This is a genomic window from Streptomyces sp. WM6372, assembly GCF_001279655.1.
In the GTDB taxonomy this organism is placed as follows: Bacteria; Actinomycetota; Actinomycetes; order Streptomycetales; family Streptomycetaceae; genus Streptomyces.
On record NZ_LGDB01000223.1, the window covers coordinates 1 to 45,826 of the forward strand.

A 45,826-nucleotide genomic window follows, 5' to 3' on the forward strand; every position below is an offset into this window, starting at 1 on the left:
AGGTCGGGCAGGGCCGGCAGTTTCGCGGTGGTGTCGAGCGCGACGGAGAGCGAGACGGGGTCCATCTCGGTGCCGGCCGCATACAGAGAGGAAACGGCCATGGACCCGAAGGCCTGCGAGCCGCCCTCGGTGAGGGTCGCGGGGGCTTCGGTGAGGGTGACGAGAGCGCCCTCGGTCTTCAGCCCCTTGGCGTCGAACTCGACGAGCGCGACCGCGTTCCTCGTCTCGGAGCCCGTGGTGACGTCGGCGGACAGGACGCCCTTGCCGTTCTCCACCTTGACGCTCACCTTGCCGAGCTTCAGGTCCAGCTGGGCGCCGGTGAAGTGGACCGTGCCCGCGAAGGCGGCGTCAAGGGTGCCCTTCCGGCCGTCGTACGCCCCCTTGCCCTGCGGGAAGCGGAACAGCGCGCCGCCGTCCTGGGCCCCCTCGGCGAGGGTCCACTTGCCCTGGCCGACGGAACCGGTGACGTACTCGCGGAACGTACGCCGCACGCCCCAGTCGACGGCGGCGTCGGCGAACGCCCCCTGGGGGACTTGCGGATCCGGCGAGGGCCGCGCCGGCCCGCTCGTGGCCGGCACGGACGACGAGGGCTCGGCGGCCGGGGCCAAGACGTCGGCGGAGAGCGAGACGGGGTCCAGCTGCGCGCCCTCCGAGTAGTAGCCGGCGAAGGCCTTGGCGCCCTGGTCGGTGAGGGTGGCCGGGATGTCGGTCAAGGCGATGGGACTGCCGCCGCCCGACATCTTGACCCCGCCGAGGCCGAGGGTGGCGAAGGGCACCTGGGTCCGGGTGGTGACCGCGCCGGTGTCCTTGGCCTTGCTGGAGACGTCCGCGTAGAGGGTGCCGGTGCCGCCGTCGATCTTCACGGTGGGGCGGCTGACCGTCAGGTCCAGCTCGTACGTGCCGTCCGGCTTCTGGTGGCCCTGGAAGCCGACGCCGCCGCTGAAGGCCGCCTCGAAAGCGCCGGAGTCCGGATCGTAGGAGCCGGTGGCCGAGTGGAAGCGGAACAGGCTGCCGCCGACCGTGGCGGCTCCGTTCTTCAGCCTGAAAGCGCCTTTCGCGACGGGGCCGGTGACATAACTCTGGAAAGACGACTTGATGCCCCAGTCGAGCCGGCCCCCTTGTACGGTGCGGCCGGCCGCATGGGCGGCGGCGGCCGGGAGCAGGGCGCCCAACAAGGCCGCCAGGGTTGCCAACAGGGCGACTGCCGACGCGCGGGCGGGTCTTGCGGGCATGATGGCCCCCTCCCAGGTCTGGTTAATAAGGTTAGGCTAACCTAAGCTACCTCCAGTCGGAGGGGAACCCCCGGTTCCCTGGAACCTCAACGCCCCAGCCGGACGATCAGGACGGTGCCTTCGTGCCTACGCCCGCCGCGTCAACCCCCTTGCCCCGCCCCGCCCTTGCAGGTGCCCTTGCACGTGCCCTTGCGGTCGCCTTCGCCGCACTGGCCCTGGTCCCCCTGACGGGCTGCGGAGGCACGTCTCCCACCGCCACCGCCCCCGGCCCCGGCACCGCCGCCCGCCCGGCCGCCGCACCGGACCGGGTGGAGCCGCTCGCCCCGGCGCCCCTGCCCGTCCTCCCCGCCACCGTTGCGTCGGCGGACGGCCGCCAGGTGACGGTCACGTCAGCGGACCGGATCGTCCCGCTGACCGGCAGCCTGAACGAGATCGTCCAGACGCTGGGCCTCGGCCCGCAGGTCGTCGCCCGCGACATCACGGCCACCTTCGAACAGGCCGCGCGGCTGCCGGTGGTGACCCGGGGTCATGACGTCTCGGCGGAGAGCGTGCTGTCGCTGCGCCCGACGCTGGTGCTGGCCGAGACCACCTCCGGCCCGGCCGAGGCGATCCGGCAGATCCGCGACGCGGGCATCCCGCTGCTGGTGGTGGCGCCGGCCAAGTCGCTGGACGACGTGCCGAAGCGGATCGAGACGGTCGCCGCCGCGCTGGGCGTCAAGGAAGCCGGGGCGCGGCTGAACGGGCGCACCGCCGAGCGGATCGCCGCCGCCCGCAAGGCCGTTCCCGCCTCCGCGGCTTCCGGGAAGAAGCCCCGGGTGGCGTTCTTGTACCTGCGCGGCGCCGCGTCCGTGTACCTGCTGGGCGGCTCCGACTCGGGCGCGGCCTCGCTGCTCGAAGCGGCCGGCGCGGTGGACACGGGCAAGGAGTCGGGGCTCGGCAAGGACTTCACCCCGATCACGAGCGAGGCGCTGGCGGCCGCCGCGCCGGACGCGATCCTCGTCATGTCCAAGGGGCTGGAGTCCGTGGGCGGTACGGACGGTCTGGTGAAGATCCCGGGCGTGGCCCAGACCCCGGCGGGGATGGACCGGCGGGTCGTCACCGTCGACGACGGGGTCCTGCTGAACTACGGCCCGCGCACCGACCAGGTGCTGAGCTCGCTGATCTCCCAGCTGTACGGAAAGACCGCGTGACGTGACGGAACAGAACACGGGCGCGGCCACGTTGTCCGGGGCCGTCCCCGGAACGCCCGCTCCGGAACCACCGACGGGGCCGGACGCGCCGGGGCCGGCCGAAGCGCCCGTGGCCCGGACGGGTCCCCTGCTGGTCGCGGGGCTCGTCATCGTCCTCGCCGGACTGGCCCTGGTCTCCGCCGGGGTCGGGGCCTACGGGATTCCCGTCGGCGACGTCCTCGGCTCCGTGCAGCACCGCCTCGGGCTCGGCGGAGCCGCCCTCGACCGGGTCGGCGAGAGCGTGCTGTGGAACGTACGGCTCCCCCGGATCGTGCTCGCGCTGCTCGTCGGCGCCAGCCTGGGCTGCGCGGGGGCCCTGATGCAGGGGGTGTTCGGGAACCCGCTCGCCGAGCCCGGGGTCATCGGGATCTCCGCGGGCGCCGCCGTCGGCGCGGTGGCCGCCATCGGGCTCGGGCTCAGCTTCCTCGGCAACTGGACGATCACCGCCTGCGCGTTCGTCGCCGGACTGGTCACCGTCGGCTCGGTCTACCTCCTCTCCCGCAACGGCGGCAGGACCGAGGTCGTCACCCTGATCCTCACCGGCATCGCCGTCAACGCCTTCGCCGGCGCCCTGATCGGCCTGTTCGTCTTCTTCGCGGACAGCGGCCAGGTCAACCAGATCACCTTCTGGCAGCTCGGCTCCCTCGCCCAGGCCACCTGGCCCAAGGTGCTCGCCGTCCTGCCCTGCGCGCTCGCCGGCCTGCTGCTCGCCCCCTTCCACTCCCGCAAGCTGGACCTGCTCTCCCTCGGGGAACGCCCCGCCCGCCACCTCGGCGTGGACGTGGAGCGGCTGCGCCTGGCGCTCATCCTCGTCGTCGCGCTCCTCACCGCGGCCGCCGTCGCCGTGGCCGGCATCATCACCTTCGTCGGGCTGCTCGTCCCGCACCTGCTGCGCATGGCGCACGGCCCCGGCCACCGCTTCCTGGTCCCGGGCAGCGCGCTGGCCGGCGCCGTGGTCCTGCTCGCGGGAGATCTGGCCGCCCGGACCATCGCCCGGCCCGCCGAACTGCCGCTCGGGGTGCTGACCGCGCTGATCGGCAGCCCCTTCTTCTTCTGGCTGCTGCGCCGTACCCGCCGCAAGCAGGGGGGCTGGGCATGAGCATCCCGTTCCTGCGGCGCGGCAGGCGCGGCGTCCCCGCCCGGCCGGCCCCCGGCGCCGCCTTCGCCGAAGCCGTCGGCCTGCGGGTACGGCTCGGTGAACGCGAGGTGCTGGCCGGGATCGACCTGACGGCCCGGGCCGGCGAGGTGCTGGCCCTGGTCGGCCCGAACGGCGCCGGCAAGTCCACGCTGCTGGCCGCCCTCTCGGCCGATCTGCCCGCCGCCGAGGGGCTCGTACGGATCGACGGGCGCCCGGTGGGCGACTGGACGGCCCCGGATCTGGCCCTGCGCCGGTCCGTGCTCCCCCAGTCGGCGCAGATGTCCTTCCCGTTCCCGGTCGGGGACGTCGTACGGATGGGCCGTGCCCCCTGGGCCGGCACCCCGCTCGCCGACTCCGACGAGGAGGCGGTGGCCGCCGCCATGGCCGCCACGGAGGTGGCCGGCTTCGCCGCCCGCCCCTTCTCGGCGCTCTCCGGCGGCGAACGGGCCCGGGTCGCGCTGGCCCGCGTACTGGCCCAGCGGGCCCCGCTGCTGCTGCTCGACGAGCCCACCGCGGCCCTGGACCTGCGCCACCAGGAGCTGGTGCTGCGGATCTGCCGGGAGCAGGCCGCGGCCGGGGACGCGGTGGTGGTCGTCCTGCACGACCTGGGGCTGGCCGCGGCGTACGCCGACCGGGCCGCCGTACTGCACGACGGGCGGATCGCGGTGGACGGGCCGCCGGCCGAGGTGTTCGAGGACGGGCTCCTCAGCCGGGTCTACCGACAGCCGGTGGAGGTGCTGCCCCATCCGCGGACCGGGGTTCCGCTGGTGGTCCCCGTACGGGACGAGGAGCATTCCGCCGAACGCGCGACGGCCGTTCCGCGGTACGGAAAGGCCACGCCGGTTTGACCTCCGCTTGACCCTCCCATGGGTCGCCCTTGGAGGTGCCGTGACGGCGCCGTGTCCAGCGGCCCGGCGTGTGTGCTGAATCACTGGACGTACGGGTATGGGTCAGGTAAGCCTCGGTTAAGTTAGGTCCGCCTCACCGGCCGTCCCTCCTGATCGGGGCGGCCGTCTGCCGAACGCCAGACAGCCAGGAGCCCGCATGCGTCCCGCCCGCCTCACCGTCCTCACCGCGGTCGCCGCCGTGACCGCGCTGACCGCCGTCACCGGCTGCGCCGAGAAGAGCGGCAGCGGCGACGGGGCCGTCAAGATCGCCGCCTCCGACAGCGCGTGCGAGGTCTCCAAGACGGAGTTCCCGGCCGGCAAGGTCACCCTCGAGGTCGAGAACAAGGGCTCCAAGGTCACCGAGGTCTACGTCCTCTTCCCGGACGACCGCATCGTCGCCGAGCGCGAGAACATCGGCCCCGGCACCAAGGCCTCCATCACCGCGGAGATCAAGGCCGGCGACTACGAGATCGCCTGCAAGCCCGGTATGAAGGGCGACGGCATCCGCCAGAAGATCAAGGCCACGGGCAGCGGCGCCGCCGAGAAGCGCAGCCCCGAGCTGGACGCCGCGGTCGCCGAGTACCGCAAGTACGTGCAGGCGCAGGCCGACGAGACCCTCCCCAAGGCGCAGGCCTTCGCGGACGCGGTCAAGGCCGGCGACCTGGAGGCCGCCAAGAAGGCGTACGCCGCCTCCCGCATCGGCTGGGAGCGCACCGAGCCGGTCGCCGAGTCCTTCGGTGACATCGACCCGAAGGTCGACGTCCGCGAGGACGGCCTGGAGGCCGGCCAGGACCCGGCGAAGGACTGGACCGGCTGGCACCGCCTGGAGAAGGCCCTGTTCGCCGACCAGAAGATCGGCGACGACGAGAAGAAGCTCGCCGACCAGCTGATGACCGACCTCACCGACTGGCAGAAGAAGGTCGGCCAGGCGGAGATCACCCCCACCTCGATGGCCAACGGCGCCAAGGAGCTGCTGGACGAGGTCGCCAGCGGCAAGGTCACCGGTGAGGAAGAGCGCTACAGCCACACCGACCTGGTCGACTTCAAGGCCAACGTCGAGGGCGCCCAGAAGGCGTACGAGCTGCTCAAGCCCGTCGCCGCGAAGAACGACCCGGCCCTGTCCGCGGAGCTGGACAAGCAGTTCGCCGCGATGAGCACGCTGCTCGACAAGTACCGCGCCGACAAGAACGGCTACGACTTCACCTCGTACGAGACCGTCGCCCAGGAACAGCGCAAGGAACTCGCGGACGCCGTCAGCGCGCTCGGCGAGCCGCTGTCGAAGCTTGCCGCCGCCGTCGCCAAGTAACGCGGATCAGGGGTAACGGACCATGTCTGAGGACACCAGCACCACCGACTCGGCCGCCGAGTCCGCCACGTCCGCCGCAACCGTGGCGTCCGCCGCCGGCAGCGATGCCGCCGGCGGGCCGTCGCGCCGGTCCGTGCTCGGCTGGGGCGGTGCCGGGCTCGCGCTCGGCGCCGCCGCGGCCGGCGGTACGGTCGCCGCGCTCTCCGGCGGCAGCGACACCGTGCCCGCCGCGCTCAGCGGCTCCGCGGTGCCCTTCCACGGCGCGCACCAGGCCGGCATCGCCTCCGCCGTCCAGGACCGGCTGCACTTCGCCGCGTTCGACGTGAAGACGAAGGACCGCGCCGAGCTCGTCCAGCTCCTCAAGGACTGGACGCGGGCCGCCGAGCGGATGGCCGCCGGACTCCCCGTCGGCGAGGGCGCCGTCGGCGGACTCCCCGAGGCCCCGCCGGACGACACCGGTGAGGCCCTCGGCCTCAAGCCGTCCCGGCTGACGCTGACCATCGGTTTCGGCCCCTCGCTCTTCGCCAAGGACCGGTTCGGCCTGGAGGGCAAGCGCCCCGAGGCCCTGGTCGACCTGGAGCAGTTCCCCGGCGACAACCTGGACCCCGCCAAGAGCGGCGGCGACCTCTGCGTGCAGGCCTGCGCGGACGACCCGCAGGTCGCGGTGCACGCGATCCGCCAGCTCGCCCGGATCGGCTTCGGCAAGGCGGCGGTGCGCTGGTCGCAGCTCGGCTTCGGCAAGACCTCGTCCACCACCCCGGACGAGCAGACCCCGCGCAACATGATGGGCTTCAAGGACGGCACCCGGAACATCGCGGGCACCGACACCGCAGCCCTCGACAAGCACGTGTGGGTCGCGGACGAGGCCAAGGGCGCCTCGGCGTGGATGGCCGGCGGCTCGTACCTGGTCGCCCGCCGGATCCGGATGCACATCGAGACCTGGGACCGCACTCCGCTCCAGGAGCAGGAGGACATCTTCGGCCGGGACAAGGCCGAGGGCGCGCCCGTCGGCAAGTCCAAGGAGCGCGACGAGCCGTTCCTGAAGGCGATGAAGCCGGAGGCGCACGTCCGCCTCGCGCACCCCGACAGCAACAACGGCGTGACGATCCTGCGCCGCGGCTACTCGTTCACCGACGGGACGGACGGGCTGGGCCGGCTCGACGCGGGCCTGTTCTTCCTCGCCTACCAGCGCGACGTCCGCAAGGGCTTCGTCCCGCTCCAGCGCAACCTGTCGAAGAACGACGCGCTGAACGAGTACATCCAGCACGTGGGCTCGGCCGTCTTCGCCGTCCCGCCGGGCGTCCGTGACAAGGACGACTGGTGGGGCCGGGCGCTGTTCGCGTAGTTCCGCGAAAGGAAAGGAACCGACGTGTTCAGCAACTATCTGATCGGCCTGCGCGAGGGGCTGGAGGCCAGTCTGGTCGTCTGCATCCTCATCGCGTACCTGGTGAAGACCGGGAACAAGGACAAGCTGGGACCGCTGTGGCTCGGCGTCGGCCTCGCGGCCGCGCTCAGCCTGGCCTTCGGCGCGGGGCTCGAATTCGGCACCTCGGAGCTGACGTTCCAGGCGCAGGAGGCGATCGGCGGCAGCCTGTCGATCGTCTCGGTGGGCCTGGTGACGTGGATGGTCTTCTGGATGAAGCGCACCGCGCGGCACATGAAGGCCGAACTGCAGGACAAGCTCGACTCGGCCCTCGCGATGGGCACGGGCGCGCTGGTGACGACGGCGTTCCTGGCCGTCGGCCGGGAGGGCCTGGAGACCTCGCTGTTCGTGTGGCGTTCGGTGCACGCGGCCGGCAACGGCGCGGGTCCGCTGGTGGGCGTGCTGCTCGGCATCGGCTCGTCGATCCTGCTGGGCTGGCTGTTCTACCGCGGCGCGCTGAAGATCAACCTGTCCAAGTTCTTCACGTGGACCGGCGGAATGCTGGTCGTGGTCGCCGCGGGCGTGCTCGCCTACGGGGTGCACGACCTCCAGGAGGCCGAGTTCCTGCCGGGCCTGATGAACAAGGCCTTCGACGTCAGCGCGGCCGTCCCGCCGGACAGCTGGTACGGGACCCTGCTGAAGGGCACGTTCAACTTCCAGCCGGACCCGACCTGGCTCCAGGCCGGGGTGTGGACGGCCTACCTGGTCCCGACGCTGCTGCTGTTCTTCGGGGTCTTCGCCCGCACGACGGCGACGGCCCCGGCGCCGGCGCCGGCCGCGCCCGCGGAGACCAAGAGCGGCTCGTAGGACATGGGAAGGGGCCCGGATCGAGACGATCCGGGCCCCTTCCGCACGTCCGGGTCACCACAACCGGTCGACGAGCCCCGGGTACAGGGAGATCCGCGCACCGGCGAACGCGGCGGCATCGGTGCCCGCGCCGGGGAAGTCGGCCAGGACCTCCTTGGCGAACCCGGGAGCGTCCGTGGCCAGCGGCTGCTCGGGCGTTCCGCCGACCAGTACGGTCCCGGGCAGCCGGGTGAAGCCGGCCGCCTCGTAGAAGGGGACGAGCGGCCGGTCGCAGCTGAACAGGACGAGGTCCACGGCCGGGTCGGCGGCCAGCGCCGTGCGGGCCGCCGCCACCAGCCGCCCGCCGTACCCGCGCCCCCGCGCGGTGTCCCGGGTCACCACGGCACTCAGCCCGGCGGCCCGGTACGTCCGCCCGGCGTGCCGGACCGGCTTGTGCAGCAGCGCCAGCGAGGCGACGACCGCCCCCTCGTCGTCGCACAGCAGCATCACCTCGGGCGCGAGCTCGGGATCGTGCCCGGCACGGGAGCCGGGCCAGGCCTGCGCCTCCAGTTCCGCGACCTGCGCCGAGAGCTCCGGCGGCAGCTCGGCTGCCGCGTACGTGAGCACCCTCATCCGATGCGGACCGCGCTGCCGGCCACCCGGATCCGGGCGTCGTCCGGGCGCAGTTCCACCGTCAGGACTCCGGGGCGGCCCATGTCCCGGCCCTGGTGGAGGGTGAGGACGGCGGCCGCCGGGACCAGGCCGAGCTCGCGCGCGTACGCGCCGAAGGCGGCCGCGGCGGCTCCGGTCGCGGGGTCCTCGACGACGCCGCCGACCGGGAAGGGGTTCCGTACGTCGAACAGCGCCGGGCCGGTGCGGTGCACCAGCTGGACCGTCGTCAGCTCCAGGCGCCGCATCAGCGCCTCCAGCCGGAGGAAGTCGTAGGCGAGGTCCGCGAGCCGGGCCCGGGTGGCGGCGCCGAGCACCAGGTGGCGGGCTCCGGCGTAGGCGATCCGGGGCGGGATGCCCGGATCCAGGTCGGCCTCCGGCCAGTCCAGCGCGGCCAGCGCCTCGGCGAGGTCGGCCGGGGCGACGTCCTCGACGTACGGCTCGACGCTGGTCAGCACGGCCCGCAGGCCCCCGTCGGACGCGGTGACCGAGACGGGCACCGTACCGGCCGGGGTCGCGAACACCAGCTCGCCCGGACCGATCCGCTCCGCCAGCGCCACGGAGGCGGCCACGGTGGCGTGCCCGCAGAAGGACACCTCGGCCTTCGGGCTGAAGAACCGCAGCGTGAAGGCCCGGCCCGGCACCCCGCCCAGGCCCGGCGGCGGCGCGGTGAGGAAGGCGGTCTCGCTGTAGCCCAGGCCGGCCGCGATCTCCAGCATCCGGGCGTCGTCCAGGCCGCTCGCGTCGAGCACGACCCCCGCGGGGTTGCCCCCGGCCGGGTCGTCCGAGAAGGCGGTGTAGCGCAGCACGTCAGTCATGATCGCCCCAACTCCCGGCCCGGCGGCCGCATTCCCGTCCGCTCGCGGCCGGGGGGTCAGCCGCGCCCGATGTACGGCATCGCGGTCGCCATCACCGTCGCGAACTGCACGTTCGCCTCCAGCGGCAGCTCCGCCATGTGCAGGACCGTGCGCGCCACGTCCGCGGCGTCCATCACCGGCTCCACCGCCAGCTGCCCGTTCGCCTGGAGGATCCCGGTCTGCATCCGCTCGGTCATCTCGGTGGCCGCGTTGCCGATGTCGATCTGCCCGCAGGCGATCCGGTGCGGCCGCCCGTCCAGCGAGAGCGACTTCGTCAGGCCCGTCATCGCGTGCTTGGTCGCGGTGTAGGCGATGGAGTTCGGCCGCGGCACGTGCGCGGAGATCGATCCGTTGTTGATGATCCGCCCGCCCTGCGGGTCCTGCGCCTTCATCTGCCGGAAGGCGGCCTGCGCGCACAGGAAGGCCCCGGTCAGGTTGACGTCCACCACCTGGCGCCAGGCCTCGTACGCGAGGTCCTCCAGCGGGACCCCGCCCGGGCCGAAGGTCCCGGCGTTGTTGAAGAGGAGGTCGAGGCGCCCGTACCGCTCGCGTACCGCGGCGAACAGTGCGGCCACGTCGTCCGGATCGCTCACGTCCGCCCGTACGCACAGCACGTCCGCCCCGGCCCCGGCGGCCTTCGCCGTCTCCTCCAGCGGTTCGGTCCGGCGGCCGGCCACGGCCACCGACCAGCCGGCGGCGGCCAGGGCCAGGGCGACGGAGCGGCCGATGCCGGAGCCCGCGCCGGTCACGACGGCGATCTTGTTCCCACTTGCGCTCATGGGGCCGCAGGGTACGTCACATGTCGCATCGGTCCACGGACGTTCCGATAGCTGAGAGCATGGGTCGGTCGGGGGTGTGAAAAGACGACGAAAAGACTGGAGTTCCGCATGTCGGAGAGAGGCCCCGCGACGGCCCCCTCGCACGAGCCGCCGCCCGAAACGCCCTCCGCACCGCAAGCCCCTTCCGCCCCGCTCACGACCGCCCGCCGTACCGGACTGCTCGTCACTTTCATACTCGGTGGGCTCAGTGCCCTCCCCCCGCTGTCCATGGACATGTACCTGCCGGCCCTGCCGCAGGTCACCGGCGCCCTGCACAGCCCGGCCGCCACGATCCAGCTCACCCTCACCGCCTGCCTCGCCGGCATGGCGCTGGGCCAGCTCGTCATCGGCCCGATGAGCGACAAGTGGGGCCGGCGCCGGCCCCTGCTGACCGGCATGGTCGTCTACGTCCTCGCCACCGCCATCTGCGCCCTCGCGCCCACCGCAGAACTGCTGATCGGCTTCCGGCTGCTCCAGGGCCTGGCCGGGGCGGCCGCGATCGTCATCGCGCGGGCCGTCGTGCGCGACCTGTACGACGGGGTCGAGATGGCCCGGTTCTTCTCCACGCTGATGCTGATCTCCGGCGTGGCCCCGATCATCGCCCCGCTCATCGGCGGCCAGATCCTGCGCTTCGCCGACTGGCGCGGGGTGTTCGTCGTCCTCACCGGCGTCGGCGCCGTGCTCACCCTCGTCGTCTGGCGCAGCCTCGGCGAGACCCTGCCGCCCGAGCGGCGGCAGACCGGCGGCGTGGGCTCCGCGCTGCGGACCATGCGGGGACTGCTGGCCGACCGCGTCTTCGCCGGGTACACGCTGGCCGGCGGCTTCGCCTTCGCCACGCTGTTCTCGTACATCTCGGCCTCTCCGTTCGTGGTGCAGGAGATCTACGGGGCCTCGCCGCAAGCCTTCAGCCTGCTGTTCGGCCTCAACTCCGTCGGCCTCATCGCCGCCGGGCAGGTCAACGGCAAGCTGCTGGTCGGCCGGGTCCGCCTGGACAAGGTGCTCGGCGGCGGGCTCACCGTCATCACGGCGGCGTCGGTCTCGCTGCTGCTGATGTCCACCGGGGTGTTCGGGGAGGTCGGGCTGGTCCCCATCGCGGCGGCGCTGTTCGTGCTGATGTCGGCGATGGGCGTGGTCCTGCCGAACACCAACGCGCTGGCGCTGATGCGCACCCCGCACGCGGCCGGCTCGGCCTCGGCCCTGCTGGGCACCTCCTCCTTCCTGGTCGGGGCGATCGCCTCGCCGCTGGTCGGGATCGCGGGCGAGGGCACGGCGGTGCCGATGGCCCTGGTCCAGCTGGTGTGCTCGCTGCTGGCGGTGGCCTGCTTCGCCGGCATGTGCCGGCCCTGGCAGAACCGGGACGCCACCGTCTGATCCGGGCTTCCGGGGCGCCCCAGGGGGTGTCGTCGAAGTAGCGTCGGCCGCCCGCGCCGGCCAGACGGGACCTCGACGACACCTCCTGGCGGCGTCCCGGACCCCGCGGGCGCCGTAAACTTCGCTGGTGAACGCCTCCGCCTCCGCCTCCGTGCCCACCACCGCCGAAACGCTGCGGTCCGCGCTGGGCGGGCTGCTCGACGGACTCCCGCCGAAGCAGGCCACGGCCGCCGTCGACCGGCTGATCGCCAACTACCGCGGCCGGACCCCGACCGACGCGCCCGTCCTGCGCGACCGCTCCGACGTGGCGGCGTACGCGGCGTACCGGATGCCGGCCACCTTCGAGGCCGTACGCTCCGCCCTGGGCGCCCTCGCGGAGGCCGCCCCGCAGTGGTCCCCCGGCTCCCACGTGGACGTCGGCGGCGGCACGGGCGCGGCGACCTGGGCGGTGGACGCCCTCTGGGACGGCCCCCGCGACACCGCGGTCCTGGACTGGGCGGAGCCGGCGCTGGCCCTCGGCAAGGAGCTCGCGGCCGCCTCCGGTTCTCCGGTGCTGCGCGCCGCCGAGTGGCGCCGGGCCGTCATCGGGTCCGGGCTGGCGCTCCCCGGGGCGGACCTCGTGACGGTGTCGTACGTACTGGGCGAGCTGACGCCCGAGGCCCGCCGGGCCGTGGTCGCCGAGGCGGCCCGCGCCGGGGAGGCCGTGGTGCTGATCGAACCGGGCACGCCCCAGGGGTACCTGCGCATCCGCGAGGCCCGCGACCAGCTGATCGCGGCAGGACTGAAGGTCGCCGCCCCCTGCCCGCACGACGGCACCTGCCCGATCGAGGTCGGCCAGGACTGGTGCCACTTCTCGGCGCGGGTCAGCCGGTCCTCCCTGCACCGGAAGGTCAAGGGCGGCTCCCTCCCGTACGAGGACGAGAAGTTCAGCTACGTGGCCGCGACCCGCTTCCCGGTGGAGCCGGCCCCCTCCCGGATCACGCGGAAGCCGCAGATCCGGAAGGGGCTCGTCCTGCTGGAACTGTGCGGTCCCGAGGGCGAGGGCCTGACCCGGGTCAACGTGACCAAGCGCCACGGTGACCTCTACAAGGCGGCGCGGGACGCCGACTGGGGTCAGGAGTGGCCGCCGGCCACCTCGTAGCCGCGCGGCCGCGGCGGACGGCGGCCGCTACATCCGCAGCTCCTGGGTGCAGCACTTCACGCTGCCGCCGCCCTTGAGCAGCTCGCCCAGGTCCATCGGGACGGGCTCGAAGCCCCGCTCCCGCAGGGGCTGGAACAGTCCGGCCGCCGCCTGCGGGAGCAGGACGTTCCGGCCGTCCGAGACCGCGTTCAGGCCGAGGGCCGCCGCGTCCTCGTCGCCGGCGATCAGCGCGTCCGGGAACAGCCGCTCCAGCACGGCCCGGCTGCCGGGCGAGAACGCGGGCGGGTAGTACATGACCTCGTCGCCGTCGAGCACACAGAGCGCCGTGTCCAGGTGGTAGTAGCGCGGGTCCACCAGGTCGAGGCCGATCACCGGGCGGCCGAAGAACTCCTGGGCCTCGTCGTGCGAGAGCGGGCTGGAGCGGAAGCCCCGGCCGGCCAGGATGTAGGTGGCGGTGACGGCGAAATCGCCCTCGCCCTCGTTGACGTGGGACGGCTCGTGGACGTGCTCGAAGCCGTGGGACCGGAACCAGTCGAGGTGGATCTCCGCCTCGGCGGCGCGCTCCGGGTAGGCGAACCGGGCGCCGAGCACCCGGCCGTCGACGACGAGGGCGCCGTTGGCGGCGAAGACCATGTCGGGCAGCTCGGGGTCCGGTACGAGCGTCTCGACGGTGTGGCCGAGCGAGCGGTAGCGGTCCCGGAGGTCTTCCCACTGGGCGTGTGCGAGGGGCAGGTCCACCGGTTTCGTGGGGTCCATCCACGGGTTGATGGAGTACGTGACCTTGAAGTGTGCGGGTGGGCACATCAAGTAGCGCCGGGGTGTGGCGACTCTGCGCAAAGAAGGCTCCTCACGGCTCACGAGAGATGAGGAGAGAATCGTCTCTCCTCAAGGGAAACCGCGCAGTGAACTGATTGGGTGGTTTACGGAATGACACAAAGACGAGACGTCTCGCGTTGATAATTTGTCCGAATGAGCAGCAGATCACCTGACGCGAAGGCCCCCGACCCCGCCCGCCGCAGCGACCGCTCCCGGCGGGCCATCCTCGACTCGGCGCTCGCACTGGTCTCGGAGGTCGGCTACAACAAGCTGACCATCGAGGCCATCGCCGCCCGCGCGGGCGTCGGCAAGCAGACGATCTACCGCTGGTGGCCGTCGAAGGCGGCGGTCCTGCTGGACGCCTCGCTCGCGCTCTTCGGGGACGCGGAGAGGGAGGCCGACTGGACGGGCTTCCCGGACACCGGCGACCTCGCCGCCGACCTCAAGCTGGTGCTGCGGGTGACGGTGGACCAGTTCAACGACGAGAAGTACGCGGCCCCCACGCGCGCCCTGACCGCCGCCGGGGCGACCGACGCCGAGCTGAGCGCCCGCTTCGCCGAGCAGCTGCTGGAGCCGCAGCTCGCCCTGTACGAGACGCGGTTGCGGGCGGCCCGGGACGCCGGACAGCTCGCGCCGGACGCGGACCTGCGTCTGACGGTGGAGATGCTGGTGGGACCGCTGACGTACCGCTGGCTGATGCGGACGGGACCGCTGACGCACGCGTTCGCGGACGGGCTGGTGGACCGGGTACTGGGCGGGGTGGCGCGGTGACGGGGGTGTCGAAGGTCACCGAGGCCTGACGGGCCGGTGGACGGCCGGGGACAATTGGCGGAATTTCACCGGTATGTGACGGTATTCCGCCTGCCGTTGTGCGCTCTCCGTGCACCTGTCCCCCACCCCCCGGTGGGGGAGAGCGGTCACCCGGACCCCAGGATGGTGGGACCATGTGAGGGTCTGCCGGGGAAACGGTGAGGTGAGGGGATAGATGGGGTCTGAGTCCGGCCGCGTCAAACGCGGCGAGCAGAGCAGGATTTCCCAGTGGCTGCGCCGGCGGCCCAAACCCTCCCCCGAAGATCCCGAGCGCGCACGCGAGGCCCTCCTGCTGTCCGCGGCCGCCGCGGGCCTGCCGCTCGCCCCCGCCGCCCATCCCGCCGGCTACCGGTGTTCGTGCGACCGGATCGGCTGTCCCACCCCCGCACGCCACCCCCTCTCCTTCGCCTGGCAGACGCAGTCGACGACCGACCGCGCACAGATCGAACGCTGGGCGCGCAACCAGCCCCAGGCGAACTTCATCACCGCGACGGGCATGGTCCACGACGTGCTGGACGTCCCCCTCGAAGCCGGGGCGAGCGCACTGGAGCGCCTGCTGGCGGCGGGCGTGGAAGTCGGCCCGGTCGCCGAATCGGGCGGCACGGGCGACCAGGCCCGGATGCTCTTCTTCACGGCGACGCGCGGGACCCCCGAGGACGAGGACGAGTGGTGGCCCTGCGAGCTGGACTGCCACCCGGAGACCATGGACGAGCACCCGGGCCTGCGGTGGCACTGCCGCGGCAGCTACGTCCTGGTCCCCCCGGCCGCGCTCCCCGGTGACCTGGCGGTCACCTGGATCCGCGGCACGGAGCACCCCCTCCCCGACCCCCTCACCCTCCTCGAAACCCTGACGGACGCCTGCGCCACGTACGCGGGCGCCGCCACCGAAACCCCCTCGGCGGCCTGGCCCCTGAGCCGCTAGGTCGTGCCCCGCGGCCCCGACCGGGGCGGTCAGTGGATCTGGGTGACCACCACGTCCAGGGACCAGGCCTTGGCCGGCTTCGCGGGGGCCTCGGCCTCCACGGCGTAGCCCAGGTCGCGCAGCGCCGTGACCAGCTCGGCCGGGGTCGCGGGGACGGCCCCGGCGACGAGCAGGTCCCGCACCAGCCGCCCCTTCGTGGCCTTGTTGAAGTGGCTCACCACCGACCGCTTCTCCACCCCGTCCACGATCTGCGCGTGCAGCACCCGCACCGTCGCCGTGCGCCCCGCCACCTCGCCCTTGGGCTTCCACGCCGACGCATAGGCCGAGGAGCGCAGGTCCAGCACCAGACCGTCCCCCGCCGCGGCCGGCATCACCGCCGCCATGGGCTCCCGCCAGTACGCCCCCAGCGCGCCCAGCCCCGGCAGCTTCACCCCCATCGAGCAGCGGTACGAGGGGATCCGGTCCGTCACCCGGACCGCGCCCCACAGACCCGAGAACACCATCAGGGACTGCTCCGCCAGCGTCCGCGCCGCCGCCGGCAGGCCGGCCAGGCCCAGCGCGTCGTACAGGACGCCGGTGTAGATCTCCCCGGCCGGCCGGGCCACCGCGGACCGCAGCCCGGCGTTCTTCGCCACCTCGCCGCGCAGCCCCTCGCTCAGACCGAGCACCTCACGGGCCTTCGTCTCGTCCCCCGCGCACAGCTCGACCAGTTCCTCCAGCACGGCCGCCCGCGCCCCGGCCAGTCCCGGCAGCGACAGCGTCCCCGGCTCCAGGGGCGCGCCGGATCCGCCGGCGGCCTTTCCCTCGGACGGCGGCAGCAGCACGAGCACGGTGGTTCTCCTTCAGTACGACACGGCGCAGGGGGTGCGGCCCCCGAGCCAGGGTAGACGGCTCGCCGCGCCGCGGGCGCCCACCCGTCCTACGCTCGACCCATGCCACGCCGTCATATGCACATGACCGGCGCAGACGGGGCTGCCCTGCGGGCCGCGCTGCGTGACCTGCGCACGGAGCTGGGCGTGCCCGGGGAGTTCCCGGCTCCGGTGCTCGCCGAAGCCGAGCGGGCGGTCCGCACCCCGCTCCTCCCCGACCTCGACGCCACCGACCTCCCCCTGTTCACCATCGACCCGCCCGCCTCCCGCGACCTGGACCAGGCCATGCACCTGGCGAAGCGCGCGAGCGGCGGCGGCTACCGCGTGCACTACGCCATCGCCGACGTCGCCGCCTTCGTCACCCCCGGCGGCGCCCTCGACACCGAGGCCCACCAGCGCGTCACCACCCTCTACTTCCCCGACGGCCGGGTCCCCCTCCATCCGCCCGTCCTCTCCGAGGGCGCGGCCAGCCTGCTGCCCGGCCAGACCTGCCCGGCGCTGCTGTGGCGCTTCGACCTGGACTCCGCCGGACGCGTGGAGAGCACCGAGGTCCGCCGCGCCCTGGTCCGCAGCCGGGCCAAGCTGGACTACGACGGCGTCCAGCAGGCCATCGACTCCCGGACCGCCGAAGAGCCCCTCGCCCTCCTCCAGGACGTCGGCCGGCTCCGCGAGACCCTGGAGCAGGAGCGCGGCGGGATCTCGCTGAACGTGCCCGAGCAGGAGATCGTCGCGCAGAACGGCTCGTACACCCTCGCCCACCGGGCCCCGCTCCCCGCGGACGGCTGGAACGCCCAGATCTCCCTGATGGCCGGCATGGCCGCCGCCGAGCTGATGCTCGCCGCCGGCACCGGCATCCTGCGCACCCTCCCCAGCGCCCCCGACGGGGCCGTCGGCCGGCTCCGGCGCACCGCCGCCGCCCTGCGGATCGACTGGCCGCACCACGTGCCGTACGCCGAACTCGTCCGCACCCTCGACCCGCACCTCCCCGCCCACGCCGCGTTCCTCCAGGAGTGCACGGCCCTGCTGCGCGGCGCGGGCTACACGGTGTTCACCGGCGGCCGGGCCCCGGAGCCCCTCCTGCACGCCGCGGTGGCGGCCCCGTACGCGCACTGCACCGCCCCGCTGCGCCGGCTCGTCGACCGGTACGCGGGCGAACTGTGCGTGGCGGCGGTGGCCGGGATCGATCCCCCGGCGTGGGCGACGGCCGCGCTGGACGCGCTCCCGCAGCGGATGGCGGACGGCAGCAGGCTGGCCAACACGGCCGAGCGGGAGTGCGTGGACCTCGTCGAGGCGGCCCTGCTGAAGGACCACGTCGGGCAGACCTTCGAGGCGACCGTGATCGACGTCAAGGAGCACGAGCCGCTCGTGGGCACGGTCCACCTGGAGGAGCCGGCCGTGGTCGGCCGGGTCGAATCCCCGTCCGCGCGGCTGCCCCTGGGCGACCGCATCCGGGTCCGCCTGACGCAGGCCGACCCGGGCCGGGCGAAGGTGCTGTTCGCGCCCGCCTGAGCGGATCTCCCCCGGCCGGCTCTGGCTGGGGCGCCCGCCGCCTGTCATCATCTGCGCAGCAGGCGGGGGAGGCCGGCGATGGGTTCCGTCGACATGTCCGTACGGCCGGCCGTACCGGCGGCAGCACCGGCGGGCGTACCGGCGGGCGCGAGCCGCCGCGGGCCCGCCGCCGCGCTGCGCCCGCACATCGTCAACTACACCGGGTTCCGTACGGAGTTCACCGCGCCCCGGCGCAGGCTGGAGCTCCCCACCGGGTACGCGACGCTCGTCTTCCCCTTCGGCGGGGGCCTCTGGGTCTCACGCGGCGGGGAAGAGCCCTCCGCCGCCCTGCGGTCCGCCGCCGGGGCCCTGATCAGCGGCCCGCGCACCGGCTGGGCGATCGGGGCGCACGCGGGGGCGGTGCACGGGCTGGAGGTGAACCTGACTCCGCTCGGCGCGTACCGGCTGTTCGGAGTGCCGATGGTGCACTTCGCGGACGGCCTCGCGGACCTCGGCGAGGTGCTCGGGCCCGTCGGCCGCCACCTGCCCGAGCGGCTGCGGTCCCTGGGCGGCTGGGAAGAGCGCTTCGACCTGCTCGACGCGGTGTTCACCGCCCGCCTGGAGCGGGGTCCGGCCGCCGCACCCGAGGTCCGCGGGGCCCTGGCCCGGCTCTGGGCCGACAGCGGCTCGCTGGCCCTGGCCGCCGCCGAGACCGGCTGGAGCGCCCGCACGCTGCGCGCCCGCTTCCGCGAACAGGTCGGCCTGTCCCCCAAGGGCATCGCCCGGGTGTTCCGGCTCCAGCGCGCGCTGCGGCTGCTCGCGGCCGGGGCCGCCCCCGCCCAGGTCGCGGCGGCCTGCGGCTACCACGACCAGGCCCACTTCGGCCGGGACGTGAAGGCCCTGACCGGGCTGCCGCCCGCCCGGTTCGCGGCCCTGCGCGGCGGGCTGCCGCCGGGCTCGGCCCTGGACCGGGTACCGGGCCGGATCACCAGCCTGCTGCTCCCGGACGAGGGGGCCCGTGAACAGCCGGTGCGTACCGGCCGCGCATGCCGTTTTTGACAAGACACGGCCGGTGGATTCCTGCCACGCTCGGCGCACGACTCCTCATCCCCCCGGAGGGTCCCGACGCAGTGCGGCAGCCCGTCACGGGGGTGCGGGTTGCCGTACCGCGCCGACCAGCGCGCGGGGGTCGTCCGCGTGGAAGCGGATCGTACGGGCCGACGCGCGGGCACCGAGCGGCCTGCGGAAGTCCAGCGGCCGGTTCAGCTCCAGGGTCACCGTGGTCTGGCTGCCCACGATCAGGTCGAGGACCCCCTCGTCGGAGAGGCTGACGAGCCGGCCCTCCGGGTAGCGCCGGTCCACCCGGACCGAGGCGACCGCGTCCGGCGGGACGGTCAGGTCGAACAGTGCCCCGTACCGGATCCGCAGCGTCCCGTCGGGCCGCACCACGTGCGGCCGGGTCACGCAGGCGGCGTGCAGGCCGAGCACCGCCAGCACCCCGTACACGTCGAGGACGAGCAGCACCCGGTGCACGGCCGGCCAGGGGATCAGCACGGCCAGCCCGACCGTCTCGATCACCGACACGAAGAGCAGCCCGTACATCATGGCCGTCTGCGGTCCGGTGTACGCGGCGGCGAGGTCCCCCGGGCGCACCCCGTGCCTGCGGCGCCCCACCCAGCGCCCCAAGGATGCGAAGGCCCGCAGCTCGTGCTGCAGGAGGCGCCGTATGGGCTCCGGGACGGCGGCGGCGACCGCGTCCCGGCGGGCCGCCGGGGGCGCCAGGCCCCGCGCGCGGGCGGCCGCGTACAGGGACCACAGCACCCGCGCCTCCAGCAGCAGCACCCCGAGCACCAACGCCTCGGCGCCCGCCAGCACCCACCCGGGCGGCCGCAGTCCGGCGGCGAGGCAAAGGACGAGGACCAGCTCGCCCGGTATCACCGCGGCGGCCGCGATCCGGGCCGCGCGCAGGGCGCTCACGCCCGGCCCCGGTCCGCGAAGGCCGCCATCACGCGGCGGACGACCTCGGCCTGGGCGGGCGCGAATTCGGCGAGCAGCGCCTCCCGGAAGCCGGGCACGACCGGCCCGTCGGCCGGGATCGCGTCGAAGACCCCGGCGGGGACGGCCGCGACCAGCGCGTCGGCAAGGGGTCCGATGCGGGGGTCGTCGACGGGGGCCGCGGCGAGCTCGTCGAGCCGCTCGTACAGGGCGAGGACGGCCGGGTCGGCGGCCACGGGGGCGAGCGCGGCGTAGAGCTCCTCGCCGGCCGCGCCGGTGGCGTCGAGGAGGGTGAGGTGCTCGCGGTCCTTGGCGGCGGCCGGGGACGCGGTGGGCGGCGCCTTCGCCAGCAGCGCGGCGAGCCCGGGCGAGACGGGCTCGCCGTCCCCCGGTCCGGCGGCGAGCAGCGCCGCGAGCCGCTGCCGGCGGGAGGCGAGTTCGGCCTCCTGGCGGGCGAGGTCGGCGTCGAGTTCCGCCAGTACCTCGGCCAGTTCGCGCCCCGCGTCGTCCGCGAGGACGTCGCGGACCTCGTCGAGGCCGAGCCCGAGCTCGGTGAGCCGGCGCACCCGGGCCAGCAGGACGGCGTCGCGCACGCTGTACGCGCGATAGCCGTTGGGGCGCCGCTCCGGCTCCGGGAGCAGCCCGACATGGTGGTAGTGCCGGATCGCCCGGGTCGTGACCCCGACGAGCGCGGCGATCTCTCCGATCCGCATGCCCTCCAGTAGAAACCCTGCCGCTGCGTCAAGGTCAAGCGCGGCGCCGGGCGCGGGTAGCATGGTCACTCGCAGAACAACCGGAGCGGGCGGCCGCGTCGGGATCCCCGGATCCCGCCGAGGAACGTCCGGGCTCCACAGGGCAGGGTGGTGGCTAACGGCCACCCGGGGTGACCCGCGGGACAGTGCCACAGAAAACAGACCGCCGGGGCTTCGGCCCTCGGTAAGGGTGAAACGGTGGTGTAAGAGACCACCAGCGCCTGGGGTGACCCAGGCGGCTAGGTAAACCCCACCCGGAGCAAGGTCAAGAGGAGTCGTCTTCGGACGGCTCTGCGCGAACGTTCGAGGGCTGCCCGCCCGAGTTCGCGGGTAGACCGCAGGAGGCCGGCGGCAACGCCGGTCCTAGATGGATGGCCGTCTCCCCGGCGACCGCGAGGTCACCGGGCGACAGAACCCGGCGTACAGCTCCGGTTGTTCTGCACTCGACGAAGCCGAAGGGCCCGTCCCCGTCAGGGGGCGGGCCCTTCGCCGTACGTCCTCGAACCGGCGGGTCAGCGCAGGTGCGAGGTGTCGTTCAGCAGGCGCACCGAGGCGTTGCCGTCGGCGTAGTAGGCCACCGCCGAGAGGGAGGCCGCGGACAGCTCCATCTTGAACAGCGCCTCCGGCGGGGCGCCCAGCGCGAGCCGGACCAGGATCTTGACCGGGGTCACGTGCGTGACCAGCAGCACCGTGCGGCCCGCGTGCGCGGCCAGCAGCCGGTCCCGGGTCGCCGAGATGCGGCGGGTGGCGGCCGTGAAGCTCTCGCCGCCGCCCGTCGGGGCCGCCTTCGGGGAGTCCAGCCAGGCCTGGAGGTCGTCCGGGAAGCGCTCGCGCACCTCGGCGAAGGTCAGGCCCTCCCAGGCGCCGAAGTCCACCTCGCGCAGGCCCTCCTCGACGGTGACCGTGAGGCCGAGCCGGTCCGCGACGGCCTGCGCGGTCTCCCGGCAGCGGCGCAGCGGGGAGCTGACGATCGTCTGGACGGTGCCGCGGGCGGCCAGGGCCTCGGCCACCGCCGATGCCTGGCGGCGGCCGGCCGGGGACAGCTCCGGGTCGGTGCCGCCGCTGCCGGAGAAGCGCTTCTGCGGGGTGAGGGCCGTCTCCCCGTGGCGCAGCAGGACGAAGGTCGCCGGGGTGCCCATGTCGGGACCCCAGCCCGGCGTGGCCGAGGGGGCCTGGGCCGGGCCCGGCGCCGGGGCGGGGATGCGTCCCGATGCGGTGGCGTCCTGCTCCGCGAACAGGGTGTCGGCCCCGGCAGCCTCGCGTGCCGGTGCGGTGGCCGACGTACCGGAAGCAGTGGCGAGGGCGGCCCGTACGGCCGCGGCCCCCTTCGCGGCGTCCCCCGGAGGGCCGGCCGGCGGGGTCGCCAGGGCGCGGGCCGCCGAGGCGTCCAGGGCCGCCGAAGAGGCCGACGGCTCCCACTGCTCGCCGCGCTTGCCCGCGTCCATCGCCTCGTTGGCGAGCCGGTCCGCGTGCTTGTTCCGCTCGCGCGGGATCCACTCGTACGTCACCTGCGCGCGCGGCAGGACCTTCGCCGCCTCCGCCGCGAGGGGCTTCATGTCCGGGTGCTTGATCTTCCAGCGGCCCGACATCTGCTCGACGACCAGCTTGGAGTCCATGCGCACCTGCACCACGGCGTCCGGGGACAGCTCGCGGGCCGCCTTGAGGCCGGCGATCAGGCCCTTGTACTCGGCCACGTTGTTGGTCGCGACGCCGATGTACTCCGCGCGCTCGGCCAGCGTCTCGCCCGTCGCCGGGTCGAGGACGACCGCGCCGTAGCCGGCGGGCCCCGGGTTGCCCCGGGAGCCGCCGTCCGCCTCGACGACGAACCGGACAGGCCTCTGCATCAGATGCCCGAGTCGGCCGTACGGACCAGGATGCGGCCGCAGTTCTCGTGCCGCACGACCTGGTCGCGGGCCGCGGCCTTGATCTCGTTGACCTCGGCCATGTCGAGCTCCAGGCGGCAGCCCTCGCAGCGGCGCTGGTACAGGCGGGCGGCGCCGACGCCGCCCTGCTTGACGCGGATCTTCTCGTACAGGGCCATCAGGTCGGCCGGCATCGAGGCGACGATGACCTCGCGGTCCTTGGCGATCTTCGCGGCCTCGGCGTCGAGCTCGCCGGTGGCGGCGTCGCGGCGGGCGGTGGCGTCCGTCAGCTTGGCTTCGAGGGCGGAGACCCGCTCGGTCAGCCCGGTGACCCGCTCCTGCGCACCCTCCAGGCGCTCCATGACCTCCAGGACCACGTCCTCCAGGTCGGCCTGGCGCTTGGCGAGGGAGACGACCTCGCTCTGCAGGTTCGCCAGGTCGCGGGCGGAGATGCCCGCGCCGGAGTCGAGCCGCTGCTGGTCGCGGGCCGCGCGCTGGCGCACCTGGTCGACGTCCTGCTCCGCCTTGGTCTGCTCGCGGGCGGCGTCGCTCGCCTGCGTCTGGGCCGCCACGAGCAGGTCGCGCTGCTGCGTCAGGTCCTTGGTCAGGGACTCGACCTCGGTGTGCTCCGGCAGCGACTTGCGCTTGTGGGCGAGCTGAGACAGCCGGACGTCCAGGGCCTGGACGTCGAGAAGTCGGATCTGGTCGGCGGGCTCGGCGTTCAGTTGGGGGCTCCTGAGTTAGAAGAGGGAGATGAAGGAACGTCGGACGGCGCGTGCGCCGTCCACGGGTCGGTGACCGAGCGCGAGACGTGGGTGCGCAGACCCCAGCCGTGGCGCTCGGAGATCGCGTCGAGCTGCGCGGCGGCCTGCTCGCACCAGGGCCACTCGGTGGCCCAGTGCGCGGCGTCGACGAGGGCCAGCGGGCTCTGCTCGCGGGCCTCGGAGACGGGGTGGTGGCGCAGGTCGGCGGTGAGGAACACGTCCACGCCGGCGGCCCGGACCTGGCCGAAGAGGCTGTCGCCGGAGCCGCCGCTGACGGCGACGGTACGCACCAGCGCCTCGGGGTCGCCGGCGACGCGGATGCCCTGGGCGGTCCGCGGCAGCCGGGCGGCGGCGCGGGCGGCGAACGCGCGCAGCGTCTCGGGGTGGTCCAGCTCGCAGATCCGGCCGAGGCCGCGGCGGCCCTCGGGGTCGGTGGGATCGGGGACCAGCGGGCCGGTGATCCGCAGGTCGAGGGCGCCGGCGAGCGCGTCGGAGACGCCGGGGTCGGCGGTGTCCGCGTTGGTGTGGGCGACGTGCAGCGCGATGTCGTTCTTGATGAGCGTGTGCACGACGCGGCCCTTGAAGGTGCCGGCCTCGACGGTGGTGGTGCCGCGCAGGTAGAGGGGGTGGTGGGTGACGACGAGATCGGCGCCCAGCTTCACTGCCTCGTCGACGATCTCCTGCACGGGGTCGACGGCGAACAGGACGCGGGAGACCTCGGCGTCGGGATCGCCGCATACGGTTCCGACGGCGTCCCACTGCTCGGCCCGCGAGGGGGGCCAGAGGGCGTCCAGCGCGGCGATGACTTCGGAGAGACGGGGCACAGGCCAAGGCTACCGTCCGTACGGGAGCGGGTCCGTCCCTACGTGACGGCACAGCACAATCGCCCCCGCGGCCGGCCCTGAACCGCTCGGCGGCCACCCGTACGTGTGAAGCGCGGATGGTCGTGTTGTTCGGCCCGAAGAGCGAAAACTAGCTTCCTCCCCGGAGGTGACGCACGGATGACTGTCTGTGCCATCGAGATCACGACGACGGCCCCGTTCACCATCGCCGCGGACGGGTCGTACGCGGCCCGGCTGGCCGGGGTCGGGGAGGCCCGGTATCCGGAGCGCTGGACCCTGGCCGGGCCCGAGCCGTACGCGGTGCCGCTGCCGCTCGCTCAGCCCGAGGAGGCCGACAGCGAGGTGCTGGCGCTGGCCGACGGCCGGGTGCTGATCCACCGGCGGGTCGCGCAGCGCCACGCCTTCGCGCTCCTGTACCCGACGGGCGGCGCCGCGGCCGGGCCGCGGACCGGGGAGCTCCCGATGGGCTCGGTGGAGCCCGGGGACGAAGAGGTACGGGTGTCCCTGCTGCCCCCGTCCCCGGACGGACGCGGCGCCTTCGCCCTGGCCGCGTCGGCCGCCGGGACCACGGTCTGGCAGGTGGCCGGGGGCGTCTTCGGGCAGGTCGCCCGGATCCCGGGCCGCTGCTCCGGCGGCGTCTGGCTGGACCGGACGGGCCGGATGCTGGCGCTGGACCGCGAGCTGGACGGCACCACCAAGGCCGTCGCGGTGGACCTGGGCCGGGGCGGCGAGGTCTCCCCGCTGCTGCAGATCGCGGAGGGCAGCGACGACCGGCTGCTGCTGGCCGACCCCGACAGCGGGCTGCTGCTGATCCGCTCGGACGCCCCGGGCGAGCCGCGCCTGGGCTGGGGCGTGCTGGGCAGCTCTCTCCCGGTGCGCTTCCCCGAGTGCCTGCGCGGGGAGGCGGGGACCCCGTTCGCCGTACAGCCGGGCCAGGCCCTGATGCCGGAGAGCTGCGGGGTGGCGCTGCGGCTGGAGGACGGTGGGGGCACCCCCGGCGGTGGCTGGGGGAGGATCGGCCTGTGGCGGCCCGCCGACCGGCACGTGTTCCGGCTCGCCGCCCCCGAGGGCTGGCTCGGCACCGGGCTGTGGAGCCCGCAGGGCCGCCTGCACCTCCCGTACGCGACCCCCGAGACCCCCTGCGGGATCACGGGGCTGACCCTGCCGGTGTCCCCGCCGCCCCCGGTCCGGCTGGATCCGCCGCCGGCGACCGCGCCCCGGCCCGTACCGCTCCAGCAGGCTCCGCTGTAGCGGGGCCGGTGCACGGCCCGTGGCGGGTTGGGCGGAGGTCGGTGGAGGGTTCGGTGGGGGGGGTCAGCGGCCTTCGAAGGCCAGGTCGCGGGCCGCGCCGAGCGCTGTGGCCACCGCGCCCAGCAGCACGGCGTCCTCCCCCAGGCCGCTCGGCGCCACCTTCGGCCGCAGCGGCGTGAGGGTCCGCAGCGTCTGGCGGACCGTGCTCAGCAGCAGGTCGGCGTTGTGGCCGACCCCGCCGCCGAGCACGACGAGGTCCGGGTCGAGTACGGCGGAGACGGCCGCGACGGTGTGGGCGAGGCGTTCGCCCTCCTGCTCGACGGCCCGGGCGGCGGCCGGGTCTCCCGCCCGGGCGGCGTCGAAGACGTCCTTGGCGGTGAGCGGCCCGGTCATCCCGTGGGCGCGGGCCGCCTGGACCACGGCCTCCGCCGAGACGGCGTCCTCCATGCTGTCGGCGGTGTCGGCGGCGTGGGCGGCGCCTTCGGCGTGGGCTGCGGGATCCGGTCCGCCGCGGCCCGCCCAGGGCAGGAAGCCGATCTCGCCGGCCCCGCCGTGCGCCCCGGTGAACAGCCGGCCCTCGTTGACGATGCCCATGCCGAGACCGGTCCCGATCATGACGTAGACGAAGAGCCGGCTGTCCGCACCGACGCCGTACGTGTACTCACCGAGCGCCGCGAGATTGGCGTCGTTCTGGACGGCGACGGGCAGGCCGAGCCCGTCGCGGATCCGGTCGAAGAGGCCCGGTCGGCCCCAGCCGGGCAGTTGCTGGGCGTACCGGACCCGGCGCGTGTCCTCGTCGTAGACGCCGGGCGTACCGACGACGGCGTGGGTGACCTTGCGCGGGTCCGGGGCCGAGTCGGCGACGAGCCCTCGGGCGGTGGACACGGCCAGGTCGGCCATGGTGTTGGCGGTGCGGGCCTGGTTGCGGACGTCGCAGCGGGCCACGACGGTGCCGTCGAGGTCGGCCAGCGCCACCCGCAGCCGGCTGCGGCCGATGTCGATCCCGAGGGCGTAGCCGGCCGTCGGATCGGGGGCGTAGAGCACGGCGGTGCGGCCCCGCTCGGGGGCGTGCGTACCCGCCTCCCGGACCAGGCCGGCCTGTTCGAGGGCGGCGAGCGCGCTGGAGACGGTGGGCTTGGACAGCCCCGTCTCCCGCGCGAGCTGCGCCCGCGAGGCCGCCCCGCCGGAACGCAGCCGCTCCCACAGCAGCCGCTCGTTGGCGCTGCGCTGCCGCTGGGGGTTCCAGGGCTGCTCGGCGCCCTCGTCACTGCTGGTCATCCGGCCATTCTCGCCCAGCAGAGGCCCCGGGACGGCCTCCGTCCGCCGTGCCGCCGAAGGGGGGTGGCGCCTCCCCCGCACCTGGAGGTCTAGTCGTGCTTGAGGCCCAGGACCTCCGCCGCCGCGAACGTCTCGCCGGCCGGGCGGGCGTCGTAGTGCGGGGTGAGCAGTCCGTCCAGTTCCTCGTAGGAGAAGGCCTCCTTCGCGGTGTCGAACTTGGCGGCCACCTTCGGGCGTTCCATGACGACGACGATCCCGCCGTGCACGACGAACAGCTGCCCGTTGGCCTTCGCCGAGGCCGGCGAGGCCAGGTAGCCGACCAGCGGGGCGACGTGCTCGGGGGCCAGCGGGTCGAGCTTGCCGTCCTCCGGGAGCTGGAAGCCGGCGAAGACGTCCTCCGTCATGCGGGTCCGGGCGCGCGGGCAGATGGCGTTGGCCGTCACCCCGTACTTGGCCAGCGCCAGGGCGGTCGAGGTGGTCAGGCCCACGATGCCGCCCTTGGCCGCCGCGTAGTTCGGCTGGCCTGCCGAGCCGCCGAGGAAGGCCTCGGAGGAGGTGTTGACGATCCGGCCGTAGACCGGTCCGCCCGCCGCCTTCGACCGCTCGCGCCAGTGCACGGAGGCGAAGTGGGTGGTGTTGAAGTGGCCCTTGAGGTGGACCCGGATCACCGAGTCCCACTCCTCCTCCGACATGGAGAAGACCATCCGGTCGCGCAGGATGCCCGCGTTGTTGACCAGGACGTCGAGCTTCCCGAAGCTGCTGACCGCCAGCTCGACCAGCTCGCGCGCCTGCTCGAAGTCGGCCACGTCGCCGAGGTGCGCCACCGCCTGCCCGCCCGCGGCGCGGATCTCCTCCGCCACCTCCTCCGCCGGGGCGGCCGAGGCCTCTCCGGAGCCGTCCCGTCCGCTCTGGCCGAAGTCGTTGACGACCACGCTCGCGCCGAGCCGCGCGAGCTCGATCGCCTCGGCCCGGCCGAGCCCGCGGCCGGCGCCGGTGACGATGGCGGACAGTCCCTCAAGTGGGAGTGACATCTACCGGATTCCTCTCGGAGCTCTTGGATGGGTCGGGATGCTGTCGGAACGCTCAGAGCTCGATGCAGGTGCGCAGGGCCACGCCCGTACGCATCTGGTCGAGCGCGTCGTTGATCTCGCCGAGGTGCACCCGGTGCGTGATCAGGCCCGCCAGGTCCACCCGGCCCGCCCGCCACAGCGCGATGGTGCGCTCGTACGAGCGGAGCACGTCCCCGCCTCCGTACATCGACGGCAGGATCTTCTTCTCGTCGAAGAACAGCGAGAACATGTTGACCGAGTAGTTGTCGTCGAGGGCGCCCGCGCCGACCACGACGACGGAGCCGCCGCGCCGGGTCATCTCGTACGCGGTGTGCGTGGTCGCGGACTTGCCGACGACCTCGAAGACGTAGTCGAAGCCCTCCCCGGCCGTGATCCGGTTCTTGGCGTCGCCGAAGGCCTCCGGTGCGACCGCCTCGGTGGCGCCGAAGCGGAGCGCCGCCTCGCGCCGGGAGGCCACCGGGTCCACGGCGATGATCTGCGCCGCGCCCTGCACCTTGGCGCCCTGGATGACGGAGATGCCGACGCCGCCGCAGCCGATGACGGCGACCGAGGACCCGGCCTCCACCTTGGCGGTGTTGATGGCGGCGCCGAGGCCCGTGGTCACCCCGCAGCCGATCAGCGCGGCGATGTCGTACGGCAGGTCGTCGGGGATCGGCACGGCGCACGCGGCGGGCACGACCATCTCCTCGGCGAAGGTGCCGGTGCCGGCGAAGCCGAAGATGTCCCCGCCGCCCGCGCGGCGGAAGTTGGGCGTGGCCACGTTCGCGAAGGACTCCAGGCACAGGTGGCCCTGGCCGCGCTTGCAGGCGGGGCAGTGTCCGCACGGCGGCAGCCAGCAGACGAGGACCCGGTCGCCGATGGCGTGGGTCGTGACCCCGTCGCCGACGTCGACGATCTCGCCCGAACCCTCGTGGCCGGGTATGAAGGGGGCGGGCTGCGGCAGCACGCCGCTCATCGCGGAGAGGTCCGAGTGGCACAGGCCGGTGGCCTTGATGCGGATCCGGACCTTGCCCGGGCCGAAGCCCGCGGTCTCCATGTCGTCGACGACCTCGAGCTTGTCCTGGCCTATCTCGCTCTGCAGTGCTGCGCGCACGGTGCGGCTCCTTCGTGGTCGGGCGTTACGCGTGTTCGACGACGGTGTCGGCGAGGACCGGCGCGTCGTCCCGTTCGACGGCGGTCACCGAGACCCGGACCTGCCCGGGCTCCTCCCACATCCGGATCCGCAGGGTCTCGCCCGGGAAGACGATCCCGGCGAAACGCGTGCGGTAGGCGCGCACCCGCGAGACGTCCCCGCCGAGCGCCGTGTCGACGACGGCCTTGAGGGTCATCCCGTACGAGCACAGGCCGTGCAGGATCGGCCGGTCGAAGCCGGCCAGCTTGGCGAACTCGGGGTCCGCGTGCAGGGGGTTCCAGTCGCCCGACAGCCGGTACAGGAGCGCCTGCTCCTCGCGGATGTGCCGCTCCTCGACCCGGTCGGGCGCCCGGTCGGGCAGCTCGGAGGTGACCGAGGGGCCGCGCTCTCCGCCGAAGCCGCCCTCACCGCGCACGAAGATCTGCGCGTCGCTGGTCCACAGTGGCCCGTCGGCGTCCGCGACCTCGGTGCGCAGCACGATCACGGCGGCCTTGCCCTTGTCGTAGAGGGCGGCGACCTTGGCGGAGGAGGTGGCGCTGCCCTTGACCGGGATGGGCCGGTGCAGCTCGATGGACTGGCCGCCGTGCAGGACGTTGGCGAGGTTGACCTCGATCCCGGGGGCGGCGAGGCCGCCCAGCATGGCCATGCCGGCGCCGGCGACGGTCGCGAAGCTGGGGAGTACGTGGAGCTTGGACTCCAGGGTGTAGCGCAGTTCGTCGGGGTCGGTGGCGGGGCGGCCGGCGCCGAGGCCGAGGTGGTAGAGCTGGATGTCCTTGTGGTCCCAGGCGATGTTCCCCTGGCGGGGGTCCGCGGCGAGGGCCCTGGCGGCATCGATCGGCATTGAGGATGCTGCTCCTTGTTCGGTTCTTCGGCTCTTCGGTTCTTCGGCTGTTCGGTTCTTCGGTTCCCATTGCGTGGAAGACCTCGGTGCGGCCGTCCGCACCGTCGGCCGCACCGAGGTCGTTTGCGGGACCGGTTCGGTTCTAGAACGCGTTCTAGGATCGAGCGGTGAGGAATGTATAACGCACGCCCCAGCAGTTGGGAAGACTCCTGACTCCACGTCAGGATGAGCTTGGCCGAGGCGTGTTGCCGGGTCCGCGCGGCGCGGCCGCCCTAGGCTGACGGCGTGGACGAAATGCCGGTGAACCACCGCCCCGCCCGGTCCCTGCGGGTGCTGCTGTTCCCGCCGGACCCGGCGCTGGCGCTGCGGCTGGGGCTGCAGCCGGACATCGAGGTGGTGGCCTCGGCGCTGGCGCGGCCGGCCGTGGCCCTGGTGGAGGAGCTCGCGTCGGTGACGGCGCTGCTGGCGGAGGACCCGGAGTGCCGGGTCCTGGTGCTGACGGGTTCGGCGCATCCGGGACTACTGGACGCGGCGCTGGCGGCGGGCGCGGCGGGCCTGGTCCTGCGCGACGGCCCCGTGGAGGACCTGGCGGAGTCCCTCCGCGCCGCCTCCCGCGGTGAAACGGTGATCGACCCGGCCCTGTCGGGCCCGTAGGTCGTGTCGCCGAAGTCCCTCCCCCGGCTACCGCTGGGAGGTGCCCCCAGGCTGGCGGGGTCTGGCACGCCCTGGCCCCGCCGCCACCCCGCGCCCCCGGCCGCCGCCCGTGGCCCCGGCCGCCCGGTCGCTACTTCCGCAGCAGGGTCACCACCGCCGCGCCGCCCAGGCCTATGTTGTGGGCCAGGCCGACCCGGGCCTGCGGGACCTGGCGGGGGCCGGCCTGGCCCCGCAGCTGCCAGACCAGTTCCGCCGCCTGCGCCAGCCCCGTCGCCCCCAGCGGGTGCCCCTTCGAGATCAGGCCCCCGGAGGGGTTCACCACCCACCGCCCGCCGTAGGTGGTCGCGCCCGACTCCACCAGCTTCCCGCCGGCGCCCTCGTCGCACATGCCCAGCGCCTCGTACGTCAGCAGTTCGTTGATCGAGAAGCAGTCGTGCAGCTCGATCACGTCCACGTCCTCGATCCCGAGCCCGGACGCCGAGAACACCTGCCGCCCCGCCGCCTCCGTCATCGGCCTGCCGACCACGTCGATGCACGAGCCGGAGGCGAACGAGGCCTCCGTGTCCGTCGTCATCGCCTGCGCGACGATCTCCACCGCCTTGTCGTGCAGCCCGTGCGCCACCACGAACCGCTCCGAGACGACGACCGCCGCCGCGGCCCCATCCGAGGTCGGCGAGCACTGGAGCTTCGTCAGCGGCTCGTGGATCGGCTTCGCCGCCAGGATCTCCTCGACCGTGTACACGTCCTGGAACTGCGCGTTCGGGTTGTTCGCCGAGTGCCGGTGGTTCTTCGCTCCGACCGCCGCCAGCTGCGCGGCCGTGGTCCCGTACCGCTCCATGTGCTCGCGGGCCGCGTTCCCGAAGATCTGCGCGGTCGGCGGGGACATCTCGAAGCCGTGCCCGGCGGCCATGATCCCGTAGTGCCGGGCGACCGGAGAGGTTTTGAAGTCTCCCCCGTCGGCGCCGCCGCCCAGCGCGCCCTTCTTCATCTTCTCGAAGCCCAGGGCCAGCACGCAGTCGCTGATCCCGCCCTCCACGAACTGCCGGGCCATCATCAGCGCCGTCGACCCCGTCGCGCAGTTGTTGTTCACGTTGTAGACCGGGACCCCGCTCAGCCCCAGTTCGTACGCGGCCCGCTGGCCGGCCGTGGAGGCCTGGAAGCAGTACCCCACGGGCACCTGTTCCACCTGCTCGTACGCGATCCCCGCGTCCGCCAGTGCCGCCGTCCCCGCCTCCTTCGCCATGTCCCAGTACTGCCAGTCCCGCGACTGCGGCTTCTCGAACTTCGTCATGCCGACGCCCACGATGTACGACTTCATCACTGATGCCCTTCAGTCCCTGGGGAGGCCGAGAATCCGCTCGGCGACGACGTTGAGCTGGACCTGTGTGGTGCCCCCGGCGATGGTCAGGCAGCGGGACATGAGCATCCCGTGCACCGCCCGCTCCCCCGCCCCCTCCCGCACCGCGCCCGCCGGGCCCAGCAGTTCGAGCGCGAGCTCGGCGGTCCGCTGCTGGTGCGGGGTCTGGACGAGCTTGCGTACGGAAGCACCGGCCCCCGGCTCCAGCCCCGACACCTGCTGGAGCGTGGTGCGCAGCCCGATGCAGGCCAGGGCGTGCGCCTCGGCGGTGAGCACCCCGATCCGCGCCCGGTACGCGCCGTCGAGTTCGGCCGAGCGGGCGATCAGCACCTCCAGCCCAGTGTCGAAGGTCATCTGGTCGGCCATGTGGACCCGCTCGTTGCCGAGCGTGTTGCGGGCGACCTTCCAGCCGTCGTCGGGCGCGCCGACGAGGGCGTCCGCGGGCAGCAGGACGTCGTCGAACCAGACCTCGTTGAACAGGGCCTCGCCGGTGATCTCCCGGAGCGGGCGCACGTCGATGCCGGGAGTGTTGCGCATGTCGACCACGAAGTAGCCGAGCCCCTTGTGCTTGGGCGCGGCCGGGTCGGTCCGGGCCAGCAGGATCCCGAAGTCGGCGCTGTGCGCGGAACTCGTCCAGACCTTCTGTCCGTTGACCTTCCAGGAGCCGTCCGCCGTGCGCTCCGCCCTGGTCCGCAGCGAGGCCAGGTCCGAGCCCGCCCCCGGCTCGGAGAAGAGCTGGCACCAGGTGACGTCCCCGCGCAGGGTCGCCCGTACGTACGTCTCCCGCTGCGCCTCGGTCCCGTACGCGAGCAGCGAGGGCACGACCCAGGTGGCGATCCCGAGGTCGGCGACCAAGACCCCGGCCGCAGCCAGTTCCTGCTGGACGACGAGCTGTTCGACGGGGCCGGCGCCGAGCCCGTACGGGGGCGGCAGGTAGGGGGCCGCGTACCCGGTGGGCGCCAGGATCCGGCGGGCGGCGGCCGGGTCGAGGCCGCGCGCGTCCTCGATGGCGGTGCGCGCCCGGGTCCGGTACTCCTCCGCGCGTGCCGGGAGTTCGAGGCGCAGCTCCCGCCGCGCGCCGCCGGCCGCGAGCCGCACCGCCCGTACGCGGTGCCCGTCCCCGGCGCCGAGCAGCTGCCGGGCGACGACGGCCCGGCGCAGGTGGATGTGGGCGTCGTGCTCCCAGGTGAAGCCGATCCCGCCGAGGATCTGGATGCAGTCCTTGGCGCAGGAGTAGGCGGCGTCGAGGGCGCTCCCGGCGGCGAGCGCGGCCACGAGCGAGCGCACCTCCGGCTGCTCGTCGGCCGCCTGGGCGGCGTCCCAGGCCAGGGCCCTGGCCTGTTCGAGGCGTACCAGCATGTCGGCGCACAGGTGCTTGATCCCCTGGAACTGCCCGATGGGGCGGCCGAACTGTTCGCGGACCTTGGCGTACTCGGCGGCGGTGGTGAGCGCCCAGGCTGCGGTGCCGCAGGCGTCGGCGGCGAACAGCGCGCAGGCCAGGTCCCGGACGAGGGCCGCGTCGAGGTCGAGGAGGCGGCCGGGTGCCACGGTGACCCCGCGGGCGCGCACCTCGGCGGTGGGCCGGGTGGGGTCGGCGCTGTCGTGCGTACGGATGTCCAGCGCGGCGGCGTCCACGGCGAACCAGCACGTGCCGTGCGCGGCTTCGGCGGCGAGCAGGACGAGGTCGGCCTCCCCGGCGCCGAGCACCGGGGGCGCGAGCCCGTCGAGCAGGTGCCCGCCGCCCTCGACGGCGACGGCGGTCAGGCTTCCGGGGCCGAGGGCGACGGCCGCGACGCGGGTGCCGTCGGCCAGGGCCGCGGTGAGCCCGTCGGCGCCGGCCCGGTCCAGCAGTACGGAGGCGAGGGCGCTGGGCAGGTAGGGCCCGGGCAGCGCCGCCCGGGACGCCTCCTCGACGGCGACGGCGAGATCGAGGAGGGTGCCGCCCTCCAGGTGCGGTACGAGGAGTCCGGCGGCGGCGAGCCCGTCCCAGTAGGCGGGCCGCACTCCGGTCCGCGGTGGGGTCTCCAGCAGTTTGCGCACTTCCTCGGGTGGCACCGTGCGCGCCGCCCAGCCGCGCACGGCTTCGGCCAACTCCCGCTGTTCCTGCGTGATTCCGATGCCCATACGGATCCCTGCCGCCTCTCCGACGCCCCGGCCGGCGCCGGGCGGTCCCCCTGATCGCGGGCCAGAGTAGAACACGTTCCATTCTGACGGAAGGTCAGATGCAGGGCAGCCGGAAGGGCGCCGCGGAACCGGCCATGTCCGGAAATCGCTCTAGATCCCTCCGCGCCAAATGACCGAATCTGGGGCGTTGACGCCGACCCCAATTCATTTCAGGAAGGAAATGGCAGTGAATTGCATCACGTATGTGGACCTCCACCGGAGCGTCGCCTCCGACATCCAGGCGGAATTGGAGGCGGCCGTCTTAACCCTCACTCCCGCTTCCGGCAGCGGCGCCGCCAGGAACGCCGTCGGCAAACTCCTCCGGCATCAGAAAATGCGGCATCCCCTCTCGGTGCTCCCGATGATGGTGCACGCCATCGAGACGGGACATCCCGGGCCGGCCGCCCCGCTGGCCGCCGTGCACGTGCTCTGGTGGACCTCGGCCTGCTACCTCGACGACCTCGCCGACGGGCACGGCACGACCGCGTCCGACAGCATGAGCCAGGACGAAGCGCTGCTGGCCTCGGTACTCACCGGCACGGTGCTGCCGATCCGGATCGTCCGGTCGCTCCCGGTGCCGCCCGCGGTCCAGGTCGCCCTGACGGCCGAGGTCGCGACCGGCTGGGCGGTGGGCACCGAGGGCCAGCTGACCGATATCGACGCCCACGCCGACCGCGCCACCCGGAACTCGGTGATCGAGACCTACCGCGGGAAATCCGGCGGACCCTACTCGATGATCACGGCGATGGCGGCGATATTGTCGGGCGCGAGTGACGAAAGAGTCGAACTGTGGAGGGAGTTCGGATACATATTCGGCATCCTGTGGCAGCTGTTCAACGACCAGGAAGACATCCTGACCGGCCGCAATGAAGACCTCCTCAACGGGACGGTCACCTATCTGCTCACGTGCGCCCTCGACGACGCTCCCACACCGCGGGCCCGGGAGGACATCCTGGACCGGAGCACGGCGGCACGCCACTGCGGGCGGGCCCGCGAGGAGCTCGGCCGCCTCCTCCTCGCCCCGGACGTGCTCGACCGGTACGCCACGGACCTCGACGCCTTCCGCGCCGAGGCCCACCGGCTGCTCACCGCGCTCGGCGGCGACGAGCGCCACCTCCCGGTCATGCGGCACCTCGTCGACCACGCGGCGCGGATGCTCCTGCGGGCACGCCCCGTCCCGGCCGCCGTGTAGGCCCCGTCAGTCGGCGCAGCCCGCGAACACGCCGGGGGCGCAGTTGGTCGGGTAGTTGTCCGCCACGGTGGTGGCGGTCAGCGACACGGTGCTCGCGTTGTTGTAGATGCCGCCCGGCGCCCCGCCGGCGTAGTTGTTGGTCACCGAGCTGTTCCGGAGGATGAGGGAGGCGCCGGAGATGTTGGCGATCCCGCCGCCTGGCGCCCCGGTCTCGATGGCCCGGTTGGCGAAGACCGTGGTCCGCTCCAGGGTCAGGGTCGACTGGCGGTTGAGGATGCCGCCGCCGCCCTCGTTGTCCTCGGCCGTGTCGTTGCCCTGGACGAGGGTGTCCGTGACGGTCCCCGTCAGCATGAAGGCGCTGATGCCGCCGCCGTCGAGCCGGGCGGCGTTGTCGGTCACCCGGCTGCCGGTGAGGGTCAGGCCGCCGCGCGCGTCCAGTCCGCCGCCGGTGTCCTTGGCGGTGTTGCCGGTGATGGTGGTGTTCGAGATGTTCGCGGTGCCGGAGCTGTAGACGCCACCACCGTCGTTCGTGGAGATGTTGTGGCTCACGGTGCTGTTGCGGAGGTTGAGCGTGCCGGAGCTGACGATGCCGCCGCCGGGTCCGGAGATCGCCGAGACGTTCCTGGTCACCGTGGTCGAATTCAGGGTGAGCACGCCCTGGTTGGAGATCCCGCCGCCGCCCGAGCCGCCGCTCTCCGACCGGCCGCCGCGGACCGTCAGGTTGTTCAGGGTGAGCCTGCCGTTCGGGGCGGTGACCTCGAAGATCCGGAACCCGGTCGCCGACTGCCGTCGGATGGTGCTGCCGTTGCCCACGATGGTGATGTCGCTGCTCACCTGCGGCAGGCCGTTGCCGGGGTTGTCGGGGGCCGTGAGGGTGTACGTGCAGCCGGGCGCGAGGAAGAGGTGCGCGGGCCCCGCGACGGTGTTGGCCGTGGCGATGGCGCTCGTGAGCGCGGCGGCGGTGCACGGCACGAACTGCTGCGCGTGGGCCTCGGCGGCGGGCAGGGCGACCACCGTCGCGAGCGCGGCCGTGGTGGCGGCGAAGACTCCGAGTCTGAACATGGCGGCCAAAGTACGTACATCGGATAAGCGGGCCGCTGCACGGAAAGGGACGCGCCGGAGGCGGTCCCCCTGAGGAGGGAGCCGCGCCCGCCACTCGGACGGGCCGCGGGGAGGCGCCCGCCCCGGCCGGCGCGGCGCCCGGCACCCGGCACCCCGCACCCCGCACCCGGCGCCCGGCGCCCGGCACCCGGCACCCGGCACCCGGCACCCCGACCCACCGGTAACACCGCCGGCGGCGTACGGCACGATGGACCGCCACACCCGCGTACCCGCCGGAGGACCCCATGGCGCCCGCCACCCCCAAGCCGGAGACCCTGGCCGCCTTCGAGGCCGCCAAGGGGTTCATGCCCGTACGCGAGGGCCTCGCCCTGTACGAGGCCGCCGCCGCGGCGGCGGCCCTCGGGCTGCCGCTGCTGGAGGTCGGCACGTACTGCGGGCGCTCCACGATCCTGCTGGCCGACGCCGCCCGCGAGGCCGGGGTGGCCGCGATCACGGTCGACCACCACCGGGGCAGCGAGGAGCAGCAGCCGGGCTGGGAGTACCACGACCCGACCGTCGTGGACCCGGAGGTCGGGCTGATGGACACCCTCCCGACCTTCCGCCGCACGCTCCACAAGGCGGGCCTCGAAGACCACGTCATCGCGATCGTGGGCCGCTCCCCGCAGGTCGCGGCGGCCTGGGGCGGCAAGCTGGGCTTCGTCTTCATCGACGGCGGCCACACCGACGAGCACGCCGCCGGCGACTACGAGGGCTGGGCCCCGCACGTCGCCGAAGGCGGGACGCTCGCCATCCACGACGTGTTCCCCGACCCGGCCGACGGCGGCCAGGCCCCGTACCGGATCTACCTCCGCGCCCTGGCCTCCGGCGCCTTCGAGGAGATCTCGGTCACCGACTCCCTCCGCATCCTGCGCCGCACCGCCCCCGGCATCTAGGGGGTGCACGGGGGATCAGGGGCTCGCGCCCGACGGGCGCACGTATAAGCAGATAAGCGCACCACGCCCCCATATGGCCCACGGTCCGCGCCGACGGCGGGCCGCCGGTCTAGCATCGCGACGTGCGCTACGACGACAGTCCCCCATCCCCCGAGTCCGCCTCCTCGGTCAGCCCGGAGCGGCGGTGGTTCGCGCGCCGCTCCGGCCTCGCCGTCGGGGCCGCCGTACTCGCCCCGACCCTCCTGGCCGGGTGGGTCCTCGTCCAGGTGACCACCGGGGCGGGGGCGGACGACGCCCGCCCGCCCCGGATCGTGATGCCGGCCGCCACCCCCACGACCACCCCGACGCCGAGCCCGAGCGCGAGCGCGAGCGCCCCGCAGGTCAAGGGCCCGCTCGCCGGCAAGACCGTGGTCATCGACCCCGGCCACAACACCGGGAACTTCCAGCACACCTCCGAGATCGACAAGAAGGTCGACATCGGCACCGCCCGCAAGGAGTGCGACACCACCGGCACCACCACCAACGCCGGTTACAAGGAAGCCGAGTTCACCCTCGACGTGTCCCGCCGGCTGCGCACCGTCCTGGAGGCCAAGGGCCTCAAGGTGGTCCTCACCCACGAGGCCGACCGTCCCTGGGGCCCGTGCATCAACGAGCGCGCCCGCATCGGCAACGAGGCCGCCGCGGACGCCGTGGTCTCCGTCCACGCGGACGGGGTCTCCGAGGGCAGCCGCGGCTACCACGTCATCCTCCCGGCCAAGGTCAAGGGCGGCGCCGCCGACACCGCCGCGATCGTCGGCCCCTCCCGGGACCTCGGCGAGCGGATCGGCTCGAACTTCGCCCGGACCACCGGCTCCGCCCCCGCCAACTACCTCGGCAGCGGCACCGGATTGGTCGTCCGCGACGATCTGGGCGGACTCAATCTCTCGACCCGGCCCAAGGTGTTCATCGAATGCGGCAACATGCGTGACGCCAAGGACGCGGCGCTGCTGACGAGTCCGGAGTGGCGGCAGAAGGCCGCCCAGGGCATCGCGGACGGCATCGTCGGCTTCTTGGGCGGGTAGTCCCCCGGGGACAGCCTGCCGCCCCGATCCTCTCGGTTGCCGGGAACCTCCGTACCATGGTCCCGCCCGCCCCGCTCCTGCACGTGCGCGACCGCGGCACCACGAGACGACCGAGACCGAGAAGGACACCTAACACGTGAACATCCGCTCCCTCACTCGAGGCGACGGCGTGGTGATCGGAGCAGCGGCGCTGCTGTTCATCGCCTCGTTCCTCGACTTCTACTCCGCGACCGGCCTCGACCTGCCGAGCGTGTGGGACACCGACGTCTACCGTCTGGCGCTTCCCACGATCTTCCTGCTCGGCTTCATCGCGGCCGGTCTGCTCATCGCGGCCCGCTTCCAGCCGGAGACCCGCAAGCTCGCGGGCCTGCCGCTGGCCGCGTGGGGGACGGTGCTCGCGGTCGCGGCCGCCTGGTCCTCCCTCTGGTCCCTGATCACGAGCCCGAGCGGCGCCGACCTCGGCGCCGGCTGCATCATCGCCTTCCTCGCCACCCTCGCGCTGGCCGGCGTCGCCGTCGCGGGCGCGAAGATCCCCGCGCTCGCCGGCGGGCTGGTGCCCGAGCCCAAGCCCGTCGCCCCCGCGCCGTACGGGGCCCAGCCCCAGCCCGGCACCGGGTACGGCTACCCGGGCGCCCAGCAGGGCCAGCCGTACGGTTCCCCCCCCCAGCCGGTGCCGCCGTACGGCGGCCCCCCGGCTCCGGGTCCGACCCCGGCTCCGGGTCCGGGTCCGCAGGACGCGGCACCCGCCCCGGCGGCAGACTTCACCCCGTTCTGGTTCGCGGTCCCGGTGGCCCGCCCCCTCTTCCCCGAGGACGGCTCCCCCACCCCGATCGCCGAGCTCGCGCCGGGCACCTGGTATCTGGCCGTGGACCAGCGCGGCCCGGCCACGCTGATCGCCCAGACCCAGGACGGCCGCCGCGGCGTCCTGAACGACACCTCGGGCATCCAGCGCGGCTGACCCACCCCCGCACGGCCGACGGCCCCCCGCCCTTCCGGGCGGGGGGCCGTTGCCCTACAGTCACCTGACGCATCGTCAGATACGGCTGGAGGGAACGTACATGCGCCTCGGACTCGCACTCGGCTACTGGGGCCGCGGCCCCGACCGGACCCACCTCGACCTCGCCGCCGAGGCCGAGGACCTCGGCTACGACTCGGTGTGGACCGCCGAAGCCTGGGGCTCGGACGCCTTCACCCCGCTCACCTGGATCGCCGCGCACACCTCGCGGATCCGCCTCGGCACCGCCATCGCCCAGATGGCCGCCCGCACCCCCACCGCCACCGCCATGCACGCCCTCACCCTGGACCACCTCTCCGGCGGCCGGATGATGCTCGGCCTGGGGCTGTCCGGCCCCCAGGTCGTCGAGGGCTGGTACGGGCGCCCGTTCCCCGCGAGCCCGCTCACCGCCACCCGCGAGTACGTGGACGTCGTCCGCCAGGTGCTGCGCCGCGAGGGGCCCGTCGCGCTCGACGGCCGCTTCCACCAGCACCCGTACCGCGGAGAGGACGGCACCGGCACCGGCAAACCGCTCAAGCCCATCACCCACCCGCTGCGCGCGGACCTGCCGCTCCTGCTGGGCGCCGAGGGCCCGAAGAACATCGCCCAGACCACCCGCATCGCGGACGGCTGGCTCCCCCTCTACTGGTCGCCGACCCGTACCGACGTCTACCAGGCCTCGCTGGCCGGCCTCCCCGAGGGCTTCATGATCGCCCCGATGGCCCGGGCGAAGGTCTGCGACGACGTCGCCGAAGGGCTGCTGCCGGTCAAGGCGATGCTCGGCTTCTACATCGGCGGGATGGGGCACGCGGCCCGCAACTTCCACGCGGACCTGATGGCGCGGATGGGCTATGAGGAGGAGGCCCGCCGCATCCAGGAGCTGTTCCTCGCCGGGCGCAGGCAGGAGGCGGTCCTCGCCGTCCCGGACGCCTTCGCCGACGAGATCTCCCTGATCGGACCGCGCGAGCGGATCGCCGAACGCCTCGACCTGTGGCGCAAGGGCCCGGTCACCGACCTGCTCCTGACGGCCCCGGACCCCCACACCCTCCGCGTCCTGGCCGAACTCAATGCCTAAGCCGCGTCCGGCTCGGCCTGCGGGACGGCCTCCAGGAGTTCCCTCAGGTCCAGAGGCATGACGGCGATCTCGATGGTCCCGGCGGCCGTTCCGGTCCCGCCCGTCCCGCCGGTCCTGTCGGCCCCGCCCGTCCCGTACGTGCAGGCCACGATCCGCGACCCGGGGTTGATGGAGATCCCCTCCTTCACGGACGGCACCCGCACGCCGGTGGCCCGGCCGCCGGGCAGCGGTACGGGCTCACCCCGGCGGGGCACCCAGCGCACCCCGCCGGCGCCGGTGAACACCGTGCCCACCCGCCAGCGGCCCGCGCCGGCCGGATGCCGGGCCATGCACGGGATCCCGTCCGGGCTCCCGGCGGCGAGCCGCTGCCGGTGCTTGCGCCGCACGAGCCACCCCACGCCGACGGCGGCGGCCGCACCCACCAGGAACTCGATCATCCGCCCATTGAAACAGGCGAGCGGCGGGCGAACGAACATGCCCGCGGACCGGCCCGGCGACGCTGCCCGGCCGGCCCGCGGTGTACGAAGGCCTATCCGCCGCTCAGCTGGGACAGGCTCGGAACCTTGTCGGTCACCGTGGCGCCGGCACCCTGGCCCGCGTCCTTGACCCCGGTGATGACGTTCTGGAGCGAGCTCATGTCGGCGTCGCTCGCATCACCCTTGCGCAGCTTGGATCCCAGGCCCTTGAGGGACTCGATGCCCGCCGTCAGCGGGGCCACCGCCTTCGACAGCAGCGGGTCGGCCTTGGCGTTGTCCGCCGCCGCCTTCAGCCGGTTGTACGCGAAGGCGCCCGCGAGGCCCGCCTTGATGAGAGCGAACGTACGGCCCTTGGCGCCCTTCTTGAACTTGCCCGCGCGGTACGGCTTGATGATCCACTGGTACGTCGCCCCGGCCGCGAGCCCCGCGTTGGCGACGAAGCGCGTCTTGGCGAACTTCTGCTTCTCCGCAGTGGTACTGGGCGTGGGCTCGGCGAGGGCCGCGACCTCCGCCGCTTCCGCCGCCCGCCACGCTTCGGGCGCCCCCACCTCGGCGGCCGGAGCCGCCGGCACCGACAGGGCCACGTCCTCGCCCCTGCCTCCCCTGCTGCCGGCTCCACTGCCGCAGGCGGTGGCGCCGGCGAGCAGCGCACCGGACAGGAGCAGGGCGGTGAAGGCGCGGCGGACTCGGGTGGTACCGGGTATGGACACGCTGGGTTTCGACACGGTGGCCTCCGGGGAGTGAGGTGTCTCCCGCAGCGTCACCCGGGCCCCGGCGTTGCGCCACTTGGATGACCCATTCGGGTTTGCTTCACACCGACGGGGCAAGACGCGGTGCATGCGCACACACACCGGAGTACACGCCCGAGGAGGCGTTCAAGCCGGCCGGGTCGTCGCCGCGGTGGCGGACGTGCTGGCCTTCACGATCGGCTTGTGGGTCCTGCTCTACTTCCTCGACGCCAACCGGGGCAACGGCCTGGTGGAGTTCATCCACGACGCCGCCACCTGGCTGGCCGGCTGGTCCTACGACCTGTTCACCTTCGACCGGGAATGGGTCCAGGTGGTGGTGGGCTACGGCGTGGCGGCCGTGGCCTACCTCGTCCTGGGCCACCTCATCGCGGGCCGGCTCTACCGCCGCTGACCGCGGGCCACGTACGGGCAGGCCGCCTCCGGGGCGGCCTGCCCCGCCCGCGTCCACCGGGCTCCGGGCTCCGGACTCCGGGCTCCGGGCTAACCGCAGCAGTCGGGCTCCAGTCCGGACGGCAGCTCCAGCCCCCCGAACACCGCCCCGGTGGCCTCGTCACCGCCCAGCGCGGCCACGGCGAGCAGCAGCGACCCGGCCGTCCAGGTCGTCTGCTCGACCGGCCACACCGCCTTGTCCTCGAAAACGTAGCCCGTCCAGTACATGCCGTTGTCCGCGCGCAGGTGCGTGATGGAACGCAGGACCTCCAGCGCCCGGTCCGACTCGCCCATCGCCCACAGGGCCAGGGCGAGCTCGCAGGACTCCCCGCCCGTCACCCACGGGTTCGGCAGGACGCAGCGCACACCGAGACCGGGGACCACGAACTCGTCCCAGCGCTCCTCGATCCGCGCCTTCGCCTCCGCGCCGCCCAGCGCACCGCCCAGCACCGGGTAGTACCAGTCCATCGAGTACCGGGACTTGTCCAGGAACCGCTCCGGGTGCCGCCGGATCGCGTGCCCGAGGGCCCCCGCCGCCAGCTCCCAGTCCGGCTGCGGCTCCTCGCGGTACTCGGCGATCGCCAGCGCGCACCGCAGCGCCTGGTGGATCGAGGAGGAGCCGGTGAGCAGCGCGTCCGTCACCGCACTGCCGTCGGCCTCCCGCTTCCAGCCGATCTCGCCGCCCGGCTGCTGGAGTCCGAGGACGAACTCGGTCGCCGCGACGACGACGGGCCACATGCGGTCCAGGAACGGGTCGTCGCCGGTCGCCAGGTAGTGGTGCCAGACCCCGACGGCTATGTAGGCGACGAAGTTGCTCTCCCGGCTCGCGTCCTGCGGCTCGGCGGTGTCCACCCCGTCCGGCCGGTCCGCGTACGCCGCGTACCAGGAGCCGTCGGCGTTCTGGTGCCGGGCCAGCCAGTCGTACGCCCGCTCGGCGGCCTCGTGCTCGCCCGCCGCGTCCAGGGCCATCGCGGCCTCGGTGTGGTCCCACGGGTCCAGGTGGTGGCCGCGGAACCACGGGATGGCCCCGTCGGAGCGCTGCGCGGCGAGGATGCCGGCCACCGTCCCGGCGGCCTCCTCGGCGGTCAGCACACCGTCCAGGACCAGGCGTTCGGTGCGCCCGGGCGAGCTCACTTCGCCGCGCCGACGGGAAGGTGCGGCTTCGTCGCGTACGCCACGAAGCTCTTGCCGATGACCGGGTTGAGCGCCTGCTCCGCGAGCCGCGTGGCCAACGGCTTCTTCATGATGTCCCAGACCAGCAGCTTGTGGTACGCCTTCACCGGCAGCGCCTGGTCGTTGTCCACGCCGAACGCGCACTTGAGCCACCAGTACGGGGAGTGCAGCCCGTGGGCGTGGTGGGTGCCGTACGGCTTGAGGCCGGCGGCCTCCATCTTCCCGAGCAGCTCGTCCGCCTTGTAGATGCGGATGTGGCCGCCCTCGACCTCGTGGTACGCGTCGCTCAGCGCCCAGCAGATCTTCTCCGGGCCGTAGCGCGGGACGGTGATGGCGATGCGGCCGCCGGGCTTGAGGACCCGGACCATCTCGGCGAGCACGCCCTTGTCGTCGGGGATGTGCTCCATCACCTCGGAGATGATGACGACGTCGAAGGACTCGTCGGGGAAGGGCAGGGCCAGCGCGTCGCCCTCCATGGCGGTGGCGGTGGCGCCGGCCGGGGCCTCCCCGGCCTCCTTCATGGCGGCGAACCACTTGGCGACCTCGCGGATCTCCTCGCCGTTGCGGTCGACTGCGACCACCTGGGCGCCGCGCCGGTAGCACTCGAAGGCGTGCCGGCCGGCGCCGCAGCCCAGATCGAGCACACGGTCGCCTGCGGCGAGCGGGAACCGGGAGAAATCGACGGTCAGCACGGGGTCCTGCCTTCGCGGTCGCGGGGGTGTACGGGGGTGGTGTGGAAAAGGCGGAAGGTCACCGCGCGCGGCGGCTGCGGGCGGCCTGCTCGACGGCGGCGCGGTAGTGCGCGGCGGTTCCCTCGGCGGCTCTGGCCCACGTGAACCGGGACAGCACCCGCTCGCGCCCGGCGGCGCCCAGGCGGGCCCGCAGCTGCGCGTCACCCAGCAGCCGGCCCAGCGCGGCGGCCAGCGCACCCGCGTCGCCGGGCGGCACCGCGAGGCAGGTCTCGCCGTCCGGGCCCGCGACCTCGGGGATCGCCCCGCCCGTCGTGGCGACGAGCGGGGTACCGGTGGCCATGGCCTCGGCGGCGGGCAGCGAGAAGCCCTCGTACAGCGAGGGCACGCAGGAGACCTGCGCGCTGCGCACCAGGTCGACGAGCTCGGCGTCGGTGATGCCCTTGACGAAACGCACGGCGTCCTGGAGCCCGTACGACTCGATCGCGCGGGCGACCGGACCCTTCTCGGCGCGCTTGCCGACGACGACGAGGTGCGCCTCGGGCTGCTCGGTACGCAGCTTCGCGAGCGCCTCGACGAGGTGCACGAGGCCCTTGAGCGGGACGTCGGCGCTGGAGGTGGTGACGATCCGCCCGGGCACTTCGGCGACGGAGGCGTCGGGCGACCACAGGTCGGTGTCCGCGCCGATGTGGACGACGTGGATGCGCTCGTCGCGCACGCCCAGGTGCTCGGCGATCTCCTGCTTGGAGGAGCCGGAGACGGTCAGTACGGAGGGCAGCCGGCGGGCGACGCGCCCCTGCATGCGCGTGAAGCCGTACCAGCGCCGCACGGAGGCCCGCTTGCGGCGGTCCTTGGCGGCGGCCAGGTCCAGCTTGCGGTCGACGGTGATGGGGTGGTGGATCGTGGTGACCAGGGGGGCGCCGAGGTCGGCGAGGAGGCCGTAGCCGAGCGTCTGGTTGTCGTGGATGACGTCGAACTCGCCGGCGCGGGCGGCGAGATGGCGCCGGGCCCGCAGCGAGAAGGTCAGCGGCTCGGGGAATCCGCCGGTCCACATGGTGGCGACCTCGACCGCGTCGATCCAGTCCCGGTACTCGTCGCGCTTCGGCGTACGGAACGGGTCGGGATGCCGGTACAGGTCCAGGCTCGGCAGTTCGGTGAGCGTGGCGCCGGTGTCGAGGACCGGGTAGGGCTGCGCGCCGATGACTTCGACGGAGTGCCCCAGCCTCACGAGCTCCCGCGAGAGGTGCCGGACGTAGACACCCTGGCCGCCGCAGAACGGGTTCCCCTTATAGGTGAGGAGTGCGATGCGCAACGGGCGGTCGCCGTCGGTGGCGGAACCCGCGAAAGGGCTCGTCACCATGGCCTCAGCGGTCACTCTCGGCCCCCTTCTCCCTGCACTTTCGCCGGAGCGTAACCGCTCGCATAATGTAGAACAAGTTTCAGACTTGATCCGTCGAAGACCATTGAATCTACCGGCCGGAAACCACACCGTAAGAGGCGGAGCAGGTGATTCGCGCCACGGCTCGGACGCCTGCGATGCTGGCCGCCGATCACGACGCGAACAGCCCGGAAGTCAGCACCGCAACGACACGGAACGCCATGGAACGGGACAGATGACAGCGGACGCGAAAGCCGTCGCCACGACGGCGTCCCCTCCCCTGACGGAGCGCCAGGAGGCGCGCCGCCGCCGAATCCTGCACGCCAGCGCGCAGCTGGCCAGCCGGGGCGGCTTCGACGCCGTCCAGATGCGGGAGGTCGCCGAGGCGGCCGGGGTCGCGCTGGGCACCCTGTACCGGTACTTCCCGTCGAAGGTGCACCTGCTCGTCGCCACGATGCAGGACCAGCTCCAGCACATGCACACGACGCTCCGCAAACGGCCCCCGGCGGGCGAGGACCCGGCGGCCCGGGTCGCGGAGACGCTGATGCGGGCCTTCCGCGCCCTCCAGCGGGAACCGCACCTCGCCGACGCGATGGTCCGCGCACTGACGTTCGCGGACCGCAGCGTGAGCCCCGAGGTGGACACGGTGTCCCGGCTGACCACGGCGATCATCCTGGACGCGATGGGCTTGGACGCCCCGCCGACGGCGGAGCAGCTCTCGGCGGTCCGGGTCATCGAGCACACCTGGCACTCGGCGCTGATCACCTGGCTCTCGGGCCGCGCCTCGATCGCCCAGGTCAAGATCGACATCGAAACGGTCTGCCGCCTGATCACCCTGACGGCACCGGCCAAAGATTCGGCCTGAAGGCGGCGGGGGGCGGGGGCTTCGGGGG

General features: G+C 73.6%; 44 protein-coding genes and 1 other RNA gene. 22 read left to right on the forward strand and 23 right to left on the reverse strand.

All coding sequences use genetic code 11. The features are described from left to right. Positions 1–1,232 (reverse strand): HtaA domain-containing protein (locus ADK52_RS31865; RefSeq protein ID WP_078988762.1); only part of this gene is annotated, 1,232 nt, incomplete at its 3' end. Positions 1,233–1,354: 122 nt separating this feature from the next. Between ADK52_RS31865 and ADK52_RS31870 the strand changes: the two genes are divergently transcribed. The 6 genes from ADK52_RS31870 to efeU all read left to right on the forward strand — a co-directional run bounded on the left by ADK52_RS31870 (position 1,355) and on the right by efeU (position 8,022). Further along, entirely contained in the window at positions 1,355–2,422 is a 1,068-nt protein-coding gene (locus ADK52_RS31870) for an ABC transporter substrate-binding protein (RefSeq protein WP_053693343.1), read from the forward strand. 1 nt (position 2,423) lies between these two features. Beyond that, positions 2,424–3,560 (forward strand): FecCD family ABC transporter permease, encoded by a 1,137-nt coding sequence (locus tag ADK52_RS31875; RefSeq protein ID WP_420714965.1) that lies wholly within the window; start codon positions 2,424–2,426, stop codon positions 3,558–3,560. Then, a complete protein-coding gene (locus ADK52_RS31880; RefSeq protein WP_078988758.1) occupies positions 3,557–4,447 on the forward strand; it encodes a heme ABC transporter ATP-binding protein in 891 nt (296 codons plus the stop codon). Before ADK52_RS31875 ends, ADK52_RS31880 begins: the two co-directional genes overlap by 4 nt. A gap of 196 nt (positions 4,448–4,643) precedes the next feature. Then, entirely contained in the window at positions 4,644–5,792 is a 1,149-nt protein-coding gene (gene efeO, locus ADK52_RS31885; protein WP_053693344.1) for an iron uptake system protein EfeO, read from the forward strand. Positions 5,793–5,814: 22 nt separating this feature from the next. Further along, positions 5,815–7,137 (forward strand): iron uptake transporter deferrochelatase/peroxidase subunit, encoded by a 1,323-nt coding sequence (efeB, locus tag ADK52_RS31890; RefSeq protein ID WP_078988759.1) that lies wholly within the window; start codon positions 5,815–5,817, stop codon positions 7,135–7,137. 24 nt (positions 7,138–7,161) lie between these two features. Beyond that, the gene (gene efeU, locus ADK52_RS31895; RefSeq protein ID WP_053693345.1) at positions 7,162–8,022 is read left to right on the forward strand and encodes an iron uptake transporter permease EfeU; all 861 of its coding nucleotides are present in this window, start codon (positions 7,162–7,164) and stop codon (positions 8,020–8,022) included. 54 nt (positions 8,023–8,076) lie between these two features. Here the strand turns inward: efeU and ADK52_RS31900 are convergent, their stop codons facing one another. The 3 genes from ADK52_RS31900 to ADK52_RS31910 are packed head-to-tail and all read right to left on the reverse strand — an operon-like array spanning position 8,077 to position 10,306. Further along, positions 8,077–8,634 (reverse strand): GNAT family N-acetyltransferase, encoded by a 558-nt coding sequence (locus tag ADK52_RS31900; protein ID WP_053693346.1) that lies wholly within the window; start codon positions 8,632–8,634, stop codon positions 8,077–8,079. Then, a complete protein-coding gene (locus tag ADK52_RS31905) occupies positions 8,631–9,488 on the reverse strand; it encodes a PhzF family phenazine biosynthesis protein (protein WP_053693347.1) in 858 nt (285 codons plus the stop codon). The genes ADK52_RS31900 and ADK52_RS31905 overlap by 4 nt, the downstream gene beginning before the upstream one ends. Before the next feature lie 56 nt (positions 9,489–9,544). Next, positions 9,545–10,306 carry an SDR family oxidoreductase gene (locus ADK52_RS31910; protein ID WP_053693348.1) on the reverse strand — a complete coding sequence of 254 codons (762 nt, stop codon included), beginning with the start codon at positions 10,304–10,306 and terminating at the stop codon, positions 9,545–9,547. A gap of 108 nt (positions 10,307–10,414) precedes the next feature. Here ADK52_RS31910 and ADK52_RS31915 point away from each other — a divergent pair, with 108 nt between their 5' ends. Beyond that, positions 10,415–11,716: a Bcr/CflA family multidrug efflux MFS transporter gene (locus ADK52_RS31915; protein ID WP_053693349.1), complete on the forward strand. Its 1,302-nt coding sequence runs from the start codon at positions 10,415–10,417 to the stop codon at positions 11,714–11,716. 127 nt (positions 11,717–11,843) lie between these two features. Further along, entirely contained in the window at positions 11,844–12,857 is a 1,014-nt protein-coding gene (locus tag ADK52_RS31920; protein ID WP_053693350.1) for a small ribosomal subunit Rsm22 family protein, read from the forward strand. 27 nt (positions 12,858–12,884) lie between these two features. On the opposite strand, the gene ddaH is transcribed toward ADK52_RS31920, so the two are convergent. Beyond that, positions 12,885–13,715, reverse strand: coding sequence for a dimethylargininase (ddaH, locus tag ADK52_RS31925; protein WP_420714966.1), 831 nt, complete (start codon positions 13,713–13,715; stop codon positions 12,885–12,887). A gap of 111 nt (positions 13,716–13,826) precedes the next feature. On the opposite strand from ddaH, the gene ADK52_RS31930 reads away from it, so the two are divergent. Both ADK52_RS31930 and ADK52_RS31935 read left to right on the forward strand, forming a co-directional pair. Then, on the forward strand, positions 13,827–14,444 hold the full coding sequence (locus ADK52_RS31930; RefSeq protein WP_053693352.1) for a TetR/AcrR family transcriptional regulator: 618 nt from the start codon (positions 13,827–13,829) through the stop codon (positions 14,442–14,444). 214 nt (positions 14,445–14,658) lie between these two features. After that, complete coding sequence (locus ADK52_RS31935) at positions 14,659–15,405, forward strand: bifunctional DNA primase/polymerase (RefSeq protein ID WP_053693353.1); 747 nt, start codon at positions 14,659–14,661, stop codon at positions 15,403–15,405. 29 nt (positions 15,406–15,434) lie between these two features. On the opposite strand, the gene yaaA is transcribed toward ADK52_RS31935, so the two are convergent. After that, on the reverse strand, positions 15,435–16,235 hold the full coding sequence (gene yaaA / locus ADK52_RS31940) for a peroxide stress protein YaaA (protein ID WP_053693354.1): 801 nt from the start codon (positions 16,233–16,235) through the stop codon (positions 15,435–15,437). 102 nt (positions 16,236–16,337) lie between these two features. On the opposite strand from yaaA, the gene ADK52_RS31945 reads away from it, so the two are divergent. Continuing rightward, entirely contained in the window at positions 16,338–17,783 is a 1,446-nt protein-coding gene (locus ADK52_RS31945; RefSeq protein ID WP_053693355.1) for an RNB domain-containing ribonuclease, read from the forward strand. 78 nt (positions 17,784–17,861) lie between these two features. Then, entirely contained in the window at positions 17,862–18,821 is a 960-nt protein-coding gene (locus ADK52_RS31950) for a helix-turn-helix domain-containing protein (protein WP_053693356.1), read from the forward strand. An 84-nt stretch (positions 18,822–18,905) separates the two neighbouring features. On the opposite strand, the gene ADK52_RS31955 is transcribed toward ADK52_RS31950, so the two are convergent. Continuing rightward, on the reverse strand, positions 18,906–19,739 hold the full coding sequence (locus ADK52_RS31955; protein WP_053693357.1) for a hypothetical protein: 834 nt from the start codon (positions 19,737–19,739) through the stop codon (positions 18,906–18,908). After that, positions 19,736–20,470, reverse strand: a complete 735-nt coding sequence (locus ADK52_RS31960; RefSeq protein WP_053693358.1) for a MerR family transcriptional regulator — start codon at positions 20,468–20,470, stop codon at positions 19,736–19,738. Before ADK52_RS31960 ends, ADK52_RS31955 begins: the two co-directional genes overlap by 4 nt. Before the next feature lie 77 nt (positions 20,471–20,547). On the opposite strand from ADK52_RS31960, the gene rnpB reads away from it, so the two are divergent. Beyond that, an RNA gene (rnpB, locus tag ADK52_RS32085) (RNase P RNA component class A) lies at positions 20,548–20,948 on the forward strand. A gap of 73 nt (positions 20,949–21,021) precedes the next feature. On the opposite strand, the gene ADK52_RS31965 is transcribed toward rnpB, so the two are convergent. Genes ADK52_RS31965 through ADK52_RS31975 form a run of 3 tightly spaced genes read right to left on the reverse strand, consistent with a single transcriptional unit; the run spans position 21,022 to position 23,959 of the window. After that, the gene (locus tag ADK52_RS31965) at positions 21,022–22,353 is read right to left on the reverse strand and encodes a bifunctional RNase H/acid phosphatase (RefSeq protein WP_053693359.1); all 1,332 of its coding nucleotides are present in this window, start codon (positions 22,351–22,353) and stop codon (positions 21,022–21,024) included. Further along, the gene (locus ADK52_RS31970) at positions 22,353–23,096 is read right to left on the reverse strand and encodes a zinc ribbon domain-containing protein (RefSeq protein WP_078988761.1); all 744 of its coding nucleotides are present in this window, start codon (positions 23,094–23,096) and stop codon (positions 22,353–22,355) included. Before ADK52_RS31970 ends, ADK52_RS31965 begins: the two co-directional genes overlap by 1 nt. After that, positions 23,093–23,959 (reverse strand): Nif3-like dinuclear metal center hexameric protein, encoded by an 867-nt coding sequence (locus ADK52_RS31975; protein WP_053693361.1) that lies wholly within the window; start codon positions 23,957–23,959, stop codon positions 23,093–23,095. Before ADK52_RS31975 ends, ADK52_RS31970 begins: the two co-directional genes overlap by 4 nt. A gap of 177 nt (positions 23,960–24,136) precedes the next feature. Between ADK52_RS31975 and ADK52_RS31980 the strand changes: the two genes are divergently transcribed. Continuing rightward, complete coding sequence (locus tag ADK52_RS31980; protein ID WP_053693362.1) at positions 24,137–25,228, forward strand: hypothetical protein; 1,092 nt, start codon at positions 24,137–24,139, stop codon at positions 25,226–25,228. A gap of 63 nt (positions 25,229–25,291) precedes the next feature. Here the strand turns inward: ADK52_RS31980 and ADK52_RS31985 are convergent, their stop codons facing one another. From ADK52_RS31985 to ADK52_RS32000, 4 genes are all read right to left on the reverse strand, one after another. Continuing rightward, on the reverse strand, positions 25,292–26,506 hold the full coding sequence (locus tag ADK52_RS31985) for an ROK family transcriptional regulator (protein WP_053693363.1): 1,215 nt from the start codon (positions 26,504–26,506) through the stop codon (positions 25,292–25,294). 89 nt (positions 26,507–26,595) lie between these two features. After that, positions 26,596–27,537 (reverse strand): 3-oxoacyl-ACP reductase, encoded by a 942-nt coding sequence (locus tag ADK52_RS31990; protein ID WP_053693364.1) that lies wholly within the window; start codon positions 27,535–27,537, stop codon positions 26,596–26,598. Positions 27,538–27,589: 52 nt separating this feature from the next. Then, positions 27,590–28,669 (reverse strand): Zn-dependent alcohol dehydrogenase, encoded by a 1,080-nt coding sequence (locus tag ADK52_RS31995; RefSeq protein WP_053693365.1) that lies wholly within the window; start codon positions 28,667–28,669, stop codon positions 27,590–27,592. Positions 28,670–28,694: 25 nt separating this feature from the next. After that, the gene (locus tag ADK52_RS32000) at positions 28,695–29,549 is read right to left on the reverse strand and encodes a MaoC/PaaZ C-terminal domain-containing protein (RefSeq protein ID WP_053693366.1); all 855 of its coding nucleotides are present in this window, start codon (positions 29,547–29,549) and stop codon (positions 28,695–28,697) included. Between the two features lie 294 nt (positions 29,550–29,843). Here ADK52_RS32000 and ADK52_RS32005 point away from each other — a divergent pair, with 294 nt between their 5' ends. Then, the gene (locus tag ADK52_RS32005) at positions 29,844–30,203 is read left to right on the forward strand and encodes a DNA-binding response regulator (RefSeq protein ID WP_234344340.1); all 360 of its coding nucleotides are present in this window, start codon (positions 29,844–29,846) and stop codon (positions 30,201–30,203) included. Positions 30,204–30,333: 130 nt separating this feature from the next. Here the strand turns inward: ADK52_RS32005 and ADK52_RS32010 are convergent, their stop codons facing one another. After that, positions 30,334–31,521 carry a lipid-transfer protein gene (locus tag ADK52_RS32010; RefSeq protein ID WP_053693368.1) on the reverse strand — a complete coding sequence of 396 codons (1,188 nt, stop codon included), beginning with the start codon at positions 31,519–31,521 and terminating at the stop codon, positions 30,334–30,336. A 12-nt stretch (positions 31,522–31,533) separates the two neighbouring features. Next, on the reverse strand, positions 31,534–33,684 hold the full coding sequence (locus ADK52_RS32015; protein ID WP_053693369.1) for an acyl-CoA dehydrogenase: 2,151 nt from the start codon (positions 33,682–33,684) through the stop codon (positions 31,534–31,536). A gap of 220 nt (positions 33,685–33,904) precedes the next feature. Here ADK52_RS32015 and ADK52_RS32020 point away from each other — a divergent pair, with 220 nt between their 5' ends. Beyond that, complete coding sequence (locus ADK52_RS32020) at positions 33,905–34,915, forward strand: polyprenyl synthetase family protein (protein ID WP_053693370.1); 1,011 nt, start codon at positions 33,905–33,907, stop codon at positions 34,913–34,915. Between the two features lie 6 nt (positions 34,916–34,921). Here ADK52_RS32020 and ADK52_RS32025 read toward each other — a convergent pair whose 3' ends face one another. Next, positions 34,922–35,977, reverse strand: coding sequence for a right-handed parallel beta-helix repeat-containing protein (locus ADK52_RS32025; RefSeq protein WP_119096214.1), 1,056 nt, complete (start codon positions 35,975–35,977; stop codon positions 34,922–34,924). A gap of 284 nt (positions 35,978–36,261) precedes the next feature. Between ADK52_RS32025 and ADK52_RS32030 the strand changes: the two genes are divergently transcribed. The 4 genes from ADK52_RS32030 to ADK52_RS32045 all read left to right on the forward strand — a co-directional run bounded on the left by ADK52_RS32030 (position 36,262) and on the right by ADK52_RS32045 (position 40,039). Further along, the gene (locus ADK52_RS32030) at positions 36,262–36,909 is read left to right on the forward strand and encodes a class I SAM-dependent methyltransferase (RefSeq protein WP_053693372.1); all 648 of its coding nucleotides are present in this window, start codon (positions 36,262–36,264) and stop codon (positions 36,907–36,909) included. Positions 36,910–37,031: 122 nt separating this feature from the next. After that, on the forward strand, positions 37,032–37,970 hold the full coding sequence (locus ADK52_RS32035; protein ID WP_053693373.1) for an N-acetylmuramoyl-L-alanine amidase: 939 nt from the start codon (positions 37,032–37,034) through the stop codon (positions 37,968–37,970). Positions 37,971–38,106: 136 nt separating this feature from the next. Continuing rightward, complete coding sequence (locus ADK52_RS32040; RefSeq protein ID WP_053693374.1) at positions 38,107–38,928, forward strand: DUF5336 domain-containing protein; 822 nt, start codon at positions 38,107–38,109, stop codon at positions 38,926–38,928. A 100-nt stretch (positions 38,929–39,028) separates the two neighbouring features. Further along, positions 39,029–40,039 carry an LLM class F420-dependent oxidoreductase gene (locus ADK52_RS32045; protein WP_053693375.1) on the forward strand — a complete coding sequence of 337 codons (1,011 nt, stop codon included), beginning with the start codon at positions 39,029–39,031 and terminating at the stop codon, positions 40,037–40,039. On the opposite strand, the gene ADK52_RS32050 is transcribed toward ADK52_RS32045, so the two are convergent. Both ADK52_RS32050 and ADK52_RS32055 read right to left on the reverse strand, forming a co-directional pair. After that, entirely contained in the window at positions 40,036–40,476 is a 441-nt protein-coding gene (locus ADK52_RS32050; RefSeq protein WP_053693376.1) for a hypothetical protein, read from the reverse strand. The two genes, ADK52_RS32045 and ADK52_RS32050, sit on opposite strands and share 4 nt — an antisense overlap. Before the next feature lie 92 nt (positions 40,477–40,568). Beyond that, positions 40,569–41,219 (reverse strand): hypothetical protein, encoded by a 651-nt coding sequence (locus tag ADK52_RS32055; protein WP_053693384.1) that lies wholly within the window; start codon positions 41,217–41,219, stop codon positions 40,569–40,571. Between the two features lie 133 nt (positions 41,220–41,352). Here ADK52_RS32055 and ADK52_RS32060 point away from each other — a divergent pair, with 133 nt between their 5' ends. Further along, positions 41,353–41,655 (forward strand): hypothetical protein, encoded by a 303-nt coding sequence (locus ADK52_RS32060; RefSeq protein WP_078622056.1) that lies wholly within the window; start codon positions 41,353–41,355, stop codon positions 41,653–41,655. 89 nt (positions 41,656–41,744) lie between these two features. On the opposite strand, the gene ADK52_RS32065 is transcribed toward ADK52_RS32060, so the two are convergent. The 3 genes from ADK52_RS32065 to ADK52_RS32075 are packed head-to-tail and all read right to left on the reverse strand — an operon-like array spanning position 41,745 to position 44,930. Next, complete coding sequence (locus ADK52_RS32065) at positions 41,745–42,827, reverse strand: prenyltransferase/squalene oxidase repeat-containing protein (protein WP_053693377.1); 1,083 nt, start codon at positions 42,825–42,827, stop codon at positions 41,745–41,747. Next, positions 42,824–43,558, reverse strand: coding sequence for a class I SAM-dependent methyltransferase (locus ADK52_RS32070; RefSeq protein WP_053693378.1), 735 nt, complete (start codon positions 43,556–43,558; stop codon positions 42,824–42,826). The genes ADK52_RS32065 and ADK52_RS32070 overlap by 4 nt, the downstream gene beginning before the upstream one ends. 58 nt (positions 43,559–43,616) lie before the next feature. Next, the gene (locus ADK52_RS32075; protein WP_053693379.1) at positions 43,617–44,930 is read right to left on the reverse strand and encodes a glycosyltransferase family 4 protein; all 1,314 of its coding nucleotides are present in this window, start codon (positions 44,928–44,930) and stop codon (positions 43,617–43,619) included. Positions 44,931–45,168: 238 nt separating this feature from the next. On the opposite strand from ADK52_RS32075, the gene ADK52_RS32080 reads away from it, so the two are divergent. Next, positions 45,169–45,798 carry a TetR family transcriptional regulator gene (locus ADK52_RS32080; protein WP_053693380.1) on the forward strand — a complete coding sequence of 210 codons (630 nt, stop codon included), beginning with the start codon at positions 45,169–45,171 and terminating at the stop codon, positions 45,796–45,798. The last annotated feature ends 28 nt before the right edge of the window (positions 45,799–45,826 follow it).

What these genes read in the sequence shown, in the direction of transcription:
- ADK52_RS31980 (WP_053693362.1), top strand. Translation starts at nt 24,137, where the DNA reads ATGACTGTCTGTGCCATCGAGATCACGACGACGGCCCCGTTCACCATC.
- ADK52_RS31880 (WP_078988758.1), top strand. Translation starts at nt 3,557, where the DNA reads ATGAGCATCCCGTTCCTGCGGCGCGGCAGGCGCGGCGTCCCCGCCCGG.
- ADK52_RS32000 (WP_053693366.1), bottom strand. Translation starts at nt 29,549, where the DNA reads ATGCCGATCGATGCCGCCAGGGCCCTCGCCGCGGACCCCCGCCAGGGG.
- ADK52_RS31910 (WP_053693348.1), bottom strand. Translation starts at nt 10,306, where the DNA reads ATGAGCGCAAGTGGGAACAAGATCGCCGTCGTGACCGGCGCGGGCTCC.
- ADK52_RS32010 (WP_053693368.1), bottom strand. Translation starts at nt 31,521, where the DNA reads ATGAAGTCGTACATCGTGGGCGTCGGCATGACGAAGTTCGAGAAGCCG.
- ADK52_RS32025 (WP_119096214.1), bottom strand. Translation starts at nt 35,977, where the DNA reads ATGTTCAGACTCGGAGTCTTCGCCGCCACCACGGCCGCGCTCGCGACG.
- ADK52_RS31935 (WP_053693353.1), top strand. Translation starts at nt 14,659, where the DNA reads ATGGGGTCTGAGTCCGGCCGCGTCAAACGCGGCGAGCAGAGCAGGATT.
- ADK52_RS31990 (WP_053693364.1), bottom strand. Translation starts at nt 27,537, where the DNA reads ATGTCACTCCCACTTGAGGGACTGTCCGCCATCGTCACCGGCGCCGGC.
- ADK52_RS32045 (WP_053693375.1), top strand. Translation starts at nt 39,029, where the DNA reads ATGCGCCTCGGACTCGCACTCGGCTACTGGGGCCGCGGCCCCGACCGG.
- ADK52_RS31950 (WP_053693356.1), top strand. Translation starts at nt 17,862, where the DNA reads ATGGGTTCCGTCGACATGTCCGTACGGCCGGCCGTACCGGCGGCAGCA.
- ADK52_RS32050 (WP_053693376.1), bottom strand. Translation starts at nt 40,476, where the DNA reads ATGATCGAGTTCCTGGTGGGTGCGGCCGCCGCCGTCGGCGTGGGGTGG.
- ADK52_RS31900 (WP_053693346.1), bottom strand. Translation starts at nt 8,634, where the DNA reads ATGAGGGTGCTCACGTACGCGGCAGCCGAGCTGCCGCCGGAGCTCTCG.
- ADK52_RS31905 (WP_053693347.1), bottom strand. Translation starts at nt 9,488, where the DNA reads ATGACTGACGTGCTGCGCTACACCGCCTTCTCGGACGACCCGGCCGGG.
- ADK52_RS32060 (WP_078622056.1), top strand. Translation starts at nt 41,353, where the DNA reads ATGCGCACACACACCGGAGTACACGCCCGAGGAGGCGTTCAAGCCGGC.
- ADK52_RS31960 (WP_053693358.1), bottom strand. Translation starts at nt 20,470, where the DNA reads ATGCGGATCGGAGAGATCGCCGCGCTCGTCGGGGTCACGACCCGGGCG.
- ADK52_RS32030 (WP_053693372.1), top strand. Translation starts at nt 36,262, where the DNA reads ATGGCGCCCGCCACCCCCAAGCCGGAGACCCTGGCCGCCTTCGAGGCC.
- efeB (WP_078988759.1), top strand. Translation starts at nt 5,815, where the DNA reads ATGTCTGAGGACACCAGCACCACCGACTCGGCCGCCGAGTCCGCCACG.
- ADK52_RS32020 (WP_053693370.1), top strand. Translation starts at nt 33,905, where the DNA reads ATGGCAGTGAATTGCATCACGTATGTGGACCTCCACCGGAGCGTCGCC.
- ADK52_RS32080 (WP_053693380.1), top strand. Translation starts at nt 45,169, where the DNA reads ATGACAGCGGACGCGAAAGCCGTCGCCACGACGGCGTCCCCTCCCCTG.
- ADK52_RS31985 (WP_053693363.1), bottom strand. Translation starts at nt 26,506, where the DNA reads ATGACCAGCAGTGACGAGGGCGCCGAGCAGCCCTGGAACCCCCAGCGG.
- efeO (WP_053693344.1), top strand. Translation starts at nt 4,644, where the DNA reads ATGCGTCCCGCCCGCCTCACCGTCCTCACCGCGGTCGCCGCCGTGACC.
- ADK52_RS31945 (WP_053693355.1), top strand. Translation starts at nt 16,338, where the DNA reads ATGCCACGCCGTCATATGCACATGACCGGCGCAGACGGGGCTGCCCTG.
- ADK52_RS31965 (WP_053693359.1), bottom strand. Translation starts at nt 22,353, where the DNA reads ATGCAGAGGCCTGTCCGGTTCGTCGTCGAGGCGGACGGCGGCTCCCGG.
- ADK52_RS32015 (WP_053693369.1), bottom strand. Translation starts at nt 33,684, where the DNA reads ATGGGCATCGGAATCACGCAGGAACAGCGGGAGTTGGCCGAAGCCGTG.
- ADK52_RS32005 (WP_234344340.1), top strand. Translation starts at nt 29,844, where the DNA reads ATGCCGGTGAACCACCGCCCCGCCCGGTCCCTGCGGGTGCTGCTGTTC.
- ADK52_RS31915 (WP_053693349.1), top strand. Translation starts at nt 10,415, where the DNA reads ATGTCGGAGAGAGGCCCCGCGACGGCCCCCTCGCACGAGCCGCCGCCC.
- ADK52_RS31930 (WP_053693352.1), top strand. Translation starts at nt 13,827, where the DNA reads ATGAGCAGCAGATCACCTGACGCGAAGGCCCCCGACCCCGCCCGCCGC.